This is a genomic window from Clostridioides sp. ES-W-0016-02 (genome assembly GCF_020641035.1).
Classification (GTDB): Bacteria; Bacillota; Clostridia; order Peptostreptococcales; family Peptostreptococcaceae; genus Clostridioides.
The window spans coordinates 421,200-478,870 of the sequence record NZ_CP061361.1 but is presented as its reverse complement, the minus strand read 5'-3'; the positions used below and the strand labels follow the sequence as shown (position 1 = coordinate 478,870).

Sequence of the window (57,671 nt, the reverse complement as noted above, 5' to 3'; positions counted from 1 at the left end):
ATTCTTTGATGGCATTACAAACATATCTTGAATATTCATCTGTTTGAAGAAGTCCTTATATAGTGCTAGAGTATTTTTTATTGTTAGCATTCTATTTAAACTTTTCAGTATATTTTTTACTTTTGGTAAGTCATCTTCCATAATATTATCTGATTCAAATCTATAATGAATATCTTCTGCTACCATCTCCAGTCTTCGCTTAACTGGATATTTATTGTATGCATCAAATCTTTTTCGTATCCAGTCACTTTTAGCTATAAAACCTCCAAAAGTGTAATCTTTAGGAATAAAGACCATATTTGGCATTTGCTTTATATATTTATCCATAAGCTTTAAAAAATCTAGTGTAGATTTGAAACGTACTCTTTTTTCCCATTGTGCATCATTTACTTCCAGAGAATCTTTTTCTCCCTCAAAATTAATAATTCTTTCTAATTGAACTTCTGCTATATCTTCAAAACTTAATTCACATAGTGGTTCTTCTCCTAGCTCAGGAAGTACATTAGAGATATAGTCACCAAAAACTTTATTAGGTGATAGAATAATTACATTATTTGCTGATATCTTATCTTTAAAACGATAAAGAAGAAAAGCAATTCTATGTAAAGCTATAGATGTTTTTCCAGAACCAGCTACTCCTTGAATAATGAGGGTGTCAGCCTTGTCATTTCTAATAATTTGATTCTGCTCTTTTTGTATTGTTGAAATAATGGATTTCATCTTTTCATCTGAAGTATTACTAAGTTCCTTTTGAAGAATATCATCTTGTATATTCATAGAACTTTCAAGTACATACTCCAGTGTTCCATTTTTAATTTTAAACTGTCGTTTACGTGTTATTTCTCCATCTATCCATCCAAGTGGTGCATTATACCCTGCTGGTCCTATCTCACAGTCATAAAACATACTGGCCATTGGAGAACGCCAATCTAGTATTAGAAGTTCATTTTCATAATCAAATGCAAATCGACCAATATAATACTTTGAATCATAACCTTCATCTTTTAGTTGAAAATCTATCCTAGCAAAATATGGCGAATCTTTCATTTTAGCAATCTTGTCTCGAACTTTTACCATAAAAGCCCCATAACTATCTATTTGCTTTAGTGCCAGTTCATTTTGGAACATTTCATGTGGGTCTATTTCTCCACGATTTTTTACCATATATAATTTAGCATCCATGTAATCTTTATCTAGTTTATCAACTGAATTTTCTGCATTCTCCAAAGCATTATCCAGCTTATTATTTATATCTATAAGATATGCAATCTCATCTGGAAAAGATGTTGTTAACTCCATCTCTTGTCCAGATATATTATGTTTAGGATTGGATGTAATAGAATTACAACTTTCTAATTGCTGATTTTTAGACATTTGAATCCTCCTTGCCAATTAAGTATTATCTTAAATCATTATACTGAATTGAATTTTATATTTTTTAATCATTCTTGCTCTTTGATTCAAATTTAGTTTTTGTTTTAAATTTCAGCCTCAAAATTTGTATTTCTTTTTAAATAAAAAATACATTTTCTTATATTTATAATCAAAGTTAAGAGAAACATGGACAGCAAAATAAATACACCTAAAAATGTAAAATTATTTTTTAATACATTTAATACAATAGATTATTAGTACTATTCAGTGTCTTTTTCATTTTCAGAAGACAGAATAAATTTTTGAGTAGGATACCCAAATTCAGTCAATAATTCAGCTTCTGCAAAACCTAACTTCTTTATCATATTCCGATGTCCTGTATCAGCTTTATCTCCTTCTCTAAAAGTTGTGATTGAGATAGATTTATCTATCAAAAAATTCTCAATAACCTTTTTTAGAAACACCTGTGCAATATCTGAATTACGATATTGAGGGTGTATTCCAAAAAAGTCAATGCTTCCAGTTTCTTTATTAAATACCATATTTGCAATAGCAATGTTATTAAATTTTAATATCAAGGCTCTTTCTTCCAAAATATATTGTTTTAATTGAGAGATATATTCTTCCTCCTGTAAATTTGGGAATCCATCTATGACTAATCTCACTAAACTCATCCATGATGGTATATCAGATATTTTAGCAATTGTAATATCTTTTTCTAATTCTGATATATCTTTTGAAAATAGATTTTCTTTTTTCAAAACAAATCTTAGCTGCAAAGGATAAAATTCTTGTTCTTTTCGATATTTATTTGGAGATTTTTTATACATATCTTTAAATACAGAAGTAAATGCTTGTTGACTTTCATAGCCAGCTATCAATGCAATTTCAATAATTGTTTTTTTAGAAAATACTAATAGTTTTGCTGCCTCTGTGAGTTTTCTTCGTTTTATATAATCATGCATTGTCAACCCAACAGAAGTTGTAAAAGTTCTATGTAGATGATATTTTGAATAATGAACAGCATTAGCAACTATATCTAAATCCAGCTTTTCTGATAAATGCTCCTCTATATAATCAATAGCAGTTATAACATTATTTACTTTATAAAACATTGCAGCTCTCCTCCTTTTATCCATGAGACATTATATCAATTACTTCTTAGTCATATTTAATAAATCTTGCTCTTTTTTATAATGTGAAAATTATTTTTTATATGTTTATCTCATCCTGTAACCTATTTTTCAATTTTCTTAAATATTTCTAATTTAATAATATCCATTTCTCCATATAATATAATCATTAAAAAAGAAAAATAGAGTATTTCATTTAAGATTCTTAATATTCTCCTGAAATACTCTTCTTTATATAAATATTTCTTTATTTTTAAATATACACTTAATTTATTTAAATCTAAATAAACTTTTAACTTTAAGATTTACTATCTTCTATTATTTAATTAAAGACTCCAACCCTTTAATTTTCAATAGTTTTTCGTTTAATAAATCTAAAAATTTATCTATTATTTACTGTTTATTAGATTCTTTAACTAAATAATAAATAAACCTATCTGGTGGAGCATCTTTTATGTAATGTATCTCGATATTAGATATTTCTTTAAGGTGATATGCTACTGATACTGGCACAATGGCCCATACATTTTCTTGTCTCATAAAATACTCTAAAAGAGACATTTGGTCTAAAAATACTTTAGGTTGAAGAGTTGAACGAAACCAAAAATTATGCCACAAATCATATTCAGGATTCCATGGAAGTCTTATTTCATCGGCAACATCTAAAACAGATGGATGCAATTCTCCATTGTATTTTGAGCCATAACTTGTTACCAGTAACATGGCTTCTTTAAATATTGGTATTGTTTCTATGTCATTAAAAAACATATCATCTGAAATAAGAGCTATATCAACTTCCCCCTTGGAAACATAATCATATGCTTCATAAGAATGATAGTTATAAAAATTTACATTATACTCTGGATATGTATTCATAAAACAGGAAAATACATCTGGAAGTATGTATGAGTTAACACTTCCTATAGAGGATATATTTATAATTTTACTTCTATCAATCTTAGTTATATACTTAGCTTCTTGTAAGAGAGTTTTATATTTTTCTGCTAAGGCTAGTATTAAATTTATGATGAATAATGCCACTGATAGAATTATGGTAAATGGCATAGAGTACATGAAAACTATCGCTATTTTCTATGTTTTATGTTTTATAGGAAGTGCATTTGTTGGATGGTATAGAGGAAGTGGAAAAGTAAATATCCCTGTAATTGGAACCGTCTTACATATATCAATTCGTGTTATTATTTCTTATTTGTTTATTCAACAATTTGGTTTAAAGACAATTGCATTTGCTACTGGCATAGGATGGGTTTCTGTTGTGACATCTCAGTATATTATTTTTTGTAGGTCAAAAAAAATAGAAAGGTGAACTCTATCCAAAGTTCACCTTTTATGTAAATAACTTTTTTTATTTTAATACATATTAATCTAATTTATAATATATCAGAGTTAAGATTAACAAATTAAACTTTTGAGTATATAATATATTACCCTAAGCTATTTATTAATAACTCTATTTTAAAGTTAATCCTGTGTTTGAGTTAATCCCATATTTTGAGCTAATTTTATTTTGTATGCTGAACATACTCTATAATTGTGCCATCTGGATGTTTTACTGTCATATTATATCCTGTAGGAACTTTTTTCTTATCTCTTATTACTACTGCTCCACTTTGTAGCAGATGACTTCTCCATTCATCCACAGAATCAACCATAAAAGTAGCTTTCGTTTCTGTAAATGGCTTAAGAGCAGTATCAGAACCAGATAACAGCAAAACATTTCCTACTTGAGCCAACTCTAACCCCACTTCTTTATAAGAAAAACGTAAAGAACATTTATCTTTTAAAAGATTTTCATAAAAAGGAATTGCATTTTCTATATCCTTAATATAAAAACGTGTTAATACATCATATATCTTCATATTATTTACTCCTTTATTTATCTGTCTTGTTTCTTCTCGATTATATCATTTTGCAGATATTATGATAATATCTCAATCATTAAACCAAAACTATAATAATTACCCTAACAAGTCCTTATTATCACATAACAGGTAGTAACTTTCAATAAAAACGTCTATTAGTCACTCATCAAGTAACAATTCAATCTGTCATATCATAAACAATCCATATAAAAAACAAGTTGACTACCATTCATAGTAAAATGGTAGTTAACTTGTTTTTTATTACAGCTAAACCTATGTATCCACAGAATTTCTATTCTGTTTTGTTATTTATAGAATAGGTAACATCATTTTAGTGAGATACTCACTTTCAGGACGATTTAAATCATTCAAGTACTGATAATAGATATCTCCATGAAGTTCATATCCACTATCCTTCGCCCACAAAAATAATTCTTCAAGTGTAGGGTCTTGCAGTTCATATGGTCCTAAATCAATTGCAGTTATTATTTTCTGTGTTGGAACAATCTTTTGCAAAATTTCATTTTCTGTATCCATATTATTAAATACAGAATGATTAGCTACAGGAAAACCTACTTCAACATCTAATTTTTCTAAGTCCATGTTATGAAAGCATACAATTGGTGCTCCTGCAGACAATATTCCCTTTTCTTCCAGATAGTTGGAAATTTTTCGAAAACTTTGCTGTGAAAACTCTGAAAATTCTACCATAAAGTCAATAGTTTTTCGTATTGTTAAAATGCAATACGAAGGCTGTTCAGCCATCGTTATATTAGATATTCTAGCCATTTCATATCCTCCATTACTTTATTTTTATTTCTTAGCCTCTGTTTCGTAGTTTTTATTCTTAGTTGCATCTTTATATTAACAGTATAACAAAACCAATATTATGATGCTTGTCACACAGTGCTCTTATTTTAAGTAAATACAAATGGATTGAAAATAATGAATAACTCAAATAAGAAATAGTACTGCTTATTATAAATCACTAGTTTTCATCCTTGAAATGCATAAAGAAAATCAATATTAATCTTGTAGTTATTCTAATATATAAATAACATTAGGATTAAACATATTTTCTAGGTTACTACTTTTAAAGTCATTTTTTGCATAAAATTAAGAGATAGTTTAATAGCTATCTCTTAAAATAATTCCATTATTTAAATTTGGTTAATTCTTATTTTTATTATCAAGTTACTAATATACTAAAACATTTTAACAGTTTTCATCTAGCTCCCCTAGAATCTTATGAATATGAATCATTAAATATAATTCCTCCTGACGAGGTAATTTTCTAGAGTATTCCTTGTGTATATAGGCTCCTATTTTCTTTACACATTCATATTCTTCCTTACAATTTTTACGCACTTGATTATATATAAAATCTATCTTTTCTTTTGATGGTTCATTAGCCAGAAATCTTTGAGAAAAAGCCTTTAGATGCATTACAAATCTCATATAATAAAATGATTCTTTATTATATACAATAGAAAAGTGATAATGAACTATTTGTAAAATGGCATTCACAATTTTAGCACTTCTCTTGTTTCTATCACTATAAGGATTGTCTTGTTGTGCATTTATAAAATGGCCTGCTATATTACCAATTTCCTCTTCTGGTAGGTCTAGACCAAGAACCTCCTTAAAAACAGTAATCGCATATTTTCCTATATCATATTCTTTTGGATTAAATTCTTTAATTTCAAACAAATAGTAATTCTCAATCATTATACCTTCTTTAAAGCGTCTCACTGCAAAGGCGATGTGGTCAGTTAAAGCCAAGTATATATGGTTCATAAGTTTTAAATTATACTTTTCTATTCCATATGAGATTATCATTTGAGCTATACCAAAGTATTCTGCATCTATTTCTGATGCAAGTTGTACAATGCTCTTTTTTATATTTTCATCATGAAGAACGAAAGTTTTTTCTATATCTTCTTTATTTAACTCAGACCCAATCTTATAATTATGACCAATTCCTTTTCCCATCAATATTATTTCTTCGTCATTATCATCCTTTGCAAGTAGCAACGAATTATTTAATACCTTTGTAATGTACATACTAAAAACCTCAATATATTATATTTATTTTGTTATTCCATTACTCTTTATGACTTCTTTATACCAATAAAAACTATCTTTCTTTATTCTTTTTAAATCTAAGGTTTCATGGTCTGTTCTGTTTATGTAAACAAGCCCATAACGTTTGTTGAAACCTTGTGAAGAACTTAAAAGGTCTGTAAATGACCATAGACAATATCCCATCATTTCTACACCATCTTCAATAGCTAATTTACATGCATTTATATGAGTATTTAAATAATCTATACGATAGTCATCATGAATTTTACCATCTTCAAGGACATCTTTAGCTCCAAGACCATTCTCCGTTATTATAACAGGTAAGTGATACCTTTGCCAATATTCATTCAATGCAACTCTAAGTCCTGATGAATCTATTGATGCTCCATACTCTGAAGCCTTTAGATTAGGATTCATTGACATCTTAAATAATCCATACATACTAAAGTCAACGGTTCCTTCTCTTAGTCCAAATGGATGTTGTGAATCCTCAGGTAAGGCCTCTGCACAGTTTGTTCTATAATAATTTACAGCTATGAAATCCATTTTAGCTTTTTTAAGTACTTCTTTATCTTCATTTTCCATATGAGGGACTATATTTCTTTTCTCAAGATAATTCATATAATACCCTGGATACTCTCCATAATAATGCATATCAAGCATGTAGTACACTTTAAAGTTGTCATTCATTCTTGCTGCATATACATCTTCTGGTTTAGATGTAAGAGGATATGTTACAGATGATGATACTGCTGCTCCAATCTTGCTTCCTTCTATCATTTCATGGCATGCATTAACTGCCAATGCATGGGCTAAACAAAGATTATAATCCATTTGAGCACGCATTTTATCTATCTTCCATGGGTCTGTTTCATTATATATATTAATTCTCTCTTCTACTCTAACTATTAAATTCTGTTCATTATGAGGTTGCCAATATTTCACTCTATCTCCAAAATGCTCAAAGCATACTTTGGCAAATCTTTCAAAGGCATAAACAGTCTCTCTACCTTCCCAACCATTATACTTCTCCACTAGTGCAAAAGGTAGGTCAAAGTGATATAAAGTTACAAATGGCTCAATGTCACACTCTATTAATTTATCTATTACTTTATTATAAAAATCTATTCCCTTTTGGTTTATTTCTCCTTCCCCATCTGGAATTAGCCTTGCCCATGAAATTGAGAAACGATAAGTTTTCATTCCTAATTCTTTCATCAGTTCAATATCTTCTTCATAATTATGATAAAAATCTGATGCTACTTTAGTGTCTGCTTGCAAGTGAGACTTTTTAAAAGAATTGTAATCAGCCACTGTTTTTCCTTTATTATCTTTATCCCAAGCTCCTTCCACTTGAAATGCTGAAGATGATGCTCCCCATAAAAAATCTTTTGGAAATCCTGTATTCATAAGTGTCACTCCTTTTATATTAATGTTTTAATCGTTTTATTTGTTGCTTTATTGCACTAAGCTAATTTTTATAGTTCTAATCAATTTAATTATTAACTAATGAAATTATTTTATCATTTGTAGATACATGACTGGATTTACAAGAAATCACCTGTGCAAAATCAAATGTATTATTTACTATAACTGGTGTAGTTACATCATATCCAGCTTTTTTTATTTCATCTATATCGAAAGTTATCAGTTTAGAACCTTTTTTCACTAAATCTCCTTGATTAACATGTTTTACAAAGTGTTTTCCATTTAACTCTACTGTATTAATTCCAACATGTATCAACATTTCTGCTCCATTATCTAGCTTTAATCCTATTGCATGTAGTGTTGGAAATAAAGAAGCTACTTCACAATCAGTAGGAGCTATTATTACGCCTTTTGTAGGTAATACAGCTATACCTTCTCCCATAGCTTTTGATGCAAATACATCATCTTTTACTTCTGATAATTCTATACAATCTCCTTCCACAGGTGAAGTTATATCAACAATGCCCTCTTTTGTTTCTACTTTTATAGTAGAGCTATTTCCTTTAGAAGATTCTTCTAAATCTTCAAACCCAACCAGATAAGTTAAAATAGCTGAACCAAAAAATGCTATAGCACAACCTCCTAGATAACTTAAAAAACCTAACGTTCCTGCTTCAGCATATACAGGTATAGTTAAAACACCTTGGTTTGCGAATGCGTTACCATAAGAGCCACCCATTCCCATTATGCCACCTCCAATTGCACCACATATTACAGCACATACCATTGGTTTTTTTAACCTAAGATTAGCTCCATATATTGCAGGCTCAGTTATACCAAATAGTGCCGTTATAGTTGCAGACATAGAGATTGTCTTTAATCCTTGATTTTTAGTTTTAAAGAATACACCTAGAGCAGCTCCTGCTTGCGAGAAGTTTGCGGCTCCTGCAAAAGCCAATAAATTCTGTCTTCCAGTTTGAGCAACATCACTTATACCTATTGGTAGTAGTGCTCTATGTGCACCAAATATAACTAATACGCACCATAATCCACCTATGAATGCTCCACACAATGCAGGGCTTAGTTCATAAATATACTTGTAAACAAAGTTTATAACATTTCCTATATATATCCCAATTGGTCCAAATAAAAACAATGTTGCAGGTAAGATTATAACTAATGATAAAGTTGGAACCATTATTATTTTAATTACTTCAGGTATATACTTTTCCAGTATTTTTTCAACATATGAAAGAGCCCATATAGCAATAATTATTGGAATAACAGATGATGTATATGTGGCCTTTGTTACTGCTAATCCTAAAAATCTAACTGTTTCTTCTCCTGCCATCAAAGCTGTAAAGGCTGGATAACAAAGTGTTGCCCCTAATACCATAGATATTATTTTATTTGCATTAAACACTTTAGCCGCAGTATATCCTAGTATGATAGGCATAAAATAGAATATAGAATCAGCCATAGCATTTAGAATAATATAACTTTGAGTCTCTTTTATATCTACACCATTTTTATTCATATAGTACATAGCAAGAACTGATAAAATACCTTTAATCATACCAACCCCTGCTATAGCAGGTATTGTAGGTGTAAATATTCCAGCTACAGCAGATAATATAGAGTTCATGATACCTTGTTTTTCTTCATTTCCATTTTTATTATCTATTTCACTTGATTGAGGTACCATTTTTACAATCTCATCATACACTTTTTTTACTTTATTACCAATTACAACTTGTATCTGACCCATACTCTCTACAACAGTTATTACTCCTTCAGTTCTGGCTAACTTATCCTTATTAACCTTAGAGGTAATTTTAACTTTGAATCTAAGTCTCGTCATACAGTGAGTAACTTCATTTATATTCTCTTTTCCACCTACATTTTGTAGAATTTCTTGAGCTACTTTTTTATAATCCATATATAAATCCTCCATCTTTAATTATAGGCTTTTTGTTTTTATGGCCAATTAAACAAAAAAATCGAACCAAATAAATAGATTATACCCATAGTACTATATAGGTAACCTATAAAAATTGATTCGATCTTGCCTGCATCACCAGTAACACGTCTACTGTAATATTCAAATTTGTTAACTTTATAGTAACATAAGCGTTTTCTTAATTCAACTATAAAATATAATTTTTCAACAAATAATTCTTATTGTTATATCGAAATTTATTTTTAAAATTTTAAAATACTTGATTTACTAAACAAAATGGTATATTATTTCCATTATAAACATACCATTTGGAGGATAATATGAAAAAAATATTTAATCAAAAATTACTTTTACTCTCTATTGTTGTATTTTTCTGGTTTTCACAATACGTATACATACCTTTTCAAAATCCATATTTAAGTATATGTCACGTATCTACAAACATGATTGGTATAATAATAGGCTCATATGGAATCTCACAATGCTTACTAAGACTTCCTATTGGGGTTTTTGCAGATTCTATAAACAAACATAAAATATTTATACTATGTGGAATTTTATTTGCTGGTTTGGCATCTCTTATAAGAGTTATTTCTCCTGGAGGAGAAGGATTTCTTATAGCTAATATCTTATCTGGAATAGCATCATCAACTTGGATTTCTTACATGGTTCACTACACTGATTTTTTTTCCATAGAACATCAACAAAAAGCTACAAGTACAATAATTTTGGTAAACAACCTAGGAATGTTAATTGGATTTGTCATGAGTACCTTATTTTATGAAAAATTAGGAATGGTAAATTTGTGTATTATGAGTGTAATATCTTCAATCATTGGTACACTTCTAGCCTTAAATGTAAAAAATCATCACTCAGGAAAAATAACCGAAAAAATCCCACTTAAAAATTATTTATCTATATGTAAAGACAAAAGACTTGTATTTTTTTCTTTTATGGCATTGATTCAACAAGGAATCCAAATGTCTACAACAATGTCATTTACTACTCAAATTCTTAAACAACTAGGCTCTAGTTCTACCATTATAGGCTTATCTTCTATATTTTACATGGTATGTGCTGTTGTATCTTCTGGATTTGCTTCTACTAAATTTTGTACAAAGCATGGACCAAAATTTTGGATTCCCTCAGTGTTTTTTTTGATTTCAGTTTATTGCTTTCTAGTTCCAACAGTAAAAAGTATTAATATAATATTTATGCTACAATCGTTACCAGGAATATCTACAGGTATACTTCTTTCTTACCTTACTAGTGAGTCTATGAAAAATATACCAAAATATCAAAAATCTACTGCAATGGGATTTTTTCAAGCAGTTTATGCTATAGGAATGTCTATATTTCCAATGCTAGTGGGTAAAATATCAGATTATATTTCAATACAATATGGTTATTTTACTTTAGCTTTTATTGCTATAATTGCTTCCATATTATCTTATACATACTATAAAAAATTAAATTTACCTCTTAATTGTGATATAATACACTCATAAAAAATTATATGTTTAGGAGTTTTTATGACAAATTTAAGTGCCACTGAACAAATTATTGATTATATTAAAGTAAATATTCTAAATGGAAATTTTAAAATTAATAGTAAATTGCCAAGTGAAAGAAAGATTGCTGAACTATTTAATATAAGTAGAATTCCTGTAAGGAATGCTATAGACAAACTTTGTAAAGAAGGAATACTTAGGTCTATTCCCTATTCAAGCCCCATAGTTGAAGGATTTAAAAAAGTTGACCTTTTTTCTGATAATGAAGTTTATAAAAATCATAATATACAAGAATTTTACGTTGAATCTTTAAGAGCAAGACAACTTATAGAAAGTGAAGCTACTAAGTTAGCCATTTTAAATGCTACTTCTGAAGAACTTCAGAGAATAAGATATGCTTACTTGAAATCTGTAGAAGAACTAGACAAAGTTTCACAAGGCTTAATAGAAGAATGTTATGACGCTGACCTGCAATTTCACAAAGAAATAATTTTAGCTTCTCATAATCCAATTTTTATAAAGTATTATGAACTAATACCTAAAACTGTGTCTTCTAATCAACACTTTGGCTTTAAATATAGAAATTCACTACAAGATATGATTAGTCATCACCATGAGATAATGATGGCTTTTGATAGTAAAGATGCTAATTTGGGTTATACATCAATGTATAACCATTTAGAGGGAGTTATTCAGTTATTTCAGCGTGATTAAACTTCTATTTGTAGGTCTTATAGTTAAACTCGTGAGAATTATAGGTCTAATAGTTAAGACTTATGAGAACTAAATATTTATAATATGTACTATAAAGAGCTTATTTTAATATACTACTAAATATAGTGTCCAAATAAGCTCTGTTTTACTATTCATAGATTATTTTATTAAGTATTATAATTAATATTAGATTGTATATAATCGTTACTTAAAAATAAAATTGACTGTAATATAAACAATTATAAAGCATTATTTGGCAGCCTTCTTTTTTCCTAGTTTAGGTATTTTTAATGATTATCATATCATTTCTTTAATTATGCATATAAAAAACAGCAAATCATGAGAATTTACTGTTTTATATTTTGATATTTAGAATTACTTAGTTTGATATTCAAACTTACTTAATTTGATATTGAGATTTACTTAATCAGCCATAATTTAGCCTTGTAAAATTTGATTAACATCATCAATAGTTATATCCATTCTTGTAGCTATTTCAGTAAGATTCATACCTTGTTCTTGGAATCTATTAACTACTGATTTCATAGACTCACCTATTTCAATTAAATGATTATCCAAGTCATAAATTCGAACTACCTTTTGCCCCCATGGTGCTTCTTCTACATCACGAAGTAAGGTAACATCATTTCTTGCATTTAGTTTTGATAGAAACTCTTCAAAAGACTCTGCTTCAAAGAATATTTCACAATTATTCTCTTTGTCTTTCATATCTTCTTTCGAGATTCCTGTCAACCAATCAAAATCTTGTTGCAATGACAATCCACCCTCAAATACAATGTTTTTTCCATAGTCAACAATAACTTTTAAATCAAATAATTCTTCATAGAATTTACGAGCAATTTGAATATCTTTTACTGCAAATAAACAACCTGCATATTTCATAAGTTACCTCCATCAACATTAGTAAATAGATTATAACATTAGTACTAGAAAAAAATATTGTAAAAAACGGACATGTTTTCGTCATTTTTAAGTCAATAAATATAAGTGTTCTCAGTAAATGTAAGTTCTCTAAATAATAGTAATATACAAAATAAACACTACTTTATAAGCGAATGGATACAAAAGTGCCATCCTGAGTTTCCACATGAACAATCTCAAGTCCCTTGTACTGCTTAAGAACAGACTGACATTCTCGAACGAGTTCCTGTAGAAATTTTTTGTTAATGACTTCCTGATATGGCTCTGGAAGTGATTTTTTAATCTCTTCAATAACCGATTCTGGCAACAAAAGAACTGCAGTATTTGCTAGAAACAATGGTATGGGTAGCCACAAATTTGTTTCTTTTGAGCGGACAATAATGCGCATAAACCTATTCTCCTAGTATTATTTTATAAAAACTTTAACTGTAGTGCCATCAGCAGAGTCAACCTCTATGATATTGCCAAGTGTTTCATTATCCAGACATTCAAGAATAGAGGTAGTAAGAGCATCTAGGTCTATACCTTGCAAATCTTCACTCTTAATTGGCAACTTACCTGTCATTTTCAACACTTGACGTATAATCTTTACAGGAAGTTGCACATTTACTTTATCACCATCTGGAGTGTCCACAATAATCTTCAACATCTTATTTTCATATGAAGTACTGCTTTGTTTAGTAAAAGCTTGACTATCAAAGTCTTCTGAATAATTCGTATACTCCTCTTGAGATGTAGTTTTATCTAATGCATCAATCAAGTCAATTGCCTCTTTGGCAGAAAGCTTTCCCTCCTCTACCATTGTTAAAATCCTCATTTTTTCATCCATATTATTTTCCTCATTTCTGCTCTTCTGTATCCATTCCAACAGAAATAGCCTCATATTTTGGTCACTACTCCTGACTACTGTCAGAAATAGAGATAGAGCTTCATTTATTTTCTTTTATTTGTTCTAATGCCTCTGCTGGAGTGATTTCTCCTTTTTCCAGTGCATCTAAAATCTCCTTTTTATGTGAATCAGAAGAAGATGTCACATTAGATTTTCCGTCTAGTTTTTGGATAATATCATCTAACCTAGAACGAACAGTTGGATAAGAAATCTTTAGTTCTTTTTCCACTTCTTTTATATTACCACGACATTTTAAAAATGTTTCTGCAAAGAATAAATCATCTGCAGATAGATAGTCAAATGCACTGAGGCAGAAATCATTTTCAATCACTGTATCACAGTTTTCACATTGTAGCTTGACAACTTTAAGTTTTCTTCCGCAGACAGGACAGCGGCTGATAACTTGATACATCACATCACCTTCTTTCTATCTAATGTTTATAATATAAATCAAAAAATTAATAAAGTCAATATATACATTAAAATAATTAATATTTATATTAAAATAATTAATACATATCTAAAATCAGCAATAGATATATCAAGAATAGTAGATGTACCAATTGAGGAACTATTCATTTTCGATTAATTTTTGTATCATTGATAATATGTTTTAAATACACATTAGAAAATGGCTACTTTGATTTTATTTCAGATCCACCATTTTACTAACACCTATATTTAAGATGAAACATTTCTATTCCTAAACAAAGGTTTTTAACTACTAAACAGTTGTTCACAGAATGTTGATTTATATAACCTGATGTTTGTTATAAGCCCATATAGCAAGAAGAAGAAATACAGGAATTTCAATTATTGATGCCACTATTATGACATAGGGTAACCAGATGCTTGCCTGTCCAATATGCAGATAATTAAAGCTAGTCAATTGGTACAGTAAACTATTTTGCATACCTATTCCTGCTGATGGTAAGATAAAAGTAAGCCAATTGGCTCCAGCCGAATACGTAAATATTGGAAGTAAACATGTTACAATAGCAATTAGGATAACAGAGAGTGAATCCTTGCATTTAGCTGATAAAAACAGTGTGAAACTGACAGTTGCCAGCAGTGAAATAAGCCCTCCTATTGCCAAAGTAATCTGAAGCTGCCCTAAATTAAGTGCAGGCAGACTGATAACTGAAAATAGCATCTGCATAGATGTTTTCATACACTCAGTTCCAAATGCTAGATTTGAAATTGTCAAATGAATTGAAATACATATGACAAATGCTACAGTAAAAATAGTAAGTGCAGCCATAATCTTTGCAATTGCCAATCGAGAATGTCCATGTTTTGTACAGCGCAAAATACTATCTGAACCCGTTTGGTATTCATTAGAAAACGTAGGGGTCACAGCCGCTGTACAAAGAATGACTAGGAGAAAAATAAATAGAATAATATAATCAAATGCATCTCTTGAATATCCAGTATAAAGCTGAAAAGGCGTATTTACTTCTACATATTCTTGTATCGCATGTTTCTGTGCGGTTGGATATTTCTTTTGCTCCATCTGCATGATATCTTTAAGATGTTGCGTAGTCTGCTCATAAAAACCATCTAATTTATTAGGAGAAATATCCATTAAGCTTATTCCCTGACCAGTCTTTGGATTAGAATAGGCTTCTGGCAGTCTTGCCAATAGAGATTGAATGGGAAATACCTTTTTTATATAAATATCTGTAGGGAATTCACCACTACTAAGGCTGTCTTCTCCATATGGCAAAACTGCACTTTGATAGATATTCAAAGCTTCTTTGAGTTTTTCCATAGTAACTTCTCCATTATTTTCAGAGCGAAGTGATTTTTTATAGGCAATTGCTTCCAGACCATTTAATTCTGCTACCTTGTTGCCGTTTTTATCATATTGATTGATGTCCTCATACAATACCGGAAGCCAAGCCATCACAACAGACATGAATAGTTAAATAAGTAATAAAATGATAGAACGACGTGATTTCAACACACGTTTTATTTCAAGACGATAAATTTACTTTCCCTCCTCACTTATTTCCTCTTGCGGAAATAACCATAAATATAAGTCCTCCAAACGGGGCGAAGCCATTATTGAGTCACTTGTTTTGGCTTCATCTGCCAAATAACGAACTGATACCTGATTATTACCTTCACTACGTTGATTAATAATACGAAGCTGCATTTCATACATAGGCATCTTTTAAGCAGGTATGATACAATTCCAAACTTTACCTGTAACTTGTTTGACCAATTCATCTGTTGTCCCTACATCAAGAATTCTTCCTGATTTCATAATGGCATTTTGAGTAGCAATATACTCAATATCAGATACGATATGAGTTGAAATAAGGACAATCCTGTCATGAGAGAACTCTGAAATAAAGTTTCGGAAACGAACTCGCTCTCCAGGGTCAAGTCCAGCTGTTGGTTCATCCATTATTAGAAGTTTCGGGTCATTTAACATTGCTTGTGCAATTCCCACTCGACGTTTCATTCCACCAGATAACTTGATAATTTTTTTATTTTTGACATCAGTCAAGGTAAGTGTATGCAGCAGACTGTCAATCTTTTTTCTTGTTTCTCTAGCAGGAACGTCCTTTAATGCAGACACATACTCCAAATAGTCCTTTACTGTAAAATCTTGAAAGAAACCAAAATCCTGTGGCAAGAAACCGAATAGATTTCTGTATTCTTCTCCCATTGAATGAATATCCTTACCATCAAAAACAATTTTTCCACTAGTTGGTTTTAGAATATTCGCAATCATTTTCATAAGCGTAGTCTTACCAGTACCATTAGCTCCAAGAAGCCCACACACACCAGGTGTAAGATTTAAACAAACATCATCAACTGCGGTTTTATTCTTAAAATTTTTTTTAAGATTTGTAATTGTTAATTCCATGTCTTTTCTCCTTTTTTATAATACAAAGACAAACGTCCTTGTTCAGTTTTATTTTACTAAACAAGGACGTTTTAAACTTTAATATTAACAGGATAAATTCCTAAGAAAATCCTAATATCTAATTAATGTTTTCCTAAGATTGAATTGGAAGTAATACAATAAAAATAATCCTATCATTTTCACTTTGAGCCAAAATTTCTCCGCCATGTAAAAGAATAATTTCATTGGCAATAGAAAGCCCAAGACCTGCACCACCACTGTCCGATTTACGAGCATCATCTAAACGGTTAAATTTTTCAAAAATTGTAGATAATTGTTCTGGTGAAATAGTATGTCCTTGGTTTTCAAATTTAATTTTAATCTTATCCTGTTCCTTTTGAACGTAAATAAGAATTTCTGTATTAGGATAACTGTATGCAACAGCATTTTTGAGCATGTTGTTAAACACTCTAGCTAGTTTCTCAGAATCAGCATAAACCATCAAATTCTCATTTGCGTTGAGTATAACAGAATTTCCTTTAGCAGATAATACAGGATAAAACTCATCAATGAGTTGCACAAACATATAGTATAAATCTACATTTGTTTTTGTTAGTTGAATTTGCTGTGTATTGTACCTTGTGATTTCAAAAAATTCATCAATGAGCTTTTCCAGACGCATAGACTTCTTCAAAGCAATTCCAACATATTTTGCTTTCTGTTCTATAGGCATGTCAGGTGCTTCATCCAGCAGACTTAAATAACCTATTACAGAGGTAAGAGGTGTGCGAATATCATGAGCTAAATACATGACTAATTCATTCTTTTTGTTTTCAGCTTCTTTTACAGCTTGCTGGCTAAGTAGAACAGCCATTTTTATTTGGTTCATCTGCTTTTCCATATCTTTGAGTGGTTCAGATAATTCAATGGTGCTGTCATTTAGTTGATATATTACTTTAGTGGCATTCATAACTTCCTGCAAATATCCCCATGGTTTTTTCCAGTAATGATAAAAAGTACAGAAAAAACCTATAATCAAATATAGAAAATAAATTAAGTCAATTCTAAGATGTAGCCACGGAAAAAATGTGTTTGAAAATCTACTGAATCCATAATCGAATAATATTACCAAAATATACCCAGCTAAGGTATATATAATTAAGCTTATAAATAGTTTCATACGTAATTTCTTTTCTGTACCAATATTTGTCATTGCTATCACCTCCATATCTATACATTTATTAATTGGATAACAGAAGAACTGTCATCAGTGCTAAAAAAAGAACTGCAAAGATTCCAGCTAGAGTTGAAATTACTATATCTGTTTTTTGCTTATCTTTTAGTATTTTCAGCAGTAATGCATATAGACCAATACCAATTATTCCACCAAACATATTAGTGATTAAGTCTGTAATATCTGTACTTCCGATAGCAAGAATATACTGAATCATTTCAAGGATAAAACTGCTTCCAAAAATAATAAGAACTTTATTTTGTAGTTTCATTCTTGATGACAACATGGAAAGTAAAACTCCGAAAGGAATAAAAATTAAAATATTATCTCTCACTTCCTCAAAATGAAACTGTTCTCCAACAGAAGTAGAGTAATGAAATGGAGTCAAGTTGATACTCCTTATGTAACCTATATCGCTTATTCTGAATTGTAGTTTAAACAATATAATCCATACTAATAAAATTAAATAAAGTATGAATAATACACAACTAATTATTTTTAAATGTTTCTTTTTTTTATTCATAGCGTAATTTTTCCTCTCCTCATAGTGAGTTGTAGTTAAATTTTATAACCGACTCCCCATATAGTTTTAATATATTTAGGTTTTTCAATAGTATCACCCATTTTTTCACGCAAATGTCGTATATGAACAGTGATTGTATTGTTACTTTTGCTATAATACTCATCTTGCCATATTTTATAAAATAATTCCTCTGAACTAACAACAGTTCCCTTGTTCTGTAGCAAAATACAAAGTATGGAATACTCCGTTGGTGTAAGTGAAATAGGATTTCCGTCAATTAGACAATCATATGTCTTAGTATTAATTTCTAAACCTAAATAACATAAAACAGAACTTGTATCAGATTCTTCTTGTATAGGATTGTATTTTTTATATCTACGCAGCTGTGCCTTTACTCTAGCAATTAATTCAAGGGGACGAAAAGGTTTTGTGACATAATCGTCAGCTCCTAAAGTTAATCCTGTGATTTTGTTAGTTTCCTCATCTTTTGCAGTTAGCATAATAACTGGAAAATTGTACTTCTCACGTATTTTTCGACAAATATCAAATCCATTTACATCAGGCATCATAATATCCAAAATAGCAAGGTCAAGCTCTGTATTTTCTATACAAGCAAGAGCTTCCTTAGCTGAATAATACTTAAATACGATATAGTTTTCATTTTGCAGATAGACCTCTATTAAGTCCGCTATATCATGTTCATCATCTACTACAAGAATTTTATCATTCATAACTGTTTTCCTCCTTTCGCGCATATACAAGATATTTTATTATTGTATCAAAAGAATCTTTACTATTTATGATTTCCTGCATAAGAAATTATTAAGAATTTCCTAACTCTACAACTTTTTACGATTATCTTTCGGTTTTTCTGCTTCTTTTTATATCCACCAGATACGACTAAAATGTATAATACTTGGTATTCATTTTCTTTACAAAGTTTTTGTACCCTGCGCTCTGAAATCCTCCGAGAAAAGGAGTACCATTTTCACAGTACTCCTTTGATTCTCCATCTTTATTTCGTTGTATCCTCACACTCTATATCAACACCACAGAAACATTGATATAGTTTTTAATGACCTTATTTCTGATTTTATCAGCATCACCTGTGAAGACGATATACTTGCAAAATTGCCTAAAACATAGAATTTCTACATATCAACTCGTTGTATCAATACTAAAGTCTCGCAATATAGAGTTTCTTGAAACTATCTAACCTATCTTATTTTTACAGTAATTGAAACTACTGCACTGTATAATACTATATTAAACTTTTTAATAAAAAACAAGTTATTTTGAAACGGTGGCAAAATGGTGGCAAAACATAATTTGCCACCATTTTTTATTCCTCATCTTTTAAGTTTCTAAACTCTTCTTTGTAATCTTTTTAATACTGTAAATGTAGTAGTATCTTTCCATTTATATTTTTCTTCCATAGCTTCAACAATTTCTCTTGATGTTAATATTCTATCTGATTCCCAAATATATCTCATAACTTTTAACTCTGCTTCTGGTAATTTACTAATTTTCATATTATATACCCCTCCATTACCAACTTATGTATAAATAAATTCTATCTCAATAAAGTTTTCAAAACAAGAGAATTTATCCAAATACTCTCATCCAAAATTTACCATATTATTCTTTTAAGTTTTTATAATACTCTTCTAGTGAATCTAACTTTTCTTTACTTACGGTTTTATGTGTAGTAGTAAGTGAACGCATTATTTTTCTACTTTTACTAGATTTTAGTACTTTTTTCTTAAAAGCGTAATATTCTTTGTTATCTATTATTATTTTATAATGAGATTGAAACTTTATAATATCTCTAACCAAATAACCTTTGTCAACCAATCTTTTTAGTAGTGTTTTTATTGTACTTTTATGCCATACATACATCTGTTTTATATCTTTTACAATTTCTTTTTTAGACATTTCAGAATCTTTTTTCCATAAATACTCCATTACTATTAGTTCGGCTCTTAATAATTTTTCTATTAACATTTCTTCTTCCATCTTAATGTCGCTCCCTCGTTCAGTCTAACTTAAACTAATAATAGAAGCTTTTTAATACAAAAACTACAGGTAAAATTTTACATATATTCTACTATTTTAGTTTGTTTTTATATATAAAAAATACTATTCATATTTATAAACTTATTCAATTTTCAAACACATATGTTGAATAATAACTAATTACATTGTATTATTAAATTGTAGAATAAAACTAAATAGGCAAAACTAGAGAAATTTAGTGACGCAAAGCTATAGGGGCTAAGACTTGTAAAATATCTTATAAGTTATGTCAGCCAGTTGCCAAAAAGATATTGTTCTTTTTGTTTTTATGAAAGTTTTTTAGGGGGATAATAATATATGTTTAGAGATAAAATGGATAGATGTACACACATGTTGACTGCATATATTGGTAGTTCATATGATTATTGTGATTTTATAGATACACAGTTAGATGATTTTATATTAGAGTATGGAGAAAATGTAGTAGAAAATTGCTTACATCAAGTGATGGTATTGGTAAGTAAGTATAATTAAATAGATTTTGTTTTCTAGAGAACCCTTTTTAGTTTTATCTACATTTCTATTAATATATACCAATATAAAACGCTCAAATATATTTTTAATATTAAGAATAACCAAAAATGTTAACTAAAAAATATAATTAAGTAGACATTTCTATTAATCTATGATACAATAGTATTTGTGTTAATACACAATTAAATCAAGTATATCTTGATATAGGTTAATAGGAGTATTTTTAATGAATAATGGAATAGTGAAATGGTTTAATAATGAAAAAGGATTTGGTTTTATATCAATAGAAGGTGGAGATGATGTATTTGCTCATTTCTCAGCTATACAAACTTCAGGATTTAAATCATTAGAAGAAGGTCAACAAGTAAGCTTTGATATAGTTAAAGGTGCTAGAGGTCCTCAAGCAGAAAATATAACTATATTATAATATATAGATTTTTCGGGAAAGACTCTTTTAGGGTCTTTTTTTATTGCTAGTATATATAAGATAATTATTGATGAAAAAAACAAGGTTATTTGGAGAAATGAAAAAAGCACTCCCCAACATGAGAGTGCTTAATTGCAGCTATAGAAGTGTATTGGTAGTACACTTCTATTTTTTTATTATATCACATAAAAGTAACTGTATTAATAAAATTTACATTTTACAGACACAGTTACTTTAATTTAATCTATTTATCTTCCTCTTTTAATGTCGGATTTAAAAATACTGCACCATGATTGTATTGCTTGTCCTCAACAATTACATAAACACGATTTGTATTTCTTGAGGATGTTATTTTAAGTTCTAAATTAATATTATCAGTTGGCAACACTTCAACTTCATAATTATCTACATTGTTGTTTGTGATATTATTGAATGTATTACCATGGCGTTCAAAAAAAACCTCGCCAACTATTACAAAATATACATCTTCTTTTTTACTATTTTCAACCTCTATAGTATTTTGTTGAGTTATATTTAGTCTCATTTTGTGACTCCTCACTAGATTAATATTTTTTATTATCTGTGTGTATGTGTATAATTATGTATCTCATTAATATGAGTAATTATTGCTTTATTGTTTTCTTCGCAAGATAGAGGTTTAAAAACAACAATCTCTGCTAAAAAACTTCTTGGATTTTTGGTAACTAAAGTAGCATTACAAATAAAGCTATAATTCATCCCAGCTACAATTTGAGTAGAAACAATAAGCGGTTCATAATCAACACCTTTTAACATTCCTATAGCCTCGTTAAATATTTCTAAATTTTCTTTTTCTACTACTTTAAAATCTGACCATCCACCACACAAAGTATTCATAAAAAACCTCCTAATATGTATATTCGACTTATATTCATAATAATATTAATATTCATAATTTTCAATACTTTTGTATAACTAGTCATTGAAAAGGCATAAGTGGACAAATAGATGCTATTTATATAAAAAAACAACAAAAATATTTATATTTTTTATTTGATGAATTACTTACAAGAACTCTAATATATGTAATATTTTTATATTTACCCTCATATAGGAAACACTCTCATTATAAATGTAAAATATTATGTTATTTTCTTAAGTATAAAATAACAACAGTTAATTAATCTGTAGTTATTTTGTACTTGCAATTCCCAAACAATCTAAATATCGCTTGTTAGTTTCTGATTCTAATTTACGTATTAAATATGAACCTTGAAGCGCAAAAATTTGTTTACCTGCAAGTGGTTCTAGAGTAAAAGTCCCATATGATTTAAACATAGTTTCACACCCTGCTGTTATCGTTTTTCCTTTTTTGGTTAAAAAAGTTATTTTTCCGATTGTTCTAGTTGGTGAATTAGGATACGGTTCTCCACCTTCATATAATCCTACTGAACCACTTGTCTTAATTATATAGTCATCAGCATCTAAAACCATAGATGTTTCATTTCCTCCTAATGCTTCTCCGTGTACTGGCGTCTTATATTTTCCATCATATACAAATTGTATAGAATCAGCTATATAAGCTCCTCTAAGTATAATTTTTGTTACTCTATTTTTATTTTTAGCAAATTGGGTATCATCAAAAGTTTTAAATTCACAATATTTACTACACATTTCTTCTAACAGTACTTCTTTTTCCTCTAAAAAGTCAATTACATAGTCTACATGTTTTTTTGCAACCAAATTAAAATAATAATAATCTGTCTTTTCTTTATTAGAAGATTTTATAAATTCATTTTTCCATTTATTCTTATCAAATTTATCTAAATAACTATATCCTAAAGCTTTTATTGCTTTTTCCCATGCATCTGACTGGTCATCTTTTCTAGTTATTATTACTTTTGTAACTTCTGTTTTCTGATTTTCTGTTAAACTCTCATATTGATTTAGACTAAAATCAGTACCATTCTTAATACACTTTAGTGCATATACCATTTGACAAAATGCTTTAAAGAAATTATCTTGATTATTTTTTGTATCTTCACTTTATCATCAGTACAACTCCAATTTGGAATATATCTGTAATTAAGATATCCATAATCTGGTATATAACCCATTCTTCCATGCCCAAGATATGCAATTCCTTCATATCCACCAACATCAGGAGTTCCTGTGAAATTAATAGAATGCCAACCATTATTACGATACTCTTCTGCTTTAGTCCATTTAGTTTCTTCTATGTATTTGCTCTCTTCAGCAATAAATTCTTTAACATCATTAATATACCATTCTGGCTTACCAATAAAATACATATGTGCCCATGTATCAGCAAGTACATGCATTCTCATACCAATAAATTGTAACTTATATTCTTCAGTATTATGAAAATAGATTAGGTCATTTATAATAGCTGACACAGTTTCACTATTTAGCAAACACATCAATCTAAATTTCTGTTCATCTCCATCTTTAAACTTCCAGTTTGTTGTAAGACCTTTGCTTTCCTTAACACCATTATAGTTGTATTGTTCATTTAAATTCCCAGGTAAAAAATGAAATGGTATCCACACTCTCTTTATTTCATTCAAACTGTCAATATTCCATTTATAACCCCATGAAGTAAAATCTGCATAATATTTTTCAAATTCTGAATTAGTCTGTATTGTAGGAAATGTAAAGTTTACATCATCAAGAATCATACTTTTACTCGATTCATCTACATATTGTGCAGCATAAGCGATTGTCTTTGACTCATTATCATCATAACCTGCTATCTTGGCTGCAAGATATGTCCCATAATAATGAAAATCTAAATTCATAAAATCACCTCTTAATTTTATTTTTAAAAATAAATCTATGTAAATTTATTTATATAGATTTACCTTCAACAATATACAAAATATTATAAATATTCAATATTTTTTTGCATAACTGGTCATTAAAAGCGTATAAATAGCCAAAAACATATTTTTATAATTTTAATAAATACATTTATAATAAAAGCAGATAAAAAGAACTTTGATATACATTCTTTTTATCCTCACACATGTTTAAATAAATATTTAAAACTTACAATATTTCTTTTACAAACTCTCTAGCCTTATCCATTGTAGACCACACATCATTGTCATATATCTGAGTAAACTTTTCTCCTGTGGTCTTACTCATTTCTTTCATCTTATTGCAAGTTACTCCACCAATTACATGCAAATTTTGTGTTTGATGCGGCTTATAGTCTTTTATGTCTACTACTAAATACTTTCCTTTGACCTCTTGTAATATAGTCCTAAGATGTCTGCTGATACCTTATCATCACCACTGTACACTATTGTGTGTTTATACATTTTGCCCACCTCTACATTATTTATAGTTTTATTCAATACGCCTTCTACAATTAATTTGGCCATTCCTTCATCCCCAAGTTTCTTAGCCTTCTCATAATCCTCTTTATTGTCACAGAAGAAACTTTCAATTAATATGGCTGTAGGCTTGGAGCTATTTAAAATATATAATCCTTTGTCTAATTTAGCACCTCTATTTTTGAATACTGTGCCTAGTTTCTTACATATTCTAGTTGCATACTCTAGACCTTTATTACTATAATATAGCACCTCTGAACCTTTTCCTTGACCATCACTTGCATTTAGATGTAACTCTATGAGTAAGTCATATCCCCCATTTTATACGACTTTTCTTCTGTTTTAGTTTTAAACTGCTTTTCGGGGCAGATTATTACATCCACCTTATGTCCTTCTTTTCTGAATGTATCTGCTAATACTGGTGCAAGAGATTTATTATATTGATACTCGTTAACTACTCCATCAGCAGAAGTACATGCGCCACTTTTTAAAATACTGTGTCCTACTGTAATACATATTTTCATTATTTATTTTCCTCCTAAAGATATTCCTTTCTGTATTGCAAATATAAAGAACCCTACAAGTGTTGTAATCATTGTCCCAATCAACCACTTTAACATACTTGTAAGTGAATTTAAGTTCTCACACAATGCTTTTAACTCTGCTTTAGATTCTATATTCGCTATCTTTAATTCGTCTATTTCTTCACCATGTTTATTTATTCTTGTTTCATGTCTTTTTAAATCTGCGTTGAAAAGTTCTTCATTCATGTAAGCCTCTTTATTTTTTATATAAAAAAAAGACTTAGGTTTAATTAAGTCCTTTTTTAATATCACTGGTTCTTCATTGCTTAAATTGACTGGCATATCTTTATTACTAGTTCTTTAGTTGCTAGATTTATAGACTCTATATACTACTTACTTATGTGATATTTATGGTAAAAAAGAAATGGAGAAAAGAAATAAGAAAAATTTATGCTAGTTAAAATACAATGAACAATTCAAATATATATTTTTTAGAATATATTTAATTGATCTAATATAGTTAGAGTATTTAATTTTGAGAGGAGAAAAAATTATGAAAGGTGGAATAAGAAAACGTGGTGAAAAATGGTATTATTACTTTGACTTAGGGACTATTAATGGTAAAAGAAAAAAGATAGAAAGAGTTGGTGGCAAAACTAAAAAAGAAGCCGAAAAAGCGTTAAGAGATGCTCTAAGCGAGTTTGAAAATGAAGGTCAATTATTTCAGATAATGAAATGAGCTTCTCTGACTTCTTAGATTTTTGGTACAAAGAATATGTTTTATTAAATTGTAAATATGGTACACAAAAAAACTATGGAAAAATTATAAAAAATCATTTAAAACAGGATTTAGGAAAATACAAACTAAAAAATCTTAATCCTGCTAAATTGCAGAAATTTTTAAATGATAAGTCAAAATTTGGTCTTAGCAAAAATTCTATCAATAATTTTTATGTTGTTTTAAGTGGAGCTCTAAAATCAGCCGTATATCCATTTAAATTTATAAAAGAAAATCCTATGCAATACGTACATATGCCTAAAATGCAAGAAAATAAAAAAAATGATTTAAAAATTATAAGTTTAAAAGATTTTAATAAAATCTTAGAAAGATTCCCACAAGGCTCTAGTTTCTACATTCCTTTACAAATAGCATTTAATACTGGAATGCGTGGTGGCGAAGTAATGGGTGAGCATGTAACAACAAACAGTTTAAAATATTTGAGCAGAGTCGTGAATTACGAACTTGGTATAGATTTTAATTTTCATAGTTTAAGACATACACATGCTACTATGTTATTAGAAAATGGTGCTAATATAAAAGATATACAGCATAGATTAGGGCATGCTAAAATATCAACAACTATGGACACATATTCACATGTAACTAACAACATGAGAAACCAAACAGTAAATATTTTTGAAAGCATTGTAGAGTAAATTTGCCACCGAAAAATAATTACGGTGGCAAATCGGTGGCAAATACACCTTTATAACATCATTCAAACAGCTAGAACCCTGTTATTCTCTAATAAGTTTAACTACAGTCTCGCAATGTGGAGTATTTGGGAACATATCCATACACTTGACCAATTTAATCTCATAACCATAACTCTTAAAATCAACCAAATCAACAACCAAAGACTTAGGATTACAAGAAATATAAACAATCTCCTCCGCACCAAATCCACAAATATCCCTAATAGCATCCTTATGAATCCCTGGTCTAGGAGGGTCAACAATAATTAAATCAGGCTTATCCTTTAAATCTTTAACAACCTTAGCAACATCTCCAGCAATAAACTCACAATTAGTAAGTCCATTTAACTTGGCATTCTCATTAGCCGCAGCAACAGCTTCCTCAACTATTTCAATACCATACACCTTCTTAGCTGCACCAGCCATAACCTGTCCAATAGACCCAGTACCACTATATAAATCAAATACAACCTTATCATTGTAATTTCCAATAAAATCTCTAGCAATACTATAAAGAACCTCTGCTCCTTTAGTATTGGTTTGGAAAAATGAAAATGGAGAAATCTTAAATTTAAGCCCTAAAATTTCCTCTTGTATATAATCTCTTCCATATAAAACTCTTAACTCATCACATTGAACAGCATCTGCTAGACCATCATTAATAGTGTGAAGTACACCTACCAACTCAGCTTTTAAATTAAGTTCTAAAAGCATGTCCTTAAATTCATTCATATTAAAATCTTCCTGAGAAGAAGTAACTATATTAACCATAATCTCATTAGTATAAATCCCTTTTCTAACTACAAGATGTCTTAAATATCCCTTGTGATTCATTGTTCTATAATAAGGAAGATTTTTTTCATTGAAAAATTCTACACTAGATACTAATACTTTTGAGAAGTCTTCATCAACTAACATACATTCTTCAACAGTTTGTATATCTATATGCTTTCCTTTTTTATGAAGTCCTAATGTTAAAGGTCCATTTTTTACTTCATCTCCAAAAGTATATTCCATTTTATTTCTATAGTACTTGTTTTCAGGACTTCCTTCTATTCCCAAAAACTGAAACCCAAATAAGTCTTGCTTTAAAAACAAATCCATAACTTGTTTTTCTTTTATTTCTAATTGCTTTTCATATGGCACTGATAGTAATGTACATCCTCCACACTCTCTAAAGTGCTTACAAGGTATTTCAGTTTCAAGTGGTGAATGTTCAAGCAACTCCATCATCTTAACTTCTGCTTTTTTGCTTCTAACTTTTTTAACAGCAGCTTTTACCTTTTGACCACTTATTCCGCCCTTCATATGGATAACTCTATCTCCAACTTGGCTTAAGGATGTGCCTCCAAACTCCATTTTATCTACTTCAAATTCTATAATATCCTTTTTCTTCACAAATTCTCCTCCAATTTACTATAGTATCTTTATTATCTTTCTTCAATCAACTTTACTTCTTCATCTGTTAACTCTCTATATTCGCCTAACTCTAAACTTTCATCCAACTTTAAATTACCCATAGACAATCTTTTTAAGTATACTACTTTTTTATCTACGCTTTCAAACATTCTTTTAACTTGGTGAAATTTACCTTCATGTATTGTAAGTTCTATCTCTGATTCCTCATCACTCTTTAATATTTTTAACTGAGATGCCATAGTTTTGTACCCATCATCAAGTACTACTCCTTCTGCAAAAGCTTCTACATCTTTTTCAGTCACTATCCCATCAATTTTTGCATAATAAGTCTTAGGCACATGCTTCTTAGGCGATAAAACTCTGTGAGAAAGCTTCCCATCATTAGTTAGAACTAACAATCCCTCTGTGTCTTTGTCTAATCTTCCAACAGGGAATGGCTCAAATGCTAAGTATGATACATCAATCAAATCTAAAACTGTTGGGTCGTATTTATCTGTAGTTGCTGATATATATCCATCTGGTTTATTCATCATTAAATATATATATTCTCTATAGAAAACTTCTTCTCCATTGAATAATATTTCATCGTTTTCAGTATCCACTTGAGTCCCTGGGTTTGAAACTTCACTTCCATTTACTACTACAGAACCTTGCTTACAATATTTCTTTATCTCACTTCTACTTCCATAACCTAAGTTTGAAAGAATTTTATCTATACGTTGCTTCTTAGCCATTAAAAATGTTCTCCATTCTCATAATATTTTTCTTTTTCAAATAATGTAAATGCTAAATCCATACTTTCAACATCTAAATTATTTCTTATACTATCAGTTATTATTCTTGCTACTGTATCTTGTACTTCTTGTCCTCTATCAAACCATGCTATCTCAACAAAAGGATACACTTCTGCTATTTTACCATCTCTTATTGCAACTGATTTTATACATTCTATCTCAAAGTAATCTCTTGGACATTTTACAGCTTCAACTAAAGCATCTATCATTTTTTCACTTATTTTACATATATCATTTTCATGAATTCCTCTTATCTTTATCTGTGGCATATTGACTCCTTTATTTAACCCTTCTTTATTTTAATTCTTCCTAAATTGTTGCTATTCTTTATTATTCTGCCTAATCCTATTATCTTCTATTTAACATTATACTTGTAATTTATAGTTATTACAATTTACTATGTACTTTTTTTGATTTAACGTTATAATATAAGTGATGGGTAAATTTTAAAAGTTAATAGGAGGAGTTTAAAATGGCATTAATTAATACAAAAGAAATGTTTAAAAAAGCTTACGAAGGTGGATTTGCTATAGGTGCATTTAACATAAGTGACTTAGAACAATTACAAGGTGTTTTAAAAGCTGCTAAAGCTAAAAATTCTTATGTTATGATACAAGCTTCTATGTCAGCTGTTAAATATGCTGGACCTCATACTTTAGTTGAGATGGTTAAAGCTGCTTCTGATGAAATAGGTGTAGATGTAGCTCTTCACTTAGATCATGGTCCAAATATGGATGCTATTAAAACTTGTATTGATGCTGGTTTCTCTTCAGTTATGATAGATGGATCTCATTTTGACTTTGAAGAAAATGTTAAAATAACTAAAGAAGCTGTTGAATATGCACACTCTAAAGGTGTTGTTGTTGAAGCAGAACTTGGTGTTTTAGCTGGAACAGAAGATGATGTTACTTCTGATGTTCATAAATATACTCAACCTGCTGAAGCAGTTGAATTTGTTGAAAGAACAGGAGTTGATTCATTAGCAATAGCTATAGGAACTTCTCATGGTGCTTTCAAATTCAAAGGAGAAGCTAAATTAAGATTCGATATACTAGAAGAAATCCAAAGCAAATTACCAGGTTTCCCAATAGTTCTTCATGGTGCATCTGCTGTTGACCAAAACGCTGTTGCTACATGTAATGAATTTGGTGGAAATATAGCTGGAGCTAAAGGTGTACCTGTAGACATGTTAAGAAAAGCATCTTCTATGGCTGTTTGTAAAATAAACATGGATACTGACTTAAGACTAGCTATGACTGCTGCTGTTAGAAAATTCTTAGCTGAAAATCCAAAAGAATTTGACCCAAGAAAATACATTGGTGCTGGTAGAGATGCTATACAAGCTGTAGTTGAAAGTAAAATAGATGATGTTTTAGGTTCTGCTAACTCTATAAACTAATATAACTTTTAAATATTTATAAAAGAAAAGAGATGACTTAGAGTAATTAAATTTATTTCTAAGCCATCTCTTTTAAGTTGTATATAGGTTATGTATTTAAAAATATATTTTTTTATAAAATTAATTAATATAGCATATAATTATCTACTAAACACGAATATATCCGCTTTTTATCTTTCTATGTATTGTAGAAGGATATATGCCTATCACTTCGGCTGCCTTTGTTATTGAACCATATTTATTTATAGCCTTACTTATCATTATTTGGTCTACCATTTTATATGCATCATTCAGATTCATAATTCCATTTACCACTATTGGTGATAAATCATTTGATTCGTTATCAATCATATCCAGATTTATAAGCATATTAAATTCATCTTCTCCAATTACGTTTTTGGCTGATAATACTACAAATCTTTCAATAATATTTTTTAACTCTCTTATATTTCCTGGCCAAGAGTATTCTTCCAATAATTCAATAACCTTAGGTGAAACTTCTACTTCTCTATTGTACTTATCATTATAAAGTTTTAGGAAGTAGTCCACTAATGGAACTATATCTTCTTTTCTCTCTCTAAGTGGTGGTATCTTTACTGGAATAACACTCAATCTATAGTATAAATCTTGTCTAAATTTAAGGTTGTTTCTAAGGTCCTCATGAGAAATATTAGTGGCACTTATATATCTAACATCTATCTTTATAGGTTTACTCCCACCAATTCTAGTAATTGTGTTTTCTTGTATAACTCTAAGTAATTTTTTTTGCATTTGCATTGGCAATTCACCTATTTCATCCAAGAATATAGTTCCACCATTTGCTTCTTCAAAAAGTCCTTTTTTACCCTTTTTCTTAGCTCCAGTAAAAGAACCTTCTTCATATCCAAAAAACTCTGATTCTAATAATTCATTTGGTATAGCCCCACAGTTTATAGCTATAAAAGGCTTTTCCCTTCTTGAACTATACTTATATATTGTCCTAGCTATAATTTCTTTTCCTACGCCTGATTCTCCATTTATAAATATAGAAGAATCTGATGCTGCAGCTCTTTTGACAACTTTTTTTATATTGTCCATAGTCTTACTTTGGCTTATATACTCTGTATCTTCTGATACATCACTATATCTTATCTGAGATTCAAGTTTAATAACCCTTGATATATCTCTTCCTGTAAGTACTCCTCCTGTAAGTTTTCCTTTTGAGTCCCATATTGGAACGGCTGTATAAGCGATAAGCTTTCCATCAGGATAAACAATATTTCTATAAATCTTTTTCTTTACCTTAAGCATATTTAATATTATTGGTTCTTCAACTAACCCCTGTCTGACAAGATCTGTTATATTTCTACCAAGTACTTCAGTTCTTTTAAAAGGTAAAATCTCATCACTGACAGTATTCATCTTTTCAATTACCCCATCTTTGTTAAATACAACGACAACTTCATCTATATGTTCTATTATATCCTCAACTATTTTGTCAGATATTACAGACTTCTCAAATAAATAAACTATGTTATTTTCATTATCATTATCTTTCATATTATAAATATGTGCAGTCATTCTTAATTCTCTAAAAGCTATTTTCTTTTTATTATTCACCAGTATATCTTTTTTGTCAAAATTTGAATCTAATTCATTTATATTTTTAGGTCTTTTTATATCGAGAAAGCTAAAAATATTATCTATTAGATGATTACAGTATATTATTTCGCCTGACTCTTTGCATAAAATAACTGGATTTTCTACATGTTCTATAAGCCCTATCAAATTATTATCCATCAATATTCGCACCTTTCATTAAGTAATTTATTGAACTACATACAAAATTTATTGTTTGCTTACAATAAATACTATTAGCACATACAACCAACTCCTTATTTGTCTTTTTTTAATATCTTGCTTCATTAAAATACAACTTACAGATAATTTTAATGGTCATAGTTTGTTAAAAATTTCATTTTGCTTTTAATTGTATTTTATCACATATTCGGTAATTATTTGTCTGTTTAACACAATTTAATTAAAAATAGTGCTTATTTTTGAAAATAAAGATAATCCTTATAGAATATGACTCACATTTTGTAAGTAATATAAATATAAGGATTATCTAGATATCTTGTATTATAAAATTTTATTCAAACAGACTTTTTAATAACTGACAAATACAATTTAGTAATAACCATATTATGTAATAATATTTATGTTACTAACTAATAAGGCTTATTTCATCAGTAATATTTAGGTACTTGTTACCTATTAAGCTTTTATAGCTTCTAATAAATCATCAACGCTATCTAATTTATCTATAAGCATTGGAACTATTTCATGTAAGTCACCAACTACTCCATAATCAGCAATTTCTAATATTGGAGCTGCTGGGTTTTTGTTTATAGCAATTATGAAATCTGATGATTGCATACCTGCTAAATGTTGTATTGCTCCTGATATACCACAAGCTATGTATAGGTTTGGTTTAACAGTAGTTCCTGTTTGACCTACTTGGTGAGAATGGTCTATCCATCCAGCATCTACAGCTGCACGAGAAGAACCAACTACTCCACCTAATTTGTCAGCTAATTGTTTAAGCATTTCAAATCCTTCAGGTCCACCTAATCCTAGACCACCTGATACTATAACATTTGCATCTGTAAGAGATACTAAATCTTTTTTACTCTTAACTGTTTCTAAAACAGTAGTTCTTATATCATCTTGAGTTATTTTGTAATCTAATGCTATAACTTCACCAGTTCTTGTTTCGTCTTTTTCAGCTTTATCCATAACTCCAGGTCTAACTGTAGACATTTGAGGTCTATGGTTTGGACAAATGATTGTAGCCATTATGTTTCCACCAAATGCTGGACGAGTTTGTTTTATTTTCTTATCTTCTGGGTCTATTTCTAGTTTAGTACAGTCTGCTGTTAATCCAGTTCCTACTCTTGAAGCTATTCTAGGTGCTAAGTCTCTACCTATATGAGTTGCTCCGAAAAGCATTATTTCTGGTTTTATTTCATCTATTGCATCTTTTATTACTTTTGTATATGCATCAGTTGTATATTTTTCTAAAAGAGCATCGTCTGCAACATAAACTTTATCAGCTCCATAAGAAATTAATTCTTTAGCTAATCCATCAACATCTTTTCCTAATAATACTGCACAAAGTTCTGCATCTACTTCTTTAGCTAATTTTCTTCCTTCTCCTAATAATTCGATAACTACTGGAGTTATTTTTCCATCTCTTTGCTCTGCAAATATCCATACGTTTTTATAAGAACTTAAATCTTTTATATCATTCATAGTTTGTACTCCTCCAACTTATATAATGTGCTTTTGTTTTAGACCTATTATTATTTTGTTAGCTATTTCGTCAGCTTTACCTTCTAAGATTTCTCCTTTTCCTCTTGGCTCAGGAGTAAATGATCTAAATACTTTAGTTGGTGATGCTTTTAAGCCAACTTCTTCTTTATTTACGTCTAAATCATCAATTGTCCAAACTTTTACATCATGTTTATATGCTTTAACTATTTTATCAACAGACATATATCTAGGTGCATTTAATTCTTTTACTGCTGTTAAAAGTACAGGTGTACTTACTTTAATTAATTCATATCCATCTTCTAATTGTCTTTGAACTATTATGTCTTTTCCTTCTATTTTGAAGTCTTGTACATATGTAACTTGAGGAATGTTTAATTTTTCTGCAATTTGTGGTCCAACTTGTGCAGTATCTCCATCTATTGCTTGTCTTCCTGCAAATATTATATCATAGTCACCTATTTTAGATATTCCTGCTGCGATAGTATTTGATGTAGCCCAAGTATCAGCTCCTCCAAATGCTCTATCACTTAATAATATTGCATCATCAGCCCCCATAGCTAAACACTCTCTTAGCATAAAATCTGCTTGAGGAGGTCCCATTGTTATAACTGTTATAGTTACATCATCATGCTCATCTTTAATTTTTAATGCTTCTTCTAATGCATTTGCATCATCTGGGTTTAATATACTTGGAACTCCATCTCTTATAAGAGTACCTGTTTCTTTATTTATTCTTACTTCGTTAGTATCTGGAACTTGTTTTACGCAAACTAATATTTTCAAAGTCTATACCTCCAATTTCATTAGATTATTTATTATTTTAATACGTTTGATGAAATTACCATTTTTTGAACTTCTGATGTTCCTTCGTATATTGATACGATTCTAGCATCTCTGTACATTCTTTCGATTTCATAATCTTTTATGAATCCATATCCACCGTGAAGTTGTAATGCTTTATAAGCAACTTCATTTGCAACTTCTGCTGCATAGTATTTAGCCATTGCAGATTCTTGAGCAACTCTCATTCCTGCATCTCTCTTTTGTGCTGCATCATAAACTAATCCTCTAGCTGCACAAACTTTTGTTTCCATATCAGCTATAGTAAATTGAGTATTTTGGAATTTAGCTATAGGCTTACCAAATTGAACTCTTTGTTTTGTATATTTAACAGCTTCATCTAAAGCACCTTGAGCAATTCCTAGAGCTAAGGCAGCAACACCTATTCTACCTACTTCTAAAGTCCCCATTGCTATTTTAAATCCATTACCTTCTTTTCCTATAAGGTTTTCTTTTGGAACTTTAACATTTTCAAATATTAAGTCAGAAGTTTCAGTTCCTCTTATACCCATCTTATCTTCATGAGCTCCTGTTGAGAAACCATCCCATTTGCTTTCTACTATAAATGCTGATGTTCCTCTAAGACCTTTAGATCTATCTGTAACTGCTATTACTATAGCTATATCGCAGAATGGTCCATTAGTTATGAAAGTTTTTCTACCATTTAATATGTAGTGGTCTCCTACTAATTCTGCTGTAGTTTGTTGTCCACCAGCATCAGAACCAGCTCCTGGCTCAGTTAAACCAAATGCTCCTATTAACTCACCTGTTGCTAAACCTCTTAAGTATTTTTGTTTTTGCTCTTCAGTACCATTGTAAAGTATTGGTAATGTAGCAAGAGAAGAACCAGCTGTAACGAAAGTAGCTGTTGAAGCACATCTTCTAGCTATTTCTTCCATTATGATAGCGTAAGAAACATATCCTGCTCCCCCACCACCATATTCTTCTGGGATATTACTGCTTATAAATTTTGTTTCAGCTAATTTTTTGATTAATTCCTTAGGCATTACACCTGTTTTATCCATTTCTGCTGGTAAAGTATCTAATTCTTTACTAACAAAATCTCTTACTGCTTTTCTTAAAAGTTCTTGCTCTTTGTTATATAACATAGCTTCCTCCAATTTTCATATTTTATAGTAAATTTATTTTAATGAACTTAAGCTAAACTCATCATCTCAGCAAAAGTTTGAATACGAGTTCTTGCTTGTTCATTATTCTGAGTTTGTTGGTCGATTTCAACATATAAAGTAGGTATTCCACTATCTTCTATATCTTTCTTAACTAAAGGATAATCGTATTCTTCTGGGTCACAGAATTTCATCATACAGAAGATAACACCATCTACATCTTTCTTTTTAACTTCATCTACTATAAGTGACCCACGTTTTTTCTTAGGGTCATAAGCTAATGAACAACCTTCTATGTTTGACCATTGTCTTGCTAATCTTTCTAATGCATCATCACCTGCAGGCACATCTGTTCTGAATTGTCTTGTTTCTTGAGCTAAATCATCAGCTACTACTGCTATATTATTGTCTTCTAAAATATCTAATATATCTTTAGAATCTGCTAATATACCTGTCAATAAAACTTTCTTTCCAGAACAGACTTCTTCTGGCATTGTGTTTAATTTTGCTATTAAATCTTTTACTAATTTAGTGTGTTCTTCTTTTCTCATAAAGAATCCACTTTTAATTACTAAGCTTCTTATTGATGGTTTTATAGTATTAGAATGTTTATAAGCTACTTCAACAAAGTCTCTCATAGTTTTTCTATGTTCATTGTAAATTTCTATACTTTCATGAATTTTTGCTTCTTCTATTTCATAACCACATATTTCTTCAAGTTCTCTTTTTACACCTTTGTATTCACTGATTAGGTATTTTACACCAGCTTCAAGTTTTCTGTTTTGTGGGTGTACTAATGATATATATTTTATGTGAGGTACTGCTGATTTCCAGTTTTGTCCTAAACAAATTAATGTGTCACACATACCTGGTATGATAACTCCAGATAATTCATCATATGCACCTTTTAATCCATACTCTAGACATGATTGCATTATTGAACATGCAAATGCAGGGAAATATTGTTTAGCTAAATCTAATTCTGTTTGTCCTCCCCATATACCAACTGGAAGCATTCCAGCTGCATGTATAATTTCTTCTGGGCAATAAACTGGGAAACAACCTATAGCTTTTTTACCAGTTGCATTTTTATATTCTTTTACAGCCTTATTTGGATTTTCAACTACTTCTTTCATTTTAGATAAAATAGCTTCCATTATATCTCACCTCTATTAAGTTTTTTTCTTTCTTCCATTACTTCAACTAAACCTTGAATTCTTGTTTCAAATTGAGCATTAGTAAAGGCTCTAGGGTCAGCTTGGTCACCATCAAATCCAGCATATGGTAATCCAGTTTCTTCAGCTGCTCTTCTTTGCATTTCATATTGTATTAAACTCATAAGTTTACAGCTTCTGTTCATATGATAGAATGCTCCATCACATTTACCCTCTACTAAAGAATCAACTCTATATTTTGTCATACGGTCTAAGTTTACATTGTTAAACATAGTACTGTATGCTACTGCCATTCCATCTAAATCATTAACTTCATATTGTAATGCCCAAGCATGTGGATAAACACTACCTGTCATATTAACTCCAAATTTAGCTAATGTTTTCATTTTATATCCAATATATGGCCAGCAAGGTATACCTTCCATCATTATTCTATACTTTTCTTCTCCTCTGAAAGAAGATTTTCCAGTTTTCATATTATCTTCTAACTCTTCTATAAGTAATTTAAATGCTTCTGTAGTTTCTTTTTTACCTCTAGCACAAACTATTACAGCCATATAAGTAAATAAATCAAATCCATTCATTGGTGAAGGAGAAGAATCTGCTGGTAAACTCATAGAATATTTCCATAGTCTTCCGTTCTCAGCTGATACTTTCATTACTTCTTCAAATTTCTTAGGGTCAAATTTCTTTCCTGATATAATTTCTAACTGTTTTATAGCCTCTTCAAATTGAGCTTTTATATAGTCTATTCTAGATTGAGTTACTTCATCTTCATTATTGAAAGTTGTATCAATCATTATTAAAGGTATATCTAATTCTCTTGAAATATTTTCATACCATTTTATAACTTGATTACATATATTATTACAGCAAAGTAGGAAATCTGGAGCTGGCATATCTAAAGCTTCACATCCACCATTTTCTAAAAGACCAAAGTTTGTTCTTGCATATGCACATAGGTCGATAGAATATCCTTTAGATTCAGCCATTTCACATAATTCTAAAGAACCTTTTTTAGCCGCTACCCCAGCTGCTTGATTTTCTGGATATAATACATTTAAGTCAAATACTTCTGCTAACTCTTGAGGAAATACTGATGTTGACCAACCTACAGGTCTTCCTTCTTCTTTAGCTTTAAATGCATTTGCATATTGTTCAGCTAATAAATCGTTTATTACTACTCTAGCTTCTTTTTTTTCAGACATTGTCATCCCTCTTTTTATATATTTTTCACTTCTTTTTGTGATTCTTTTGCTTCATCAAAAGCATATAATGCTGCTCCTAAAGCACCAGTTAATTGAGGTATATCAGGTACAATAATTTCTGTATTGATTTCTCTTGCCATAGCTCTTACAATTCCACTATTTCTGGCAACTCCACCAACCATTACTACGTTTCTTTGTACTCCTATTCTTTTTGCTAGGCTAGAAACTCTCTTTGCTACTGAAGTGTGAATACCTGCTACTATATCTTCAATTTTTGCATTTTCTGATAAGTGTGATATAACTTCAGATTCTGCAAACACTGTGCATGTACTACTTATTGATACTTCATTTTGAGAATTCATAGATATACTTCCGAGTTCAGATACATCAACCTCTATTATTTTTGCCATTACATCTAAAAATCTTCCTGTACCTGCAGCACATTTGTCATTCATAAGAAAGTTTAGTAATCTTCCATTCTTATCTAGCTTTAGTACTTTAGCATCTTGACCACCTATATCAATAATGGTTCTTGTTTCTGGAATTATGAAGTTTACTCCTCTAGCATGACAACTTAACTCACTTATCTGTTTGTCAGCATCAGAATATTTCATTCTCCCATATCCTGTAACTACTATTTTTTCAATGTCTTCTCTTCCAAGACCTGACTCACTGTATAATTTTTCCAAAACTCTTGATGGTCCAGTAGTCCCAGTACCAGAAGATATCGTAGCTGAAGCCACAATATCCTCTCCATCTTTTAAAATTACTCCCTTTGATGCAGTTGAACCTATATCTAATCCCATTGTATACATCTTTAGTATTCTCCTTTCCCAAAATCTAGAAATACTAATTAGTATCTTACAACTTTATCTTCTTTTAAGTTATTTATTTTTGATTCGTCATATCCTAAAGTTTTTAATACTTCTATAGTATGTTCCCCTACTTTTGGTGCTGGTGTATAATCTTTTATTCCTTCATTTCTAAACATAACTGGAGTATTAACTAAAACACCTGTATTTCCACTATCATATGTCTTCTTAAATAAGAAGTCATTTGCCCAAGCTTGTTCATCATCTAGTAAATCTTCACAGCTTTGGATTTTTTCAAATGGTAAGTCTGCTTCTTCTAATAAAACTGACCACTCATCTAATGTTTTTTCTAACATAGCTTCTCCAACTATCTTAACTAAATCTTCAATGTGATTAACCATTGAATCTATGTTGTTGTATCTATCATCTTCTAATATATATTCTCTATTTATAACCTTACAGAATTTGCCTAACCACTTATTGTATTGTATTAAAGCTAATTGAATCCATCTTCCATCTTTACATTTATATGTAGTCATTAATGGGCTGTTTGGATTTTCTCTTGATAAAGGCATTTCATTTCCATATTGTGCTGTTGTTATCATTGTTCCCATTCCATATATAGCTGTATGGAAAAGACTTACTGTTACTCTTTCACCTACACCAGTTTTTCCTTTTTTATGTAATGCTGCTAAACTTCCTGCTGCTAATGCTAAACCTGCATAGTGGTCACCAAATCCTGCTGCTGTATTTGCTGGAGATGTTCCTTTTTCCATTACAGATTGGCTAACTCCTCCTCTTGCAAAGTATGCAGTATAGTCAAATCCTGGTTTATCTTTTAAAGGTCCTTTTTCACCATATCCTAATATTTGAGCAAATATTAGTCCTGGATACTTATCTTTTATTTGGTCATAAGCTATACCCATTTTTTCTAATGCTTGAACTCTAACATTAGTTACAAATATGTCTGCTTCTGATATTAATTTATGTAATATTTCTATTCCTTCTTTTGATTTTATATTAATACTTACACCCTTCTTATTTCCATTTTCTAATTCAAACATAGGGTTTTCATCATCTGATGCTGGAGATTTAAATGTTCCACCCATAACTCTTATTCCATCACCTTCTATAGGCTCAACTTTAATAACATCTGCACCCCAGTCACCTAACATTTTTGCACAACATGGTGCTGCGATGAAACTTGAAAGTTCTACTACCTTAACTCCTTCTAAAAGCATAACGTTTTCCTCCTTAATAGTATCAATTATAAAAATTCAATTAAATCACATATAAAGTACTTTTTTCTGATATTAACTATTTGATGTCAAAGTTCCTAATCTTATTGAGATAACTTATAAAATTATTAAAAGTTATAAATGATTATTTTTTATATTTTTTATTGTCTTACACCTATATTGTTAAGCATTTATCGTGCCAACTTTATATTTAAGCAAAATATCGCTTGATTTGAATGTTTTTTAACAATATACAATTGCATTATTAATTTCATATCGTGGCATCATGCAACTCTCCATAGCATTTTGCCATTTTTTTTATGCCTTTAAAAGTTTTTTTTATATATTTTTTTATGAAAAAGCTTGACTTTTCAAAAAAAATTTTCATTGCTAAACTCAAAAACACATGCTATCATTGTAATTAATCAATTGATTAGTTAACTAATTTAAAACTTAGATAATTTTTTAATAATATTTAATCTAAAAAATAACAATTTCTTTGATAAATGTTTAGAGCAATTATTATCTTAAATAAAAAATAACTAAATATCAAAATAACACAGGGAAAACAATTTCAAAACTAAATTTTTAACCTTAAAAATTTTGTATAAAAATATAACCTTATATTGCTACATATTATTTCTAAATGAAAAATTACCATATAATTTAATAATTACAGGAGGGTATTGATATGAAAATACTAGTATTTGGAGCACGCGATTATGAAGAACCAGTAATAAAACAATGGTCTGAAGAACATAAGGATGTTCAAGTGGATATTTATCCTGAAAACATGACTGAAGAAAATGTAGTAAAAGCTAAAGGATATGATGGTATATCTATACAACAAACTAACTATATAGATAACCCTTATATTTATGAAACTTTAAAAGATGCTGGGGTTAAGGTTATAGCTTCAAGAACTGCAGGGATGGACATGATACATTTTGGTTTAGTTAATGAAAATGGACTTATTGTTACAAATGTTCCTTCTTATTCACCTAATGCAATAGCTGAATTAGCTGTTACTCAAGCTATGAACCTTTTAAGAAAGACTCCTTTAGTAAAGAAAAAAGTCTGTGAAGGTGACTATCGTTGGATAGCTGAACTTCTTGGAACAGAAGTTAGATCTATCACAGTTGGTGTTATAGGTACAGGAAAAATAGGTGCTACTTCTGCCAAATTATTCAAAGGCTTAGGAGCTAATGTAATTGCATTTGACCAATATCCAAATAAAGATTTAAATGATATATTAACTTATAAAGATTCTTTAGAAGACCTTCTTAAAGAAGCTGACCTTATAACATTACATACTCCTTTACTTGAAGGAACAAAACATATGATAAATAAAGATACTTTAGCTATAATGAAGGATGGCGCTTACATAGTAAATACTGGTCGTGGTGGTTTAATTAAGACAGGGGACTTAATAGAAGCACTAGAAGCTGGAAAAATAAGAGCTGCTGCCCTTGATACATTTGAAACTGAAGGATTATTCTTAAATAAAAAAATGAACCCAGGTGAATTAACTGACCCAGAAATCAACAAACTTCTTTCTATGGAGCAAGTTATATTTACTCATCACCTTGGATTCTTCACTAGTACAGCGATAGAAAATATAGTTTATTCTAGTTTAAGTAGTGCTGTAGATGTTATAAGCACAGGAACTGCTGCTAATAGAGTAAATTAGTATTTTATAAATATATTTTTTCATTAATTAGCTATTATCTAACAAAATAGCCTTTAATTTCCCAAATATAAGAGAGTCTATTCAATATACATTGAGTATGACTCTCTTATATTATTTTTCTTATTTTATATTATTTGTATACACCTACTATTTGTTATATTTTATATCAAATTTACAACAACCTTTCTAATTATCCTATTAAATTATCCTAATTACAATCTACTTTTCCATCAAAAGACTTTGAATGGGTACAATTCACTTTTTACCAGAAAAATACCAAACAAACTATGAAAATTGTATGATTAATATTAATATATTTATAAGAAAACATTACAAGAATACTAGTTTGGGATTTTTGAGGAGGGATTATATTGGAAAAAATGAATAAAGCTACTTCTAAAAAGACGACCTGTATCGTCACTTCAGCGCTATTTGCGTCTATAATATGTTTGACAATAGCTTATATATTACATATTCCAGTTGGTGGAAACAATGGATATGTTCATATAGGAGATGCCTTTATTTATCTAGCTGCAACTATTTTACCAACAAACTATGCTATAGCAGCCTCTGCAATAGGCGCTGGTCTAGCTGATTTATCTACAGGAGCTGCAATATGGGTAATACCAACTATAATTATAAAGCCAATACTCGTATTATTTTTCACTTCTAAAAGTGACAAGATAATAAATAAACGAAATATAATTGCTTCATTTGTAGCAGGCATAGTAGGTCTAGTTTTATATATGTTTGCTGAGGGAATAATTATTGGAAGCTTTACAAGTGCTTTTGTAATGAGTTTACTTGGTTTGTTACAGCCAATAGGAAGCTTTATTGTGTTTGTACTTCTAGGGATAGCACTTGATAAACTTGATTTTAAAAGACGTTATTTTAACTAAAAACTTAAATTTATGGAGGGAAAATTATGAATATCTTATATACAATTGAAAACAGTATCTATGTAAATATAACTAATACATGTCCATGTAGCTGTGTGTTTTGCATAAGAAATGAAAAAGATGAAGTAGCAAATAGTGGTAGCTTATGGTTAGAACACGAACCAAGTATTAATGAAGTAAAAGAAGCCTTTGGCAAATATAATTTAGATGAATATGATGAAATTGTATTTTGTGGATATGGTGAACCACTAATGAGAATAAATGAATTAATAGAAGTTGCTAAATTTGTAAAAGGGAAAAGTAATATCAAAACAAGAATAAATACAAATGGTCTAAGTGATTTAATACACAATAAAAAAACTGCTATTATGTTAAAAGATGTGATAGATGCAGTATCAATAAGTCTTAATGCTCCAAATAAAGAAGCTTATAATAGAGTTACTCAACCAAAGTTTGGAGAAAAATCATTTGACTACATGTTAGATTTTGCAAAAGATTGCAAAGAATATATAAAAGAAGTTGCCTTTTCAGTAGTAGATGAAATATCTCCAGAGGAAATAGAAGAATCTAAACAATTAGCAAAAGAACTTAATATACCACTTAGAGTTAGACATAAAAACTAACAATTATAAATTAGTATTTAAAACCTTAATACAAAGTTGACATATGAAAATAGTTAACTATAGGTGGGTCTTTAAAATAACGTAATAAAATATTATCTATTTAGTTAATGTTTTATTACTTTTAATACCTTTCTTGATAACAGAATCATTCTTTGCTATAACCCACATGTAAGTCAGAAGAAATATGACTATGTCTAACAAGGCCAGAAAACTTTTTAAGAAAATACATAAAAAATAGAAAAAATATAAAGTAGTGAATTAGAGAAAAAACTTGATAATACTTCCTTTGCCTATGATGGTATGGAAATTATAGTCTGAAGCATTGAATAATAAGCACAATGAAAAGTCAGAAAATATTAATATATAGTTTGTCTAAAGTCTGAGCTGGTGCAAATTCTCTGCACCAGCTATAACATGTTTTACCCCATCATGTTTCTGTTTATCTAGCCCTTTATAGACTTCCATCATCTCTCTGATTTATCAATTAAAGCAATAACAACCATCCACCAATTAATATAAGAATTGAACCTGGTATTTTCTCCTTGATATTTTCTTTAAATATAAAGTGAGCAAGTATTAAGGTTATTATCATAGAAACTTGAGAAAATGGTTCTGCTATACTGAGTTCTAAATTATTTAAAGCAATTAATAATGCTAGATAAGAATATCCATTAATAGCACCACTTAAAATTGAAAGTCCCTTCTTATTACTAAATATTTCATAGATTACTCTTTGTTTCTTTTTAAATGCTAAAAAGACAAATAGATTTAATCCAACAAAAAAGTAAAGTATCGTTGAATATAGTATAGGAGATACTTGAACATAAAATGCCTTATCTAATACCCTTCCTACTGATTGAAAAAATATGTACAAAAACATCAATCTACATGGTAGATTATTTAGAATGGCAGATGCATTTTTTAATAAAGAACTTACATTTTTTAATATAAATACTCCACCTATCATAATTATAATTCCTGCAACTTTTGCTAAACTAAAACTTTCGCCTAAAAATACAACTGATAAAAGCAATAGAAATAGTGAGTTTAAACTGTTTATTGGAGTTACAAGTGAAACTTCACCAGTTGCTAGAGATGTTACATATGCTACTGACCCAATCGAATAAACTAAGCTACTTATATAGCATGGTATTAAAAAGGACCAATCTCCAACCTTACTCATTATACTAAATGGTAGTAAACATACTCCACCTATAAAGAAAAATAAAAATGATGAAGCTATATTTTTATAAATATCGCCTTCTTCATCACCTAATAATCTTACAACTACTCTTTCAAAGGCTAACAGCACTACTCTAATTAATAGTGCAAAATAAGATATTATCATTTTTGACCTCACTTAAAAATTAATCTGAATTACTGAATATACTTACTAAATCTCATTATTATAAATCAAATCTACCATATAGGCAAATCTTTTGGGTTTTTCAATATCTTATGTTTAAACACAGGTACCTTAAGCTTTTCCCCTAACTTACGACATTGTTCTTTATAAGTCCCTTTTAATTTATCATGAAAAACTATACCATCAATTTCACCATCAATACTGTCTACACACTTTTCTAATTTTTCAAATCCATCTTCATTATCATACATTCCACTTACAATCCATTGATTTGGTAATACATGCCCAATTGATATATTGTATTCTCCATTTTTTATAATGTCTGAAAAAGAATTTTCAAAGTGAACTCCTCCTACACACAGTAAAGTTTTTATAGGCTCATCACTATCAAATACTCTAATTAGAGACTTCGATAATACTTGTATTGCTGTCTTATTATTAAAACTATTACTATTACTATTACTTCCTATCTCAATATCTAACATAGGTACAGAATATTCTGTAATTAATTTAGCTACTTCACCATATGTAGTTCCAGACCAGTGAGTTGCTTCTGTTAATGTAGTGAATTCATCAAGGGAGTTTTCATTTTTTATATCTTCAATTGCATTAATTAAGTTTCTAAAATATTTTGGATTTGAATTTCCAAACTCGCCTGTTGGTACATCTCCAATAGTATGAGCTGTTAGAATATTTTCTGGAGCATTCTCTCCTTCATGCCAATTCACAACTCCTGCAAAATCAAAATCTTTGAAATACTTATTTAAAATTGGCAGATAATATTTATAATCATGACTTATTACATTTTCCGTTTTTACAAACTGGAATAGGTTATTGTTTTTATCTATAAATTCTAATACAAAGTTATCATCAACAATAATATCAGTCTGCTTTAAATCCATTACTTCCTCACAACAGTTAATTACATTTTTAGCCACTGGGTCTTTATCTAAACTATTACAAAAGAAGAAAACTGCTTTTTTGTTATTCATCTATAAATCACACTCCTATTATTTAAATATTATATACTCTCATACTTAAAATCATCTAAATATTACTATATACTCCATTCAATTATTATACATAATATACTACCATACTTATTTTAGCTACACCTCTCCCTGAGTTTCTATATACATGTGATACATCAGCTTTAAATCTTATAGAATTACCACTAGATACAATATAATCCTCTCCATTTATTTTAATAGTTATTTCACCACTAAAAACTGTAATAAACTCTTGAGTTCCTGGAAGTTCCGCATTTGAATCCAACGTTCCTCCCTCTTCTATCTCAATCATAAATATTTCAAATCTTCTCTTGGAATCAAATGGAAATATCGGATAACTTACATATTTTCCATCATCTTCAATAAAATGGTCTACATCCTTTTTATCAACCAATTCTATCTCACTTTCTTGTCTTTCCATCAATGATGTAAATGATATTTTTAATCCATTCGTTATTTTCTTGATAGTAGATATAGTTGGATTCACTTCACATTTTTCAATTTGAGACAACATACTCTTACTTACTCCACTAAGTTGAGAAATTTTATCTAAGCTAAGATGTTTTTCTTTCCTTATTTTTTTTAAGTTTTCAGCAATTATTTCATTTAAATTCTGCATAAATTCACCTCGACTATACTTATATAATCATAAGTATATTTAATTATTTTATCTAAAGACAGTAACTTATTTTAAAACATTCTAGACAATATACTGTACATTATGTTTAATATATAATACTTTTTTAAGAATGTAAATACTATTCTAAAGTTTTCTTTAAAAATAAGCAAATAAAAAAGCTAGAAGTCTATGTTTTTACAAGACTACTAGCTTTTGCTATCATAAAATTGTATTTTAACTATAAAACTTAGATGCTCCTATCAGTTGTCTTTTGGAAACAATCTTAGCTAGATTAGCTAATGAAGATATTTTTATATCCTTAAAAGAAACTAAAAATACAAACTTAAAATCAGTGAATTCTTGATTTATATTATATATATCAAAATAGCATCTCAAATTATCAAATAGGTAATTTTCTTGCAAATCTGCTTCTATTTCATCAGTAGCATCTTTTAAATATGCTCTTACATCTTCAAATAAGACATTGAAATAAGACTCATCTATTTCCTCACCCAATTCTTCTAATATTTCTTCTATATCTAAATCATCCATATCAAAAGAATTTCCTGTCAATTGACAATCAAACACCAATATATTCTCCTGATTTATAGTATTTGATATATCTTGTACATATTCAAAGTCTGGACGTAATTCTAAAATGTCTTTTATCTCACTACTCTTTACATGAATTTTTCCTTTTCTGTTTTCTAGTTTTAAATCTATCATATGCTCCCCCTTTCAAATTATAAGTCTTTTAATTACTTTCTTCTATAATCTTTTTAATATCTATCCAGTTATTAACTCTAATTATGTTTTGATGTTCAATATCTTTATTATAGTTAGTATCTAAAAGTATTACTTTAACACCTGCATCAGCCAATTGGACTGAGTTTAAAGGGTTATCTTCTATAAATATATCACAACTCAGTTCTCTTGCCTTTTCAACTTTATAATCACTTCCTAATAAGTAAACATCTATATCTAAAATTCCTTGTCTAATTAACCAGTTTTTAGTTACATCAGTTAAACACTCATGTCTAGCTGTTACAAAAGATAAATTATGCCCCTTAGATAATTCCTCTATTACTTCAATAGCTCCTTCTACAATTTCTGCTTCATCATATGAATGTACATACTTATCATTAAATTCTGCATATACATCCCTTATTCCTGAACCATATAATTCTTCCCAATTGTGAGTTATACACTCTGACTCTGTAATGTTTTTATTGAATATATCATTTAGGTATGGAAGAAAATGATAAGGGCTAGTTATTGTTCCATCTATATCAATACATATATTTAATTTGTTCATTTTTACCTCCATGTAACATTTATTGATTTTATTAATCAAATATTATAGCACAGCTTTAATTATAAATCAAAATCATATATATGACTATACCTATATAATACCAAAAAGCTTGCATATTTAAGCAAGCTTTTTGTAAATTTTACATTTTCAACTAATATATAAGTTTTTCTAAAGTTGGTTCTACTCCAAATTGTGTTTTTAGTTCTCTATATTCATTTAATGCTTTTTCATTATTTGTTTTAGTTTTTATTGCTCTTATCATTAAATTTTTTGGTGTATCTAATGGGGATATGTATTCTACCACAGAAGTATCGTATCCATTTCCTTCTAGCAATAACGTTCTTAAACCATCAGTTATTAAGTCTGCAAATCTAGCTTTAAATACTCCATGTTTTAATATTGGTTCCATAGCTTCATATTTATATTGTCCTAATAACTCCTTATGACAGCATGGTACTACTACTATAGCTTCTGATTTTGCTCTAATTCCTAATCCTATAGCCATATCTGTTGCTGTATCACAAGCATGTAAGCTTATTACAAGGTCAACATCTCTATTAGGTGTATAATTAGTTAAATCCTCTTTTATAAATGACATATTTTTATAGCCTAAGTTTTTAGCCATCTTCTTTGACGCTTCTATAACTACATCTGAATAATCTATTCCTATAAAATAACAGTTTTTCTTTAATACTTCTTTTATATAGAAATTTAGTACAAAACTTAGATATGATTTACCACAAGCACAATCTAATATTGTTATACAGTCTTTGTCTTTTATTTCTTTTAAAATATTGTCTATAAGCTCCACAAAGTGGTCTATTTGATTATACTTTCTTATTTTATCATTTTTTATTTTACCATCTTTTGTAAGTACTCCAATTTCTTTTAAAAGTGCATTTGCTTGTCCTACTTTTACATAGTACTCTCTGTTTTTTATTTGAGATGCTGTAAATTCATCTATTTTCGGTACTTCTTCTTTATTATCTAGATACTTTACATTTACTTTTTTATTGTCTCCTTCTATTACGACAATAGTACCTCTTTCAATATATCTAAATACTAGCCCATCATAATTTTCCGCTTCTTTAGATATATTTTTTAACAATTCACTAAATGTATGTAACTCTGACTTGCCTTTAAAATTAAATTTGTACTTACCTTCTTCTTCTATTGCAATTCCTTTAAATTCTTTTCTTCCTGATTTAAAAACTACTTCTAATTCAATAAAAAAATCTTCATTTTCAAGGTTTCTCTGAGTAATCCCCATAAAAAACATATTTAGTTTTCCTATACTCTGCTTATTCATACTAATCTCCCTTTTAACTTATCTCTTTAACTCTTAATCAATAGTATTTGACCCATCTATTTCTTCATTTAAATCATTCAATCTATTTTTAAAACTTTCTATCTGCTTATCTGATAAATCAAGATACTCAGTTATCTTGCCTATATATTTAGGACTTTTAGTATTTATTAATTTTAAGGCACTATCCATGGACTTTTGTCTAAGTTCATACGCCTTTTTTACATCATCTCTAGCACTACTTAATACCTTTGTATATTCATCCTTAGAAAGTTCTGGGATTTGCATATTCTCATATTCTTCTATAACTTCTTTACACTTATTTCTAGCATTTGTAACATCTTTTTTTATACTAGATAATTTAGTTATATTTTTTGCAATATCCTTAGTATAAGGTATACATTCTCTCATTGGTACTAAAGCTACTCTTTCTATATTATAAATTTCTTTCTTGAAAATTCCTATACTTTCTAGGTCTATTTTTTTTATATCTTCACTATCATTTTCTTTACTTGTATAAGTATCTTTGTTTTCTCCAGTATTTACTTGTTTTTCTGATTCACTATTTGTTGAAGTATTTCTTTCTAAATCATTATTCTTTGTTACATCTTTTTGATTTTCTTCTTTATTATTTTCTGTACTTTGTGTATTTTTCTCTTGCTTATTATCTACTTTTTTGTTGTTTGATTCTTTGCTATTTTTTTTATCTTGTTTTAAATCTTCTTCTTCTTTTTCATTAAAATTTGATACATATTTCTCATCATATGTCTCATCAGAAATATAATTATGATAATACATAGATTCTTTTATCTTATTAAGTCCACTCATATAGATGTTACTTATCATTATTGTTGTAGCTAATACTACATAAATACTACTGTAGATACAAGACCTCTTAAAATTCTTGTAATTTCTGAATATCACTATCAAAGGAATAAGATATAAAAATATAAAAACTAATATCCACCTCATAAATCGTGTCTCCTTTCTCAAAACCGAAATCCCTCAAATATTTATTTTTAATCATGTATCTTATAGTATTTACCAATTTATGTTTTTTAATCGTGAACTTTTATTAAATTAAATTCTGTATAATCACAAGATGCTAATATATATTCAACTCCATTTCTAATTCCTTTTAGACCCATTTTAAAAGACTCTTTACCATGCAAGTGACCATAAATCACCTTTTCAACATTATATTCTTCAAATAATTTTGTAAATAAAGACTCCTCTAATCTATCATTTGTAGGAGGATAATGAGTGATTACTATTATTTTGGAATAACCTTTTTTACGGGCAGACTCTAATGACAGCCTTAATCTATTTTCTTCTCTTCTATAAACTTTTTCATCCGTCTCATCAAATTTAACATCATTGGGACATATCCAACCTCTACCTCCACAAATTGCATACTCTCTATATTCATAGAAATTTGTTTGAATAAAACGCATATTTTCATATAGCTTATTCAAACTTGTAACTGTTGTCCACCAATAGTCATGATTTCCCTTTATAAGTATTTTTTTACCTGGAAGTTCATTTATTATATCTAAGTCTTTTTTAGCTTCTGATAAATTAATTCCCCAAGATGTATCTCCTAATACTAATACTACATCTTCTTCTGTAACAACCTCTTTCCAATTATCTATAATCTTTTTTTCATGACCATCCCAATTACTACCAAAGATATTCATTGGCTTATTTACTGATGTTGAAAAATGTAAATCACCTATTGCATATAAACTCATAACATCATTCCTTCCTTGATTAAACTAAATAGGCTGTCTCTTCTTAGAAATTATTTTCCATTAAGAGGCAGCCCCATTAATATTTAGTAAATTTTCTCTATAAGTAGCTTTATTGAACCACTCTATCATCTACCTTGTTATCCTTATATTGCTCTAATAACATATCTATTTCTTGTTTTAATTCTAAAATTTCGGTTATGTTTTTGTCTGTTTCAGTTCTATCCAACTTTCTTTGATACTGCATAGCTTTATGTGTATCACCTAAGTCATATAACTCTTGTATTCTATTTAGAGTGTCTCTAATTGCTATAGACTTCATTTGATACATAGCCTGAGCTTTCATTATATCCTCTCTTATTTCACTCATTTCTTGGTCTAAGAGAAACGCAGCATCAGATGCTCTTCTAAGTCTTTCTGCTAGAGTCTCAGGTATGTAATGGTCATATTTATATTTTAATGAATGTTCTATTGTAGCCCAGAAATTCATTGCAAGAGTTCTTATTTGTATTTCACATATAATTTCTTTTGAGCCCGCAATTGAGTTTATAGGATATTTTATTATAACATGATAGCTTCTATAACCACTATCTTTGTAGTTTGTAATATAATCTTTTTCTCCTATTATAGTCATATCATTTCTTACTTTTATCAAATCAACTATATAATATATATCTTCAACAAACTGGCACATTATTCTTATACCAGCAATATCATCAATTTCAGTTTCTATATCTTTCGCATTTAGCCTTTTTAACTTAGATATTATGGAAGATATTTTTTTTGTCCTTCCTGTGACAAATTCTATGGGAGAATACTCGCCTTTTGCTAAATATTCTTTTCTTATATTTTTAAATTTTATTTTCAATTCTTCTACTGCATGTTCATAAGGTGCTAGTATTTCATTCCATTTTTCGTATTCCATATTGCTCACCCTTTATTTGTTTTTTATGACCTTCTTTATTTTATCATAATTTATTTTGTTTTTGTATAGTAAAGCAATTCTCCATCTTCTAAGATATACCCTATTTCGTCTAAATCAATTAGGTAACTTATAACAGATATCAATGAAGATTTAAAAAAATGATACTCTTTATAATTATTGCTTAAATTATTGTTATTTATAATATTTTTTAGTAAAATTTCTAAAGATTTTGGTTTTTCAAGTAATTGTCTTATTTGGTATAAATATTTCTCTAAAGCATTCAAATGCTTTTCTATTAATTTATAAGCATCTTCTTTTGATATCACTTGTTTTCCATGTCCCAAAACCAAATACTCAAAATCTATACCTTTTAACTTTTCTAACGAGTTCATTTGCTCTTGTATATCATATAAAAATAAGAAATCGAATTTTGATAGAATTTCATCTCCTATCAAAAGGTCTCCCACAAAAATCACCTTATCTTTAGTTAAAACAGCTATACTTCCAGGTGTATGTCCCTGAAATTCAATTATATCAAACATTTCATTATTTAGTTCCAGCCTACCTGAATCTATAGTTTTATCTATTTCTATATCATCTAACATTTTACTTTTTAAAATACTATCCATAAATATATTGCTTTTCCCCCCAACAATATACTTTGAAAATAATTCTGGGTTTTCTATATATAACTTATCGTATTTTGATGACATTACGCACACATCTTTATAGTATTCTTTAAATTGATTACATGCCCCATAGTGGTCATCATGACCATGAGTGTTTATAATATATCTAACTTGTATTTTATTTTCATCTAATACTTTGGTTACTCTTCTTGGCCTCGAACCACATAATCCTGGGTCTATCATAAGTGCTGTATTATCCTCAAACACATATATTCCTGTATTTGTACCACCTTTTATAAAAAAAGTATTTCCTTTTACTTTTGTTAGATTCACCATCTTCACCTCATTTTGACAATATTTATACTACAAGTTATTATTTATTTAATATAAGACTCTAGTAGAATAAGTCTTTTTATTCTATTAATAGTTCTTTTTTTTATTTTAGGTTCTTTAGATATCCTTATTTTTACATTATATGCTAAATCTCTGTAAAATAGCGATTCTATAAGATATTCAACTATGCCTCTATCCTTAAAATCGATATCTATAATGCTATTAGAATATAGTTTTGAATCTAGTATCATAAGTTCATCAAAAAAGCTTAATCTCTCAGATTTACTCAAATAATCTTTACTTGGAATAAAGCTTTCACAATAATCTATTCTATAATTTACCACTTCATCATTTATTTCAAATCCATGTTGTCTCTTCATCAAGTCTTTATAAGCATTATTTTTCTTAGTCACATTATCTAGATTTTTGTTATAGTCCTCTTTTTTCCAATGTCCAAATAATCTACAATTTAGTGGTCTGACTTCATATATTAAACACCTATTATTATCATCTTTGAATGGACATGAATTTTTTTTAGAATACTCTTCAAAATAATAGTCTACTATTTTAATTATACATCTTCTTCTTAAATCCGCTCTATCTTCAAGATAACAAAATATATTCAAAAACTCAATTAAATTTATACCTACCGATTCCATACAACAATTACCACAACCAGAACAATTTCCAGTTGGTAAAGATTCATATACATCATTTAATTTATTAAAGAGCTTATTTTTAGTGGAATAATCTATACAATTTAAAATATCTTTATTTTTTATACTAGTCATTATTATTACTCCTTGTTATAATTATTAAGTTAATACAAACAATTATTATAACATATTTTTTAAATTTAATCGCATGAGGAGGCATTTTATGAATAGATATACAAAAATCATTAATATGATGGGAAGTTACTATACAAAAGACTTTGAAAAAGAAAAAAAGAATGTAATAAAAGTTAGAGAAGTTAAAGAGGATACTGTCAGAAAATTTTTCTTACAAGGTGACTGTGAAGTTCTAGTAGTATTTGAAGATACTGGCAAAGAAATCCTTATTGACGATTTTTCTCCTGAAGAAGATATCAAAAAATACTTAGGAGTAAAATTTATAAATAAAAAAAGATAGTTATTAAAACTAAACATCTAAATTAAATTTTAATAACTACAAGTTATTATTATATACTTTCATAATTAAAAGTTATCTTTTATCTCTTTTTTAGACTTTAAGATAGCTTTTTTTCTATTTTTTGTAAAATAATTCCATAATACACACTAATATTTCACAAAATGATATAATATAACAAATAGATAAATTTTTTAAGTTTCTTAATACTTAATATTTTGCGAGGTGATTTTATGCAAATTTATTTTAGAGTTAAAGCTGTTGGCAAACGTAGACCTATGCTAGAACTTACCCCCTTTGATTTATCTGACAACATCAATTGCCTAAAAGAGGCTATCTCTGAAATTGTATCTAAAAATGTTCTTGAATATAATGAAAAGACCCCAGAAAAATCAATAATAAGCTTTTTAACTAGTGAAGATATTGAGTCTCAAGCTACCATTGGAAAAGTTGGATTCGGCTCTATCTACAATGAAAACAAACAATCTATAGAAAAAGCTATAGAAGTTGCACTACAAGCATTTGAAGATGGAATCTATAAAGTTCTTATAAACGAAGATGTTATTGAAGAACTCAATTCTCCTATAAATTTAAAAGATAGTGATATATTCACTTTTATAAGACTCACTCTACTTGCTGGAAGGATGTTTTAAAATAAATAAATTGGAGGTACATAAATGTCAGAACGTACTAGATTAGAAAAAAATCCTAAAATAATTGAAGATTTTAAAAACAATCTTACTAAATCTTCTTCAAAACCATATTACGATTTAACTGAAGCTCTTTGGGATTGTGTAAAAGACGAATCATACTATTATGATGTAAAAGATGAAAATAAATTCTTAGATATGATAAAAAAATACTATAATTGTTATTACTATGAAATTGAAAGTGTAGACACATTACTTTCTGGCCCTTTAAAAAATGCTTTAGAATTAATGTTTACTTCTGAGCAAGTAGAAGAACTTTGTCAATTAATTAAAAGAAAAATGAATTATACATATTCAGGAGGATACTATCGTAAAGGGTATCGCTCAAATAAACTTAAAGATTATTTTAGAAGTATAATTAGGCTTATTTCACATTATGTGAGTTTGATATATTACGATTTTTCTGTATTAGATTATCTTACACTTCCAGATAAAGTTCTTCAATATGATTATATAATGAGTGATAAAATCGCATTAGAAATAGATAATGGAAATGATGATGTAATCAATGCTTTAGAAGAAGTAATTTTTGGAGAAAATCAAACTGCCCTACTTACTAGACAAATGATAATTGGTATTATGAAAAGTCATAGTGAAAAATGCTATGAAATGCTTTCTAAACTTCTTTTGGCTGCTAAGCAACAAGAAGGTCTTAGACAACAAATTGTAGAAAGCCTAGACGAAGGTACAATTCCTGCATCTGTCTATATGTTAAAAACTATCCTAGATAACAATTTAGAAAGATTTAGTTCTGTTATAAGAGCTTTAGATACATGGACAGGGCTTGGTTTTTCAGACCAAAAACCTGGAATAATTCGTAAGTGCTTAGAACTTTCATATAAATCATTGACTGATAAAGAGTTTTGTATAGAGTCAATTAACAGTAAGGATAACCTTGAAATTTATTTTAGTTTATGGGCAGCTGCAACTTACAATATCTATGATTCATACACTCTTATTGAAAAATTGCTTTCATATGATGAAAAGTACAAAAAACTTGTAGCTCTTTACTTCTTATCAAATACAGAAAGTACATATTTTAAACACTCTGTTGCATCTAAAAATATTAAAGGCGACGATTTAGAGATACTTGCATGGGTAGTTAGAAATTTCTATGTAGAAAGTTCTGTTGGTTACTACTATAATTGGCAAAACCAAAAAGTTGATTTTGACTTATCAAATTCTCCTATTAATAAAGACTTTGATGCTAGAAAGGAACAATTTGAAAATCTAAAACATACTTTAGAACTTTTAAATTCAAAAACTAAGGAATTTTCTGGCAGTGTATTTCCATGGTCTTGGGTCGAAATTTCTTCTTACAGTATCCTTAGATGCATGATGACATTAACAGCATATGATATGAATACTCAATTTATGGATGTTCTAATGGACAACTATCTTCTTATGAGTTCTGATTTAAGAGCTTCATTTATAGCTAATTTTATAAATGAGCCAAAAACAGATAAACAACGTAGTTTCTTATTAGAATGTTTGAGCGATAAGAGTGTTTCTAATAGAGAAATTGTATTAAGTCTACTTAAAGAACTTGACTTATCAGATGTAGAGTTAGACAGAATAAACAACTTACTTACTTTAAAAACAAGCTCTATCAGACAAACAGTAATAAAGATTTTACTTGAACAAGATGATTCAAAACTAGAAAATATTGCTTCTTCTCTAATAAAATCTTCAAATTCGCAAAAATGTCTTGGAGGACTTGAAATTGTAAACTTATTAAAAGACAATACTGATAGACAAGAACTATACAATAAACTTATTTCATTAGTGGAAAGTGTTGATAAGTCTAAAAAGAATACATCTCAAGTTCAGATATTAATTGATAATTTATTAGGTAAAGCAAAAAATGATTATTGTAAAGAAAATGGATTTGGGATATACAATCCTGAAAATAAGGTTCAAATTCCTGAACAATTTGATTTTAAATACGATTCCTCTACTCCATCAAAACTTAATAAGATTATTTCCAATTTAAGCTTATCTTCTAATGAGGATTCTGTTTCTATATCAACTAAAAAAGAAGCTAAGAAGATTCTCGATGTAGATATAAATAAAATATTAAAAGTATATGAAAAATTTGATGAACTTATTATTGAAAATGCAGATTATGAGTATGAGGTTGAGAGATGGTCAGGTAATATGGATAAAATACTTTTAGGTTACTCTACATATAATCTAACTCCTATTAAACATATAACTGGAAATAATAAGGATACTATTGATAATTATCCATTAGCTGAACTTTGGAGAGAAACTAGTAAGAAACTTAATTTAGATTATAAAATAATCCTTGATATTTTATTTTATAGCATACGCTCATGCTCTTATCATGAAATAGAAAAAAGTTGGTTTTCATCTATATACTCAAATGTCCTTGATGAAAAAAAACAAAAAAAATTATATACAAAATTAGATAAATTAAAATTTGATGTTCTTACAAGAAAAATACTTGCAGTATTACTAAATGAATTTGACCAGAAAGAAATGTTTGAATACTGTTTAGATACATACTACAAACTTAGAAACCTATTAACTACTGAACAATGTAAAAAGCAAAGAGTTGAGTTTACTAAAAACTACTATAGACAAAATGAATACTGCCCTGCTTTAGATGCACCAATTTTAAACTATTGGCTTGGAAAGGCACATTCATTTATTTATGATGATATTTCTTTTACTAAGTTCTTCTATACTACATTTGCAAATTATCAACTTTTAGAATATAAATTCCCATTTTATACTAATATAGATATATTTGCTCGTGCATATGAATTGGGATTAATGACTGAGGAACAAATCAATCGAGAAATTGTAACTGGATACAATGCAACAAATATAATACGAATTTTGACAAACCCTAGATGGGGTGGTGATACATTAGAAAAACATCCATGGCTTGAAAACAATATAAAAACAGTTACAAATAGAATTATAGAAATCGAATCACGTAGAGGTGATATGCCAACAGAAGTTTCTCATCTAGCTGATAATATACAACATTTTGAGGGTATGAATTATTTCGTAAATATCTTAGTTGCTCTTGGTAAAGAAACTTTCCAAAGAGGATATTCATATGGTAGTAATTATTCAAAAAAAGATGTTTTGAGTTCTCTACTTAAAAATTGTTATCCTACTAAAGAAGATAATTCTAAAGAATTAAAAAAATTACTTAAAACT

General features: G+C 29.0%; 60 protein-coding genes, 1 pseudogene and 1 riboswitch (2 of these 62 cut by a window edge). Of the genes and pseudogenes, 14 read left to right on the top strand and 47 right to left on the bottom strand.

Annotated features, from left to right (window positions below; all coding sequences use genetic code 11):
* The 3 genes from IC758_RS02600 to IC758_RS02590 all read right to left on the bottom strand — a co-directional run.
* A protein-coding gene (locus tag IC758_RS02600; RefSeq protein ID WP_227860717.1) for a HelD family protein crosses the window boundary here: on the bottom strand, positions 1–1,374 show its 5' portion. It extends 744 nt beyond the left edge of the window; only the first 1,374 of its 2,118 coding nucleotides appear in the window; its start codon is at positions 1,372–1,374; its stop codon lies beyond the left edge, outside the window.
* 260 nt (positions 1,375–1,634) lie between these two features.
* Positions 1,635–2,489 carry a helix-turn-helix transcriptional regulator gene (locus tag IC758_RS02595; protein ID WP_227860716.1) on the bottom strand — a complete coding sequence of 285 codons (855 nt, stop codon included), beginning with the start codon at positions 2,487–2,489 and terminating at the stop codon, positions 1,635–1,637.
* Between the two features lie 411 nt (positions 2,490–2,900).
* Complete coding sequence (locus IC758_RS02590) at positions 2,901–3,410, bottom strand: LysR family transcriptional regulator substrate-binding protein (RefSeq protein WP_255630979.1); 510 nt, start codon at positions 3,408–3,410, stop codon at positions 2,901–2,903.
* On the opposite strand from IC758_RS02590, the gene IC758_RS02585 reads away from it, so the two are divergent.
* Entirely contained in the window at positions 3,409–3,834 is a 426-nt protein-coding gene (locus tag IC758_RS02585) for a hypothetical protein (RefSeq protein ID WP_227861003.1), read from the top strand. The two genes, IC758_RS02590 and IC758_RS02585, sit on opposite strands and share 2 nt — an antisense overlap.
* Before the next feature lie 196 nt (positions 3,835–4,030).
* On the opposite strand, the gene IC758_RS02580 is transcribed toward IC758_RS02585, so the two are convergent.
* From IC758_RS02580 to IC758_RS02560, 5 genes are all read right to left on the bottom strand, one after another.
* Positions 4,031–4,387, bottom strand: a complete 357-nt coding sequence (locus IC758_RS02580; protein ID WP_227834825.1) for a VOC family protein — start codon at positions 4,385–4,387, stop codon at positions 4,031–4,033.
* Positions 4,388–4,699: 312 nt separating this feature from the next.
* A complete protein-coding gene (locus tag IC758_RS02575; protein ID WP_227860715.1) occupies positions 4,700–5,179 on the bottom strand; it encodes a GyrI-like domain-containing protein in 480 nt (159 codons plus the stop codon).
* A 426-nt stretch (positions 5,180–5,605) separates the two neighbouring features.
* On the bottom strand, positions 5,606–6,454 hold the full coding sequence (locus tag IC758_RS02570; protein WP_227435366.1) for a PRD domain-containing protein: 849 nt from the start codon (positions 6,452–6,454) through the stop codon (positions 5,606–5,608).
* Positions 6,455–6,478: 24 nt separating this feature from the next.
* Entirely contained in the window at positions 6,479–7,885 is a 1,407-nt protein-coding gene (locus IC758_RS02565) for a glycoside hydrolase family 1 protein (RefSeq protein ID WP_227825110.1), read from the bottom strand.
* 85 nt (positions 7,886–7,970) lie between these two features.
* Entirely contained in the window at positions 7,971–9,842 is a 1,872-nt protein-coding gene (locus tag IC758_RS02560) for a beta-glucoside-specific PTS transporter subunit IIABC (protein ID WP_227825109.1), read from the bottom strand.
* A 341-nt stretch (positions 9,843–10,183) separates the two neighbouring features.
* Between IC758_RS02560 and IC758_RS02555 the strand changes: the two genes are divergently transcribed.
* A complete protein-coding gene (locus IC758_RS02555) occupies positions 10,184–11,371 on the top strand; it encodes an MFS transporter (protein WP_227860714.1) in 1,188 nt (395 codons plus the stop codon).
* Between the two features lie 24 nt (positions 11,372–11,395).
* Positions 11,396–12,088, top strand: a complete 693-nt coding sequence (locus tag IC758_RS02550; RefSeq protein WP_227860713.1) for a FadR/GntR family transcriptional regulator — start codon at positions 11,396–11,398, stop codon at positions 12,086–12,088.
* A gap of 438 nt (positions 12,089–12,526) precedes the next feature.
* On the opposite strand, the gene IC758_RS02545 is transcribed toward IC758_RS02550, so the two are convergent.
* The 11 genes from IC758_RS02545 to IC758_RS02495 form a co-directional block, all read right to left on the bottom strand.
* The gene (locus IC758_RS02545) at positions 12,527–12,991 is read right to left on the bottom strand and encodes a VOC family protein (RefSeq protein ID WP_227834830.1); all 465 of its coding nucleotides are present in this window, start codon (positions 12,989–12,991) and stop codon (positions 12,527–12,529) included.
* A gap of 163 nt (positions 12,992–13,154) precedes the next feature.
* The gene (locus IC758_RS02540) at positions 13,155–13,418 is read right to left on the bottom strand and encodes a hypothetical protein (RefSeq protein WP_227483375.1); all 264 of its coding nucleotides are present in this window, start codon (positions 13,416–13,418) and stop codon (positions 13,155–13,157) included.
* A gap of 18 nt (positions 13,419–13,436) precedes the next feature.
* Positions 13,437–13,859 carry an SHOCT-like domain-containing protein gene (locus tag IC758_RS02535; protein ID WP_227851367.1) on the bottom strand — a complete coding sequence of 141 codons (423 nt, stop codon included), beginning with the start codon at positions 13,857–13,859 and terminating at the stop codon, positions 13,437–13,439.
* Positions 13,860–13,959: 100 nt separating this feature from the next.
* Positions 13,960–14,331 carry a DUF2089 domain-containing protein gene (locus tag IC758_RS02530; protein WP_227435386.1) on the bottom strand — a complete coding sequence of 124 codons (372 nt, stop codon included), beginning with the start codon at positions 14,329–14,331 and terminating at the stop codon, positions 13,960–13,962.
* A gap of 339 nt (positions 14,332–14,670) precedes the next feature.
* On the bottom strand, positions 14,671–15,825 hold the full coding sequence (locus IC758_RS02525; RefSeq protein WP_413927708.1) for an ABC transporter permease: 1,155 nt from the start codon (positions 15,823–15,825) through the stop codon (positions 14,671–14,673).
* Between the two features lie 270 nt (positions 15,826–16,095).
* The gene (locus tag IC758_RS02520; RefSeq protein ID WP_413927697.1) at positions 16,096–16,797 is read right to left on the bottom strand and encodes an ABC transporter ATP-binding protein; all 702 of its coding nucleotides are present in this window, start codon (positions 16,795–16,797) and stop codon (positions 16,096–16,098) included.
* Between the two features lie 133 nt (positions 16,798–16,930).
* On the bottom strand, positions 16,931–17,989 hold the full coding sequence (locus IC758_RS02515) for a sensor histidine kinase (protein WP_227860711.1): 1,059 nt from the start codon (positions 17,987–17,989) through the stop codon (positions 16,931–16,933).
* Positions 17,990–18,017: 28 nt separating this feature from the next.
* Complete coding sequence (locus IC758_RS02510) at positions 18,018–18,533, bottom strand: VanZ family protein (RefSeq protein WP_227860710.1); 516 nt, start codon at positions 18,531–18,533, stop codon at positions 18,018–18,020.
* 35 nt (positions 18,534–18,568) lie between these two features.
* Positions 18,569–19,264, bottom strand: coding sequence for a VanR-ABDEGLN family response regulator transcription factor (gene vanR, locus IC758_RS02505; RefSeq protein WP_227860709.1), 696 nt, complete (start codon positions 19,262–19,264; stop codon positions 18,569–18,571).
* Positions 19,265–19,897: 633 nt separating this feature from the next.
* Positions 19,898–20,065, bottom strand: coding sequence for a BlaI/MecI/CopY family transcriptional regulator (locus IC758_RS02500; protein ID WP_227435400.1), 168 nt, complete (start codon positions 20,063–20,065; stop codon positions 19,898–19,900).
* A gap of 106 nt (positions 20,066–20,171) precedes the next feature.
* Positions 20,172–20,549, bottom strand: a complete 378-nt coding sequence (locus IC758_RS02495) for a BlaI/MecI/CopY family transcriptional regulator (RefSeq protein WP_227435410.1) — start codon at positions 20,547–20,549, stop codon at positions 20,172–20,174.
* Positions 20,550–20,757: 208 nt separating this feature from the next.
* A riboswitch (cyclic di-GMP riboswitch) is annotated at positions 20,758–20,854 on the top strand.
* A gap of 52 nt (positions 20,855–20,906) precedes the next feature.
* Here IC758_RS02495 and IC758_RS02490 point away from each other — a divergent pair.
* Positions 20,907–21,083, top strand: a complete 177-nt coding sequence (locus IC758_RS02490; RefSeq protein ID WP_227435413.1) for a hypothetical protein — start codon at positions 20,907–20,909, stop codon at positions 21,081–21,083.
* A gap of 226 nt (positions 21,084–21,309) precedes the next feature.
* On the top strand, positions 21,310–21,510 hold the full coding sequence (locus IC758_RS02485; protein WP_021384215.1) for a cold-shock protein: 201 nt from the start codon (positions 21,310–21,312) through the stop codon (positions 21,508–21,510).
* Positions 21,511–21,754: 244 nt separating this feature from the next.
* Here the strand turns inward: IC758_RS02485 and IC758_RS02480 are convergent, their stop codons facing one another.
* The 6 genes and pseudogenes from IC758_RS02480 to IC758_RS02450 form a co-directional block, all read right to left on the bottom strand.
* Positions 21,755–22,054 carry a hypothetical protein gene (locus IC758_RS02480; protein WP_227435422.1) on the bottom strand — a complete coding sequence of 100 codons (300 nt, stop codon included), beginning with the start codon at positions 22,052–22,054 and terminating at the stop codon, positions 21,755–21,757.
* A 32-nt stretch (positions 22,055–22,086) separates the two neighbouring features.
* The gene (locus tag IC758_RS02475; protein WP_219674377.1) at positions 22,087–22,386 is read right to left on the bottom strand and encodes a hypothetical protein; all 300 of its coding nucleotides are present in this window, start codon (positions 22,384–22,386) and stop codon (positions 22,087–22,089) included.
* A gap of 294 nt (positions 22,387–22,680) precedes the next feature.
* Complete coding sequence (locus IC758_RS02470; protein ID WP_227860708.1) at positions 22,681–23,484, bottom strand: jacalin-like lectin; 804 nt, start codon at positions 23,482–23,484, stop codon at positions 22,681–22,683.
* A complete protein-coding gene (locus tag IC758_RS02465) occupies positions 23,469–24,308 on the bottom strand; it encodes a DUF6765 family protein (protein ID WP_227860707.1) in 840 nt (279 codons plus the stop codon). The genes IC758_RS02470 and IC758_RS02465 overlap by 16 nt, the downstream gene beginning before the upstream one ends.
* Positions 24,309–24,558: 250 nt before the next feature.
* A pseudogene (locus IC758_RS21160) lies at positions 24,559–25,372 on the bottom strand (N-acetylmuramoyl-L-alanine amidase).
* Between the two features lie 3 nt (positions 25,373–25,375).
* The gene (locus tag IC758_RS02450; protein ID WP_227435432.1) at positions 25,376–25,618 is read right to left on the bottom strand and encodes a hemolysin XhlA family protein; all 243 of its coding nucleotides are present in this window, start codon (positions 25,616–25,618) and stop codon (positions 25,376–25,378) included.
* A gap of 307 nt (positions 25,619–25,925) precedes the next feature.
* On the opposite strand from IC758_RS02450, the gene IC758_RS21155 reads away from it, so the two are divergent.
* Together IC758_RS21155 and IC758_RS02445 are read left to right on the top strand one after the other, a co-directional pair.
* A complete protein-coding gene (locus IC758_RS21155; protein ID WP_413926646.1) occupies positions 25,926–26,111 on the top strand; it encodes an Arm DNA-binding domain-containing protein in 186 nt (61 codons plus the stop codon).
* Positions 26,108–26,809 (top strand): tyrosine-type recombinase/integrase, encoded by a 702-nt coding sequence (locus IC758_RS02445; protein ID WP_413927308.1) that lies wholly within the window; start codon positions 26,108–26,110, stop codon positions 26,807–26,809. The genes IC758_RS21155 and IC758_RS02445 overlap by 4 nt, the downstream gene beginning before the upstream one ends.
* An 81-nt stretch (positions 26,810–26,890) precedes the next feature.
* Here IC758_RS02445 and rlmD read toward each other — a convergent pair whose 3' ends face one another.
* Genes rlmD through IC758_RS02430 form a run of 3 tightly spaced genes read right to left on the bottom strand, consistent with a single transcriptional unit; the run spans position 26,891 to position 29,330 of the window.
* Positions 26,891–28,246: a 23S rRNA (uracil(1939)-C(5))-methyltransferase RlmD gene (rlmD, locus tag IC758_RS02440; RefSeq protein ID WP_227435434.1), complete on the bottom strand. Its 1,356-nt coding sequence runs from the start codon at positions 28,244–28,246 to the stop codon at positions 26,891–26,893.
* Between the two features lie 32 nt (positions 28,247–28,278).
* Positions 28,279–29,001 carry a pseudouridine synthase gene (locus tag IC758_RS02435; protein ID WP_227435435.1) on the bottom strand — a complete coding sequence of 241 codons (723 nt, stop codon included), beginning with the start codon at positions 28,999–29,001 and terminating at the stop codon, positions 28,279–28,281.
* A complete protein-coding gene (locus IC758_RS02430; protein ID WP_227435437.1) occupies positions 29,001–29,330 on the bottom strand; it encodes a DUF1904 domain-containing protein in 330 nt (109 codons plus the stop codon). The genes IC758_RS02435 and IC758_RS02430 overlap by 1 nt, the downstream gene beginning before the upstream one ends.
* A 203-nt stretch (positions 29,331–29,533) precedes the next feature.
* On the opposite strand from IC758_RS02430, the gene fba reads away from it, so the two are divergent.
* The gene (gene fba / locus IC758_RS02425) at positions 29,534–30,460 is read left to right on the top strand and encodes a class II fructose-1,6-bisphosphate aldolase (protein WP_227483382.1); all 927 of its coding nucleotides are present in this window, start codon (positions 29,534–29,536) and stop codon (positions 30,458–30,460) included.
* Positions 30,461–30,607: 147 nt separating this feature from the next.
* Here the strand turns inward: fba and IC758_RS02420 are convergent, their stop codons facing one another.
* The 8 genes from IC758_RS02420 to hadA form a co-directional block, all read right to left on the bottom strand.
* On the bottom strand, positions 30,608–32,239 hold the full coding sequence (locus IC758_RS02420; protein WP_227435441.1) for a sigma-54 interaction domain-containing protein: 1,632 nt from the start codon (positions 32,237–32,239) through the stop codon (positions 30,608–30,610).
* 477 nt (positions 32,240–32,716) lie between these two features.
* A complete protein-coding gene (locus IC758_RS02415) occupies positions 32,717–33,754 on the bottom strand; it encodes an electron transfer flavoprotein subunit alpha/FixB family protein (protein WP_227435443.1) in 1,038 nt (345 codons plus the stop codon).
* An 18-nt stretch (positions 33,755–33,772) separates the two neighbouring features.
* Positions 33,773–34,558, bottom strand: a complete 786-nt coding sequence (gene etfB / locus IC758_RS02410; protein ID WP_227435445.1) for an electron transfer flavoprotein subunit beta — start codon at positions 34,556–34,558, stop codon at positions 33,773–33,775.
* 32 nt (positions 34,559–34,590) lie between these two features.
* Positions 34,591–35,724, bottom strand: a complete 1,134-nt coding sequence (gene acdB / locus IC758_RS02405; protein ID WP_227435447.1) for a putative isocaproyl-CoA dehydrogenase AcdB — start codon at positions 35,722–35,724, stop codon at positions 34,591–34,593.
* 47 nt (positions 35,725–35,771) lie between these two features.
* Positions 35,772–36,899 (bottom strand): (R)-2-hydroxyisocaproyl-CoA dehydratase subunit beta, encoded by a 1,128-nt coding sequence (hadC, locus tag IC758_RS02400; protein WP_227435455.1) that lies wholly within the window; start codon positions 36,897–36,899, stop codon positions 35,772–35,774.
* Positions 36,899–38,125 carry a (R)-2-hydroxyisocaproyl-CoA dehydratase subunit HadB gene (gene hadB, locus IC758_RS02395; protein ID WP_169468259.1) on the bottom strand — a complete coding sequence of 409 codons (1,227 nt, stop codon included), beginning with the start codon at positions 38,123–38,125 and terminating at the stop codon, positions 36,899–36,901. The genes hadC and hadB overlap by 1 nt, the downstream gene beginning before the upstream one ends.
* Positions 38,126–38,139: 14 nt before the next feature.
* On the bottom strand, positions 38,140–38,940 hold the full coding sequence (hadI, locus tag IC758_RS02390) for a 2-hydroxyisocaproyl-CoA dehydratase activator HadI (protein ID WP_227435457.1): 801 nt from the start codon (positions 38,938–38,940) through the stop codon (positions 38,140–38,142).
* 38 nt (positions 38,941–38,978) lie between these two features.
* Positions 38,979–40,178: an isocaprenoyl-CoA:2-hydroxyisocaproate CoA-transferase HadA gene (hadA, locus tag IC758_RS02385; RefSeq protein ID WP_227435459.1), complete on the bottom strand. Its 1,200-nt coding sequence runs from the start codon at positions 40,176–40,178 to the stop codon at positions 38,979–38,981.
* A gap of 688 nt (positions 40,179–40,866) precedes the next feature.
* On the opposite strand from hadA, the gene IC758_RS02380 reads away from it, so the two are divergent.
* The 3 genes from IC758_RS02380 to IC758_RS02370 all read left to right on the top strand — a co-directional run bounded on the left by IC758_RS02380 (position 40,867) and on the right by IC758_RS02370 (position 43,387).
* Entirely contained in the window at positions 40,867–41,865 is a 999-nt protein-coding gene (locus IC758_RS02380) for a D-2-hydroxyacid dehydrogenase (RefSeq protein ID WP_227435461.1), read from the top strand.
* A 371-nt stretch (positions 41,866–42,236) separates the two neighbouring features.
* Positions 42,237–42,764, top strand: coding sequence for a TIGR04002 family protein (locus IC758_RS02375; protein WP_227435465.1), 528 nt, complete (start codon positions 42,237–42,239; stop codon positions 42,762–42,764).
* Between the two features lie 26 nt (positions 42,765–42,790).
* The gene (locus IC758_RS02370) at positions 42,791–43,387 is read left to right on the top strand and encodes a TIGR04100 family radical SAM protein (RefSeq protein ID WP_227860706.1); all 597 of its coding nucleotides are present in this window, start codon (positions 42,791–42,793) and stop codon (positions 43,385–43,387) included.
* Positions 43,388–43,871: 484 nt separating this feature from the next.
* Here IC758_RS02370 and IC758_RS02365 read toward each other — a convergent pair whose 3' ends face one another.
* From IC758_RS02365 to IC758_RS02315, 11 genes are all read right to left on the bottom strand, one after another.
* Entirely contained in the window at positions 43,872–44,735 is an 864-nt protein-coding gene (locus tag IC758_RS02365) for an EamA family transporter (protein ID WP_227435468.1), read from the bottom strand.
* Positions 44,736–44,806: 71 nt separating this feature from the next.
* Positions 44,807–45,745 (bottom strand): D-aminoacyl-tRNA deacylase, encoded by a 939-nt coding sequence (locus tag IC758_RS02360; protein ID WP_227860705.1) that lies wholly within the window; start codon positions 45,743–45,745, stop codon positions 44,807–44,809.
* An 85-nt stretch (positions 45,746–45,830) separates the two neighbouring features.
* Positions 45,831–46,382, bottom strand: coding sequence for a helix-turn-helix domain-containing protein (locus tag IC758_RS02355; protein ID WP_227435472.1), 552 nt, complete (start codon positions 46,380–46,382; stop codon positions 45,831–45,833).
* Positions 46,383–46,616: 234 nt separating this feature from the next.
* The gene (locus IC758_RS02350) at positions 46,617–47,108 is read right to left on the bottom strand and encodes a hypothetical protein (protein ID WP_054272357.1); all 492 of its coding nucleotides are present in this window, start codon (positions 47,106–47,108) and stop codon (positions 46,617–46,619) included.
* Between the two features lie 28 nt (positions 47,109–47,136).
* Positions 47,137–47,697, bottom strand: coding sequence for a 5' nucleotidase, NT5C type (locus tag IC758_RS02345; RefSeq protein WP_227435474.1), 561 nt, complete (start codon positions 47,695–47,697; stop codon positions 47,137–47,139).
* Positions 47,698–47,848: 151 nt separating this feature from the next.
* Positions 47,849–49,006: a class I SAM-dependent methyltransferase gene (locus IC758_RS02340; protein ID WP_227435477.1), complete on the bottom strand. Its 1,158-nt coding sequence runs from the start codon at positions 49,004–49,006 to the stop codon at positions 47,849–47,851.
* Between the two features lie 33 nt (positions 49,007–49,039).
* Positions 49,040–49,975 carry an MSCRAMM family adhesin SdrC gene (locus IC758_RS02335; protein ID WP_227855860.1) on the bottom strand — a complete coding sequence of 312 codons (936 nt, stop codon included), beginning with the start codon at positions 49,973–49,975 and terminating at the stop codon, positions 49,040–49,042.
* 86 nt (positions 49,976–50,061) lie between these two features.
* Complete coding sequence (locus tag IC758_RS02330; protein ID WP_227435481.1) at positions 50,062–50,754, bottom strand: metallophosphoesterase; 693 nt, start codon at positions 50,752–50,754, stop codon at positions 50,062–50,064.
* Positions 50,755–50,863: 109 nt separating this feature from the next.
* Positions 50,864–51,676, bottom strand: coding sequence for a GTP pyrophosphokinase family protein (locus IC758_RS02325; RefSeq protein ID WP_227435483.1), 813 nt, complete (start codon positions 51,674–51,676; stop codon positions 50,864–50,866).
* Positions 51,677–51,726: 50 nt separating this feature from the next.
* Positions 51,727–52,638 carry an MBL fold metallo-hydrolase gene (locus IC758_RS02320; protein ID WP_413927696.1) on the bottom strand — a complete coding sequence of 304 codons (912 nt, stop codon included), beginning with the start codon at positions 52,636–52,638 and terminating at the stop codon, positions 51,727–51,729.
* A 44-nt stretch (positions 52,639–52,682) separates the two neighbouring features.
* Complete coding sequence (locus IC758_RS02315; protein ID WP_227435487.1) at positions 52,683–53,429, bottom strand: YkgJ family cysteine cluster protein; 747 nt, start codon at positions 53,427–53,429, stop codon at positions 52,683–52,685.
* An 88-nt stretch (positions 53,430–53,517) separates the two neighbouring features.
* Between IC758_RS02315 and IC758_RS02310 the strand changes: the two genes are divergently transcribed.
* The 3 genes from IC758_RS02310 to IC758_RS02300 all read left to right on the top strand — a co-directional run.
* On the top strand, positions 53,518–53,769 hold the full coding sequence (locus tag IC758_RS02310; RefSeq protein WP_227435489.1) for a hypothetical protein: 252 nt from the start codon (positions 53,518–53,520) through the stop codon (positions 53,767–53,769).
* A 230-nt stretch (positions 53,770–53,999) separates the two neighbouring features.
* The gene (locus tag IC758_RS02305; RefSeq protein WP_227435491.1) at positions 54,000–54,419 is read left to right on the top strand and encodes a hypothetical protein; all 420 of its coding nucleotides are present in this window, start codon (positions 54,000–54,002) and stop codon (positions 54,417–54,419) included.
* 24 nt (positions 54,420–54,443) lie between these two features.
* Positions 54,444–57,671, top strand: the 5' portion of a protein-coding gene (locus IC758_RS02300) for a DUF4132 domain-containing protein (protein ID WP_227860703.1). 1,839 nt of this gene lie beyond the right edge of the window; the window shows 3,228 of its 5,067 coding nt (coding positions 1–3,228); the start codon lies at positions 54,444–54,446; its stop codon lies beyond the right edge, outside the window.

Bases quoted from the DNA above. Each gene is read 5' to 3' on its own strand.
- IC758_RS02515 (WP_227860711.1), bottom strand. From the start codon at position 17,989: ATGACAAATATTGGTACAGAAAAGAAATTACGTATGAAACTATTTATA.
- IC758_RS02345 (WP_227435474.1), bottom strand. From the start codon at position 47,697: ATGAACAAATTAAATATATGTATTGATATAGATGGAACAATAACTAGC.
- IC758_RS02570 (WP_227435366.1), bottom strand. From the start codon at position 6,454: ATGTACATTACAAAGGTATTAAATAATTCGTTGCTACTTGCAAAGGAT.
- IC758_RS02430 (WP_227435437.1), bottom strand. From the start codon at position 29,330: ATGCCACAGATAAAGATAAGAGGAATTCATGAAAATGATATATGTAAA.
- IC758_RS02465 (WP_227860707.1), bottom strand. From the start codon at position 24,308: ATGAATTTAGATTTTCATTATTATGGGACATATCTTGCAGCCAAGATA.
- IC758_RS02595 (WP_227860716.1), bottom strand. From the start codon at position 2,489: ATGTTTTATAAAGTAAATAATGTTATAACTGCTATTGATTATATAGAG.
- IC758_RS02340 (WP_227435477.1), bottom strand. From the start codon at position 49,006: ATGAATAAGCAGAGTATAGGAAAACTAAATATGTTTTTTATGGGGATT.
- IC758_RS21155 (WP_413926646.1), top strand. From the start codon at position 25,926: ATGAAAGGTGGAATAAGAAAACGTGGTGAAAAATGGTATTATTACTTT.
- IC758_RS02575 (WP_227860715.1), bottom strand. From the start codon at position 5,179: ATGGCTAGAATATCTAATATAACGATGGCTGAACAGCCTTCGTATTGC.
- IC758_RS02550 (WP_227860713.1), top strand. From the start codon at position 11,396: ATGACAAATTTAAGTGCCACTGAACAAATTATTGATTATATTAAAGTA.
- IC758_RS02470 (WP_227860708.1), bottom strand. From the start codon at position 23,484: ATGGTATATGCACTAAAGTGTATTAAGAATGGTACTGATTTTAGTCTA.
- IC758_RS02475 (WP_219674377.1), bottom strand. From the start codon at position 22,386: ATGAATACTTTGTGTGGTGGATGGTCAGATTTTAAAGTAGTAGAAAAA.
- IC758_RS02380 (WP_227435461.1), top strand. From the start codon at position 40,867: ATGAAAATACTAGTATTTGGAGCACGCGATTATGAAGAACCAGTAATA.
- IC758_RS02420 (WP_227435441.1), bottom strand. From the start codon at position 32,239: ATGGATAATAATTTGATAGGGCTTATAGAACATGTAGAAAATCCAGTT.
- IC758_RS02520 (WP_413927697.1), bottom strand. From the start codon at position 16,797: ATGGAATTAACAATTACAAATCTTAAAAAAAATTTTAAGAATAAAACC.
- IC758_RS02325 (WP_227435483.1), bottom strand. From the start codon at position 51,676: ATGGAATACGAAAAATGGAATGAAATACTAGCACCTTATGAACATGCA.
- hadC (WP_227435455.1), bottom strand. From the start codon at position 36,899: ATGGAAGCTATTTTATCTAAAATGAAAGAAGTAGTTGAAAATCCAAAT.
- IC758_RS02490 (WP_227435413.1), top strand. From the start codon at position 20,907: ATGTTTAGAGATAAAATGGATAGATGTACACACATGTTGACTGCATAT.
- hadB (WP_169468259.1), bottom strand. From the start codon at position 38,125: ATGTCTGAAAAAAAAGAAGCTAGAGTAGTAATAAACGATTTATTAGCT.
- IC758_RS02535 (WP_227851367.1), bottom strand. From the start codon at position 13,859: ATGGATGAAAAAATGAGGATTTTAACAATGGTAGAGGAGGGAAAGCTT.
- hadI (WP_227435457.1), bottom strand. From the start codon at position 38,940: ATGTATACAATGGGATTAGATATAGGTTCAACTGCATCAAAGGGAGTA.
- IC758_RS02330 (WP_227435481.1), bottom strand. From the start codon at position 50,754: ATGAGTTTATATGCAATAGGTGATTTACATTTTTCAACATCAGTAAAT.
- IC758_RS02560 (WP_227825109.1), bottom strand. From the start codon at position 9,842: ATGGATTATAAAAAAGTAGCTCAAGAAATTCTACAAAATGTAGGTGGA.
- IC758_RS02435 (WP_227435435.1), bottom strand. From the start codon at position 29,001: ATGGCTAAGAAGCAACGTATAGATAAAATTCTTTCAAACTTAGGTTAT.
- IC758_RS02450 (WP_227435432.1), bottom strand. From the start codon at position 25,618: ATGAATGAAGAACTTTTCAACGCAGATTTAAAAAGACATGAAACAAGA.
- hadA (WP_227435459.1), bottom strand. From the start codon at position 40,178: ATGCTTTTAGAAGGAGTTAAGGTAGTAGAACTTTCAAGTTTCATCGCA.
- IC758_RS02360 (WP_227860705.1), bottom strand. From the start codon at position 45,745: ATGAATAACAAAAAAGCAGTTTTCTTCTTTTGTAATAGTTTAGATAAA.
- IC758_RS02540 (WP_227483375.1), bottom strand. From the start codon at position 13,418: ATGCGCATTATTGTCCGCTCAAAAGAAACAAATTTGTGGCTACCCATA.
- acdB (WP_227435447.1), bottom strand. From the start codon at position 35,724: ATGTTATATAACAAAGAGCAAGAACTTTTAAGAAAAGCAGTAAGAGAT.
- IC758_RS02585 (WP_227861003.1), top strand. From the start codon at position 3,409: ATGTATGAGTTAACACTTCCTATAGAGGATATATTTATAATTTTACTT.
- IC758_RS02365 (WP_227435468.1), bottom strand. From the start codon at position 44,735: ATGATAATATCTTATTTTGCACTATTAATTAGAGTAGTGCTGTTAGCC.
- IC758_RS02415 (WP_227435443.1), bottom strand. From the start codon at position 33,754: ATGAATGATATAAAAGATTTAAGTTCTTATAAAAACGTATGGATATTT.
- IC758_RS02580 (WP_227834825.1), bottom strand. From the start codon at position 4,387: ATGAAGATATATGATGTATTAACACGTTTTTATATTAAGGATATAGAA.
- IC758_RS02485 (WP_021384215.1), top strand. From the start codon at position 21,310: ATGAATAATGGAATAGTGAAATGGTTTAATAATGAAAAAGGATTTGGT.
- IC758_RS02370 (WP_227860706.1), top strand. From the start codon at position 42,791: ATGAATATCTTATATACAATTGAAAACAGTATCTATGTAAATATAACT.
- IC758_RS02525 (WP_413927708.1), bottom strand. From the start codon at position 15,825: ATGGCTTGGCTTCCGGTATTGTATGAGGACATCAATCAATATGATAAA.
- IC758_RS02510 (WP_227860710.1), bottom strand. From the start codon at position 18,533: ATGAATAAAAAAAAGAAACATTTAAAAATAATTAGTTGTGTATTATTC.
- IC758_RS02350 (WP_054272357.1), bottom strand. From the start codon at position 47,108: ATGATAGATTTAAAACTAGAAAACAGAAAAGGAAAAATTCATGTAAAG.
- IC758_RS02545 (WP_227834830.1), bottom strand. From the start codon at position 12,991: ATGAAATATGCAGGTTGTTTATTTGCAGTAAAAGATATTCAAATTGCT.
- IC758_RS02530 (WP_227435386.1), bottom strand. From the start codon at position 14,331: ATGTATCAAGTTATCAGCCGCTGTCCTGTCTGCGGAAGAAAACTTAAA.
- IC758_RS02310 (WP_227435489.1), top strand. From the start codon at position 53,518: ATGAATAGATATACAAAAATCATTAATATGATGGGAAGTTACTATACA.
- IC758_RS02305 (WP_227435491.1), top strand. From the start codon at position 54,000: ATGCAAATTTATTTTAGAGTTAAAGCTGTTGGCAAACGTAGACCTATG.
- IC758_RS02355 (WP_227435472.1), bottom strand. From the start codon at position 46,382: ATGCAGAATTTAAATGAAATAATTGCTGAAAACTTAAAAAAAATAAGG.
- fba (WP_227483382.1), top strand. From the start codon at position 29,534: ATGGCATTAATTAATACAAAAGAAATGTTTAAAAAAGCTTACGAAGGT.
- vanR (WP_227860709.1), bottom strand. From the start codon at position 19,264: ATGAATGATAAAATTCTTGTAGTAGATGATGAACATGATATAGCGGAC.
- IC758_RS02565 (WP_227825110.1), bottom strand. From the start codon at position 7,885: ATGAATACAGGATTTCCAAAAGATTTTTTATGGGGAGCATCATCTTCA.
- IC758_RS02315 (WP_227435487.1), bottom strand. From the start codon at position 53,429: ATGACTAGTATAAAAAATAAAGATATTTTAAATTGTATAGATTATTCC.
- IC758_RS02335 (WP_227855860.1), bottom strand. From the start codon at position 49,975: ATGAGGTGGATATTAGTTTTTATATTTTTATATCTTATTCCTTTGATA.
- IC758_RS02445 (WP_413927308.1), top strand. From the start codon at position 26,108: ATGAGCTTCTCTGACTTCTTAGATTTTTGGTACAAAGAATATGTTTTA.
- IC758_RS02500 (WP_227435400.1), bottom strand. From the start codon at position 20,065: ATGAAAATTAGTAAATTACCAGAAGCAGAGTTAAAAGTTATGAGATAT.
- IC758_RS02480 (WP_227435422.1), bottom strand. From the start codon at position 22,054: ATGAGACTAAATATAACTCAACAAAATACTATAGAGGTTGAAAATAGT.
- IC758_RS02495 (WP_227435410.1), bottom strand. From the start codon at position 20,549: ATGGAAGAAGAAATGTTAATAGAAAAATTATTAAGAGCCGAACTAATA.
- IC758_RS02555 (WP_227860714.1), top strand. From the start codon at position 10,184: ATGAAAAAAATATTTAATCAAAAATTACTTTTACTCTCTATTGTTGTA.